The 57,671-nt window shown below is 34.5% G+C and carries 52 protein-coding genes, 2 riboswitches and 1 other annotated feature (2 of these 55 cut by a window edge); of the genes, 47 read left to right on the top strand and 5 right to left on the bottom strand.

The features are described from left to right. The 12 genes from IAE51_RS01875 to IAE51_RS01820 form a co-directional block, all read left to right on the top strand. Positions 1-205, top strand: the final stretch of a protein-coding gene (locus tag IAE51_RS01875; RefSeq protein ID WP_129880846.1) for a sialate O-acetylesterase. The gene continues 1,643 nt to the left of window position 1, outside the view; 205 of the gene's 1,848 nt are visible here — the last part of the coding sequence; its start codon lies off the left edge, out of view; its stop codon occupies positions 203-205. A 26-nt stretch (positions 206-231) separates the two neighbouring features. Next, a complete protein-coding gene (locus tag IAE51_RS01870; protein WP_058206437.1) occupies positions 232-1,539 on the top strand; it encodes an ABC transporter substrate-binding protein in 1,308 nt (435 codons plus the stop codon). Positions 1,540-1,606: 67 nt separating this feature from the next. Further along, a complete protein-coding gene (locus tag IAE51_RS01865; RefSeq protein ID WP_058211941.1) occupies positions 1,607-2,551 on the top strand; it encodes a carbohydrate ABC transporter permease in 945 nt (314 codons plus the stop codon). A gap of 14 nt (positions 2,552-2,565) precedes the next feature. After that, positions 2,566-3,408, top strand: a complete 843-nt coding sequence (locus IAE51_RS01860; RefSeq protein WP_031560090.1) for a carbohydrate ABC transporter permease — start codon at positions 2,566-2,568, stop codon at positions 3,406-3,408. 1 nt (position 3,409) lies between these two features. Then, positions 3,410-4,543, top strand: coding sequence for a glycosyl hydrolase family 8 (locus tag IAE51_RS01855; RefSeq protein WP_129881684.1), 1,134 nt, complete (start codon positions 3,410-3,412; stop codon positions 4,541-4,543). A 13-nt stretch (positions 4,544-4,556) separates the two neighbouring features. Next, positions 4,557-5,183: a polysaccharide deacetylase family protein gene (locus tag IAE51_RS01850; RefSeq protein ID WP_129880845.1), complete on the top strand. Its 627-nt coding sequence runs from the start codon at positions 4,557-4,559 to the stop codon at positions 5,181-5,183. A gap of 28 nt (positions 5,184-5,211) precedes the next feature. After that, positions 5,212-7,206: an alpha-glucuronidase gene (locus tag IAE51_RS01845; RefSeq protein ID WP_129880844.1), complete on the top strand. Its 1,995-nt coding sequence runs from the start codon at positions 5,212-5,214 to the stop codon at positions 7,204-7,206. Positions 7,207-7,410: 204 nt separating this feature from the next. Beyond that, complete coding sequence (locus tag IAE51_RS01840) at positions 7,411-9,159, top strand: metallophosphoesterase (RefSeq protein ID WP_129881683.1); 1,749 nt, start codon at positions 7,411-7,413, stop codon at positions 9,157-9,159. Between the two features lie 25 nt (positions 9,160-9,184). Beyond that, positions 9,185-9,580 carry a hypothetical protein gene (locus IAE51_RS01835; protein ID WP_129880843.1) on the top strand — a complete coding sequence of 132 codons (396 nt, stop codon included), beginning with the start codon at positions 9,185-9,187 and terminating at the stop codon, positions 9,578-9,580. A gap of 266 nt (positions 9,581-9,846) precedes the next feature. Further along, complete coding sequence (locus IAE51_RS01830; protein ID WP_129881682.1) at positions 9,847-11,394, top strand: zinc ABC transporter substrate-binding protein AdcA; 1,548 nt, start codon at positions 9,847-9,849, stop codon at positions 11,392-11,394. A 299-nt stretch (positions 11,395-11,693) separates the two neighbouring features. Next, on the top strand, positions 11,694-13,655 hold the full coding sequence (locus IAE51_RS01825; protein WP_129881681.1) for a MucBP domain-containing protein: 1,962 nt from the start codon (positions 11,694-11,696) through the stop codon (positions 13,653-13,655). 74 nt (positions 13,656-13,729) lie between these two features. Further along, the gene (locus IAE51_RS01820; RefSeq protein ID WP_200094603.1) at positions 13,730-14,257 is read left to right on the top strand and encodes a DUF805 domain-containing protein; all 528 of its coding nucleotides are present in this window, start codon (positions 13,730-13,732) and stop codon (positions 14,255-14,257) included. Between the two features lie 64 nt (positions 14,258-14,321). Here IAE51_RS01820 and IAE51_RS01815 read toward each other — a convergent pair whose 3' ends face one another. Together IAE51_RS01815 and IAE51_RS01810 are read right to left on the bottom strand one after the other, a co-directional pair. After that, positions 14,322-15,707 (bottom strand): Xaa-Pro peptidase family protein, encoded by a 1,386-nt coding sequence (locus IAE51_RS01815; RefSeq protein ID WP_200094601.1) that lies wholly within the window; start codon positions 15,705-15,707, stop codon positions 14,322-14,324. Next, on the bottom strand, positions 15,700-16,461 hold the full coding sequence (locus tag IAE51_RS01810; RefSeq protein WP_195228747.1) for a DeoR/GlpR family DNA-binding transcription regulator: 762 nt from the start codon (positions 16,459-16,461) through the stop codon (positions 15,700-15,702). Before IAE51_RS01810 ends, IAE51_RS01815 begins: the two co-directional genes overlap by 8 nt. Positions 16,462-16,656: 195 nt before the next feature. Here IAE51_RS01810 and IAE51_RS01805 point away from each other — a divergent pair, with 195 nt between their 5' ends. The 7 genes from IAE51_RS01805 to IAE51_RS01775 all read left to right on the top strand — a co-directional run bounded on the left by IAE51_RS01805 (position 16,657) and on the right by IAE51_RS01775 (position 24,442). Next, positions 16,657-17,388, top strand: a complete 732-nt coding sequence (locus IAE51_RS01805) for an alpha/beta hydrolase (RefSeq protein ID WP_200094598.1) — start codon at positions 16,657-16,659, stop codon at positions 17,386-17,388. A 92-nt stretch (positions 17,389-17,480) separates the two neighbouring features. Then, the gene (locus IAE51_RS01800) at positions 17,481-18,026 is read left to right on the top strand and encodes a GNAT family N-acetyltransferase (RefSeq protein WP_015426521.1); all 546 of its coding nucleotides are present in this window, start codon (positions 17,481-17,483) and stop codon (positions 18,024-18,026) included. A gap of 222 nt (positions 18,027-18,248) precedes the next feature. Continuing rightward, a complete protein-coding gene (gene ylqF / locus IAE51_RS01795; RefSeq protein ID WP_081042640.1) occupies positions 18,249-19,097 on the top strand; it encodes a ribosome biogenesis GTPase YlqF in 849 nt (282 codons plus the stop codon). 111 nt (positions 19,098-19,208) lie between these two features. Continuing rightward, positions 19,209-19,985 carry a ribonuclease HII gene (locus IAE51_RS01790; RefSeq protein ID WP_200094596.1) on the top strand — a complete coding sequence of 259 codons (777 nt, stop codon included), beginning with the start codon at positions 19,209-19,211 and terminating at the stop codon, positions 19,983-19,985. Between the two features lie 551 nt (positions 19,986-20,536). Next, positions 20,537-21,367 carry an XRE/MutR family transcriptional regulator gene (locus IAE51_RS01785; protein ID WP_098383905.1) on the top strand — a complete coding sequence of 277 codons (831 nt, stop codon included), beginning with the start codon at positions 20,537-20,539 and terminating at the stop codon, positions 21,365-21,367. A 143-nt stretch (positions 21,368-21,510) separates the two neighbouring features. Next, entirely contained in the window at positions 21,511-23,022 is a 1,512-nt protein-coding gene (gadC, locus tag IAE51_RS01780; protein WP_129881675.1) for a glutamate:gamma-aminobutyrate antiporter, read from the top strand. A gap of 19 nt (positions 23,023-23,041) precedes the next feature. Next, positions 23,042-24,442, top strand: a complete 1,401-nt coding sequence (locus IAE51_RS01775; RefSeq protein WP_129881674.1) for a glutamate decarboxylase — start codon at positions 23,042-23,044, stop codon at positions 24,440-24,442. Between the two features lie 111 nt (positions 24,443-24,553). Here IAE51_RS01775 and IAE51_RS01770 read toward each other — a convergent pair whose 3' ends face one another. After that, positions 24,554-25,300 carry a mechanosensitive ion channel family protein gene (locus IAE51_RS01770; RefSeq protein ID WP_003130180.1) on the bottom strand — a complete coding sequence of 249 codons (747 nt, stop codon included), beginning with the start codon at positions 25,298-25,300 and terminating at the stop codon, positions 24,554-24,556. A gap of 160 nt (positions 25,301-25,460) precedes the next feature. Between IAE51_RS01770 and IAE51_RS01765 the strand changes: the two genes are divergently transcribed. Further along, on the top strand, positions 25,461-26,483 hold the full coding sequence (locus IAE51_RS01765; RefSeq protein ID WP_003130182.1) for a branched-chain amino acid aminotransferase: 1,023 nt from the start codon (positions 25,461-25,463) through the stop codon (positions 26,481-26,483). A gap of 32 nt (positions 26,484-26,515) precedes the next feature. Here the strand turns inward: IAE51_RS01765 and IAE51_RS01760 are convergent, their stop codons facing one another. After that, on the bottom strand, positions 26,516-27,127 hold the full coding sequence (locus IAE51_RS01760; RefSeq protein WP_129881673.1) for a sugar O-acetyltransferase: 612 nt from the start codon (positions 27,125-27,127) through the stop codon (positions 26,516-26,518). A 168-nt stretch (positions 27,128-27,295) separates the two neighbouring features. On the opposite strand from IAE51_RS01760, the gene gltB reads away from it, so the two are divergent. The 4 genes from gltB to IAE51_RS01740 all read left to right on the top strand — a co-directional run bounded on the left by gltB (position 27,296) and on the right by IAE51_RS01740 (position 34,961). After that, positions 27,296-31,756: a glutamate synthase large subunit gene (gene gltB / locus IAE51_RS01755; RefSeq protein ID WP_168784535.1), complete on the top strand. Its 4,461-nt coding sequence runs from the start codon at positions 27,296-27,298 to the stop codon at positions 31,754-31,756. Beyond that, the gene (locus IAE51_RS01750) at positions 31,756-33,195 is read left to right on the top strand and encodes a glutamate synthase subunit beta (RefSeq protein WP_058208822.1); all 1,440 of its coding nucleotides are present in this window, start codon (positions 31,756-31,758) and stop codon (positions 33,193-33,195) included. Before gltB ends, IAE51_RS01750 begins: the two co-directional genes overlap by 1 nt. A gap of 115 nt (positions 33,196-33,310) precedes the next feature. Continuing rightward, positions 33,311-34,570: a diaminopimelate decarboxylase gene (locus IAE51_RS01745; RefSeq protein WP_129881671.1), complete on the top strand. Its 1,260-nt coding sequence runs from the start codon at positions 33,311-33,313 to the stop codon at positions 34,568-34,570. A 151-nt stretch (positions 34,571-34,721) separates the two neighbouring features. Continuing rightward, positions 34,722-34,961, top strand: a complete 240-nt coding sequence (locus IAE51_RS01740; protein ID WP_003130191.1) for a YneF family protein — start codon at positions 34,722-34,724, stop codon at positions 34,959-34,961. Positions 34,962-35,236: 275 nt separating this feature from the next. Here IAE51_RS01740 and IAE51_RS01735 read toward each other — a convergent pair whose 3' ends face one another. Then, complete coding sequence (locus IAE51_RS01735) at positions 35,237-36,496, bottom strand: IS110 family transposase (RefSeq protein ID WP_200094593.1); 1,260 nt, start codon at positions 36,494-36,496, stop codon at positions 35,237-35,239. A gap of 366 nt (positions 36,497-36,862) precedes the next feature. Between IAE51_RS01735 and racE the strand changes: the two genes are divergently transcribed. The 23 genes from racE to dltB form a co-directional block, all read left to right on the top strand. Beyond that, positions 36,863-37,678 carry a glutamate racemase gene (gene racE, locus IAE51_RS01730; RefSeq protein ID WP_129881670.1) on the top strand — a complete coding sequence of 272 codons (816 nt, stop codon included), beginning with the start codon at positions 36,863-36,865 and terminating at the stop codon, positions 37,676-37,678. Then, positions 37,679-38,284 (top strand): nucleoside-triphosphate diphosphatase, encoded by a 606-nt coding sequence (locus IAE51_RS01725; RefSeq protein WP_003130194.1) that lies wholly within the window; start codon positions 37,679-37,681, stop codon positions 38,282-38,284. Positions 38,285-38,331: 47 nt separating this feature from the next. Beyond that, positions 38,332-38,835 (top strand): metallophosphoesterase, encoded by a 504-nt coding sequence (locus tag IAE51_RS01720; RefSeq protein ID WP_003130196.1) that lies wholly within the window; start codon positions 38,332-38,334, stop codon positions 38,833-38,835. 30 nt (positions 38,836-38,865) lie between these two features. After that, positions 38,866-39,327 carry a cyclic-di-AMP-binding protein CbpB gene (gene cbpB, locus IAE51_RS01715; RefSeq protein ID WP_010905865.1) on the top strand — a complete coding sequence of 154 codons (462 nt, stop codon included), beginning with the start codon at positions 38,866-38,868 and terminating at the stop codon, positions 39,325-39,327. Continuing rightward, the gene (gene xerD / locus IAE51_RS01710) at positions 39,305-40,021 is read left to right on the top strand and encodes a site-specific tyrosine recombinase XerD (RefSeq protein WP_010905864.1); all 717 of its coding nucleotides are present in this window, start codon (positions 39,305-39,307) and stop codon (positions 40,019-40,021) included. The genes cbpB and xerD overlap by 23 nt, the downstream gene beginning before the upstream one ends. 29 nt (positions 40,022-40,050) lie before the next feature. Next, a complete protein-coding gene (locus tag IAE51_RS01705; RefSeq protein ID WP_058203105.1) occupies positions 40,051-40,779 on the top strand; it encodes a segregation/condensation protein A in 729 nt (242 codons plus the stop codon). Beyond that, a complete protein-coding gene (gene scpB, locus IAE51_RS01700) occupies positions 40,772-41,338 on the top strand; it encodes an SMC-Scp complex subunit ScpB (protein ID WP_012897880.1) in 567 nt (188 codons plus the stop codon). The genes IAE51_RS01705 and scpB overlap by 8 nt, the downstream gene beginning before the upstream one ends. After that, complete coding sequence (locus tag IAE51_RS01695) at positions 41,325-42,044, top strand: pseudouridine synthase (protein WP_003130202.1); 720 nt, start codon at positions 41,325-41,327, stop codon at positions 42,042-42,044. The genes scpB and IAE51_RS01695 overlap by 14 nt, the downstream gene beginning before the upstream one ends. Before the next feature lie 97 nt (positions 42,045-42,141). Next, positions 42,142-42,278: riboswitch (FMN riboswitch) on the top strand. Between the two features lie 114 nt (positions 42,279-42,392). Next, positions 42,393-43,013, top strand: coding sequence for an ECF transporter S component (locus IAE51_RS01690; RefSeq protein WP_003130203.1), 621 nt, complete (start codon positions 42,393-42,395; stop codon positions 43,011-43,013). A 148-nt stretch (positions 43,014-43,161) separates the two neighbouring features. After that, a complete protein-coding gene (locus tag IAE51_RS01685; RefSeq protein WP_129881669.1) occupies positions 43,162-44,979 on the top strand; it encodes an ABC transporter ATP-binding protein in 1,818 nt (605 codons plus the stop codon). After that, a complete protein-coding gene (locus tag IAE51_RS01680) occupies positions 44,963-46,789 on the top strand; it encodes an ABC transporter ATP-binding protein (RefSeq protein ID WP_103054783.1) in 1,827 nt (608 codons plus the stop codon). The genes IAE51_RS01685 and IAE51_RS01680 overlap by 17 nt, the downstream gene beginning before the upstream one ends. 120 nt (positions 46,790-46,909) lie before the next feature. Continuing rightward, complete coding sequence (locus IAE51_RS01675) at positions 46,910-47,668, top strand: helix-turn-helix transcriptional regulator (protein WP_003130207.1); 759 nt, start codon at positions 46,910-46,912, stop codon at positions 47,666-47,668. Between the two features lie 15 nt (positions 47,669-47,683). Beyond that, a complete protein-coding gene (locus IAE51_RS01670; RefSeq protein ID WP_003130209.1) occupies positions 47,684-47,872 on the top strand; it encodes a hypothetical protein in 189 nt (62 codons plus the stop codon). Between the two features lie 75 nt (positions 47,873-47,947). Beyond that, positions 47,948-48,073 (top strand) — a sequence feature (ribosomal protein L10 leader region). A gap of 25 nt (positions 48,074-48,098) precedes the next feature. Beyond that, positions 48,099-48,614 (top strand): 50S ribosomal protein L10, encoded by a 516-nt coding sequence (gene rplJ / locus IAE51_RS01665; protein ID WP_003130213.1) that lies wholly within the window; start codon positions 48,099-48,101, stop codon positions 48,612-48,614. Between the two features lie 69 nt (positions 48,615-48,683). Then, positions 48,684-49,049 (top strand): 50S ribosomal protein L7/L12, encoded by a 366-nt coding sequence (gene rplL / locus IAE51_RS01660; protein ID WP_003130214.1) that lies wholly within the window; start codon positions 48,684-48,686, stop codon positions 49,047-49,049. 343 nt (positions 49,050-49,392) lie between these two features. Next, a complete protein-coding gene (gene wecB / locus IAE51_RS01655; protein ID WP_129881668.1) occupies positions 49,393-50,481 on the top strand; it encodes a non-hydrolyzing UDP-N-acetylglucosamine 2-epimerase in 1,089 nt (362 codons plus the stop codon). After that, positions 50,471-52,945, top strand: coding sequence for a glycosyltransferase (locus IAE51_RS01650; RefSeq protein ID WP_033898902.1), 2,475 nt, complete (start codon positions 50,471-50,473; stop codon positions 52,943-52,945). The genes wecB and IAE51_RS01650 overlap by 11 nt, the downstream gene beginning before the upstream one ends. Positions 52,946-53,046: 101 nt before the next feature. Further along, positions 53,047-53,149, top strand: a riboswitch (TPP riboswitch). Between the two features lie 80 nt (positions 53,150-53,229). Continuing rightward, positions 53,230-53,982, top strand: a complete 753-nt coding sequence (gene thiM, locus IAE51_RS01645; protein ID WP_021722877.1) for a hydroxyethylthiazole kinase — start codon at positions 53,230-53,232, stop codon at positions 53,980-53,982. Positions 53,983-53,995: 13 nt separating this feature from the next. Continuing rightward, positions 53,996-54,799: a bifunctional hydroxymethylpyrimidine kinase/phosphomethylpyrimidine kinase gene (thiD, locus tag IAE51_RS01640; RefSeq protein ID WP_200094591.1), complete on the top strand. Its 804-nt coding sequence runs from the start codon at positions 53,996-53,998 to the stop codon at positions 54,797-54,799. Further along, positions 54,789-55,436, top strand: coding sequence for a thiamine phosphate synthase (gene thiE, locus IAE51_RS01635; protein WP_200094589.1), 648 nt, complete (start codon positions 54,789-54,791; stop codon positions 55,434-55,436). Before thiD ends, thiE begins: the two co-directional genes overlap by 11 nt. Positions 55,437-55,625: 189 nt before the next feature. Further along, positions 55,626-55,757 carry a teichoic acid D-Ala incorporation-associated protein DltX gene (dltX, locus tag IAE51_RS01630; RefSeq protein ID WP_003130223.1) on the top strand — a complete coding sequence of 44 codons (132 nt, stop codon included), beginning with the start codon at positions 55,626-55,628 and terminating at the stop codon, positions 55,755-55,757. A gap of 24 nt (positions 55,758-55,781) precedes the next feature. Next, on the top strand, positions 55,782-57,281 hold the full coding sequence (gene dltA, locus IAE51_RS01625) for a D-alanine--poly(phosphoribitol) ligase subunit DltA (protein WP_129881665.1): 1,500 nt from the start codon (positions 55,782-55,784) through the stop codon (positions 57,279-57,281). After that, positions 57,281-57,671, top strand: partial view of a D-alanyl-lipoteichoic acid biosynthesis protein DltB gene (dltB, locus tag IAE51_RS01620; protein ID WP_010905856.1) — the start only. The gene runs 833 nt beyond the window's last position; 391 of the gene's 1,224 nt are visible here — the first part of the coding sequence; the start codon lies at positions 57,281-57,283; the stop codon falls past the right edge of the window. The genes dltA and dltB overlap by 1 nt, the downstream gene beginning before the upstream one ends.

The raw sequence follows: 57,671 nt of genomic DNA, 5'->3' as shown, positions 1-57,671 counted from the left end.
GGATTTTGAACTTTTTCAAGGAGGGCATAGTTATAAAGTAAGAGACTATCGTCAAGTTGAGGAACAAATTATTTTAGAGCTTCCTGCAACCTTATCACTTCAACCTGATGCGAAAGTCAGGTACAACTGGAGCAATGCTCCGCAAGCATTTATTTGGAATGAAGAGGGATATCCAGCTTCTCCCTTCGAATTAAATATTCAATAAAAAACTCATAATAGGAGAAAAACAAAATGAATCTCGCAAAAAATTGGAAAAAGCTTTGCCTTGGCTCTGTTGCTTTACTTGCAACTGTAACCCTAGTTGCTTGTGGCTCAAGTACAAGTAGTTCGAAAAAATCTGCTGGCAATGCTGATTTGAACAAAAAGCAGACCATAACATTATGGTCATTTACTACGATGCAACCACAGATTGATGAATTAAAAAAGGAAAAACCAAACCTTACCATCAAACAAGTTGTTGTTCCCTATGCTAACTTTCAAACAAAACTAGACTCTGTTTTGGGGACAGATAAAGCACCAGATATGGTGGCATTAGATGCAGGTTTTGTTGAAAAATATGTTCAATCAGGTAAATTAACAAATCTTGGAGACTATGGAGTGGCTTCTGCCGCCAAAGGGAATTATCAATATACGCTTGATATGGGGAAAGATAGCAAAGGAAAACAAGTAGCAGTTTCTTATCAAGCAGCTCCGGGGGCTTACTACTATAATACTAATGTTTTCCAAAAATATTTAGGTATTGCTCCAAATGACGTAGCTTCTGCTCAGAAAGCTTTGTCTAGTTGGGATGCAATTAAGAAGACCGGCGAAACAATCAAAGAAAAATCTGGTGGACAAGCTTATCTTTTTAGCTCACTTGAAGAAATTTATAATCCAGTTATTGGTGCAAGAAAAGATGGTTGGGTGATTGATAATAAGCTTAAAATTGATAGTTCAATGACTGATTCATTAGATTTGATGAAAGAAGCTGTTTCAGAAGGTTGGTGTCAAAATACAACCCCTCAAACTCCTGACTGGTATGGTGGAATTTCATCTAACAAGATTGGGGCTTATGCAATGCCATCTTGGGGGCTCTTTTATTGGTTGAAAAACTATGCTAAAGATACAGCTGGAGCATGGCGCGTGACAGAAGGACCTGTGTCTTATTCATGGGGTGGAACTTGGCTTGCAGGAGTTCAAGGCTCTAAAAATGCTGATGCAGCTTCAGCACTTGCAGTTTATATGGGAACAAACAAAGAATTCCAAACATGGGATGTCAAAACACAAAATGACTTTGGCTCAGTGAAAGCAATTAATAAAGAACAAGGTAAAGATGCCAAGGTCAGTTTGATTGGTGGACAAAATCCTTATCCTGTTTGGTCAAAAGTTGCAGATACCATTAATGGTAAAAATCAAACACAATATGACCAAAGTATCCAATCAATTTGGATTAATGATGTTGTTAACCCTTATGCTACAGGAAAAGTCACTAAATCTAAAGCACTCGATACATTCAAGTCAGATGTTAAGTCTGCCTATCCTAATATTGAAGTGAAATAAGTAAATTTAGAAAACATAAGAGAAGCAAGGACTATGTTTGCTTCTCTTTTTATAGTAAGGAGATAAAATGGAAAACACTAAAAAGAGTGTTCGAAAGAAAAAATCAAATTTCGAGAAATATAATCGTTTTGGTTATTATTTCTTAATTCCATTTTTTGTGGGATTTTTACTTTTTACACTTTATCCAATGATTTATTCAATTGCGATTAGTTTTACCAGTATGAATGGCTGGCAATCTTTTTCAGATGCGACTAATGTTGGTTTACAGAACTTTATAACATTACTGACAAGCACTCCTCTTTTTATGAAAGCATTGGGTAACTCAGTAATGCTTTGGATTTTTACTTTTATTCCGCAAGTGCTTTTAGCTTTAATTTTAGCAGCTTGGTGGACGAATAGAAAACTAAATTTAAAAGGAAGTGGCTTTTTTAAAACAGTATTTTATTTACCAAACATGATAATGGCAGCTTCTATCGCAGCTTTATTTGGTGGGATATTTGGTTATCCAACAGGTCTTGCAAATCTACTCTTACAAAATCTGCATCTCATTAATCATCCTTTTAATTTCTTTCAATCGGTTTGGGGGACAAGAGGGATTGTAATCTTCATTCAATTTTGGATGTGGTATGGTCAAACCTCGATTGTTTATATTGCAGGGATTACATCAATAGATGAGGGACTCTTTGAAGCAGCTCGAATTGATGGAGCTAGTGATGGTCAAATATTTAGACGAATCACTTTGCCATTGCTGAGACCCATTGTACTTTATACCTTTGTTACCAGCTTTATTGGTGGTTTGCAGGTCTTTGATATTCCTTTTATTATGACCCAAGGTGGCCCACAAAATGGAGTTTATACTCTGTCCATCTTTATTTATAATCAAGCCTTTGCTTATCGTAATTATGGCTTAGCTTCAGCAGCCTCTGTACTTTTATTGATTATTTCCGCTGTTGTTTCTATTCTTATGTTCCGTGGATTTAGAGAAAGAGTAAATATTGGAGGTGAAGGATAATGGAACCTAAAAGTATGAGTAAGCAATTAAGAGCACGTCGAACATTGATTTACATCTTTTTTGGAATACTGACTTTATTAAGTTTAATTCCATTTATTTATATGTTAGTGAATTCCACGCGTTCTCTAGTTCAAATTACTTCAGGTGTGTCGCTTTTACCGGGAAGTTCTTTGGCTCATAATTTACAAATATTAAAAGGTTATGGGATGAATATGTGGCAAGGAATGGGAAATTCAGCTTTTATTTCCATTACGTCCACAGCTATTTCTGTTTATTTTTCAGCTTTATCAGCTTATGCACTAACGGCTTATGATTTTAAAGGAAAGAAAATAATCTATGGATTTATAATTGCTTTGATTATGATACCGGGGCAAGTTTCAATGATTGGTTTTTATAAGTTCATGATTCAGTTAAATTTACTTGATAATTATATTCCATTAATTTTACCTGCAATATGTGCGCCAGCATCCATCTTTTTCCTTTGTGAATATATGAGTACTGTTTATAACAAAGACTATGCTGATTCAGCCAGATTAGATGGTGCCAGCGAGTTGAAAATTTTCCATAGAATTATGCTTCCAATGATGAAACCGGGTTTAGCAACAATGGGTATTTTTGGCTTTATTTTCTCTTGGAATAACTTTATGATGCCATTAATTTTGATCACTAATCAAAAACTATATACCTTACCGATGCAAATACAGGTATTAACCGCAAATGGTGGTGGTGGTCACGTCGTAGAATGGGGAGCAGTATATGTCGGCGTTTCGATTGCAATTGCGCCTACTATTCTCGCTTACTTGCTCCTTTCACGCTTTATTATAGGTGGTGGAAATGCAGGAGGTGTTAAGGGGTAACATGGAAAACTTATTACTAAAAGTTGCACCAAAAGAAGAAATCGACAAGAAACTAGAGCATGTCTTTGAAACGCTCTTTGGACAAGAGTCTCCTGAACGTATTTATTTTGAAGAAGATGATATGGCATATATTGTTGATACGGGCAATGATGATGTCAGAACGGAAGGAATGTCTTATGGGATGATGATTGCTTTGCAGTTGGACAAACCAAAAATGTTTTCTCAGTTGTGGAAATGGGTGAAAACCTATATGACAGTGCCTGAGGGTCATGAAAATGAGGGATATTTTATCTGGTCTTGTGCACCTAATGGTCAAGCTAATAGTGACGGTCCGGCTCCAGATGGGGAAGAATATTTTGCAGCAGCATTATTGCTGGCTGAAAAGAGATGGAAAATCAAAGAATATGGGGACGAGGCAAGAGCATTACTTCATGCGATGGTTCATAAAGGGGAAAATCAAGATGGATATCCTATGTTTGAACCGGAAAATACTTATATTAAGTTTGTGCCTCATCTTCATATGACTGACCCTTCCTATCATTTACCACATTTCTATCAGCTTTATGCCAGATATGGCAATCCAGAAGACTCAGCTTTCTTTCTAAGAGCTGAAGAGGAAGCTCGTAAGTTTTGGCTTAAATCAGCAAATGCTACGACTGGATTGACACCAGAATATGCGGATTATGAGGGAAAGCCTTATGATATTGATGGCCATTGGACCTTCTTTAGTGATGCTTATCGGACGGTTGCAAACATTGGCTTAGATTGGCTTTGGGAGCACCAAGAGATTGGACAAGGCCAGATTGCCGTAAATATCCAAAAATTCTTTGAGCCTTATCTTGAAAATGATGAAGAAATTCTTGTTTTTAAAATTGATGGTCAGCCTTTAAGGAAAGAAGAACAGACCGCGGAAGGCTTTCCACCGCTAAAAGTTCATCATCCGATTGGTCTTTGGTCAACTTTAGCTCAAGCCTCGCTTGTCACCAATGAGTTTGATTCCACTTTAGCTTTGAAATACCTCAAATACTTCTGGAATTTGAAGCTTAGAAGAGGGAAGTATCGTTATTATGATAATCTCCTTTACCTTTTTGCTCTTCTTGCTTTATCTGGAAATTATCAAAAAGAATGGTCATGAAAGGAGAAAGAGAATGACTAAAGAAATTGCCTTAACTTTTGATGACGGACCTTGGGGAGCAAGGACGCTTTGGGTGCATGATGAACTCATTAAGCGACAAATTCCAGCGACTTTCATGATCTGGGGTGAGCATATGGCAGATTATCCTGAAATTATGAAAGTAGCAGTAGAAAATGAACTTTTTACTTTTGGAAATCATATATATAGTCATCCTCATTTGACTGACTTATCGGAAAAAGAACTTTTGTCTGAGCTAAAAAGGACTGATGACCTCTTTTACCGACTGACAGGTTTGACTTTTGATTTTATTCGTCCGCCATTTGGGGATTGTGATGCTCATACATTATCTCTCATTAACCGTCCGATAATCTGTTGGTCTTTGGATACAATGAGTTGGGATCATGGTGATCCGACTAAATGTTTTGAAGCTATCCATAATGCTAAAGATGGCGATATTGTCTTGATGCATGATTTTCAAGAAGCTGATGTTTTTGCTTTGTCCGCTATTTTAGATTACCTACAAGAAGAGGAGTTTACTTTTAGATCGATTCCTGAGCTTTTGGGGACTCAACTTAATGATGAAGCTTATATCTACTACTCAAGGGATAAACGAAAAAAAGTTGGTTTTAAAGGTATTTGACCGTAAGTTTAGATAAGAAAGGGAGAAAATGACGATTGATGAAATGTGGCTGAAGTCTTCAGTCTTGAAAGAAGGACTGGCCGAGGAGATTTTTTATGTTGATGTGGCATTTGAAGATAAAATCACGCTTCGTTTGCGCTCAGAAATCAGTGAATGGTTAGGCTGTCAACTGACAGGAGAAAAGTCAAAAGCAACAGTGGTCTTGTCAGTAAAAAGTGATCTAAATGATAATTTAGAAGCTTATGAAATCAGAGAAAATGAGATTATTGGTGCTTCGTCAGTTGGTTTGCTTTATGGATTTTATGCTTATTTGCGTTTAAAACTAACAGGGGCCAAATTATCTGAAAAATCAGCACCTAATCAAGCTTTGCGGATGATTAATCACTGGGATCAAGTGGATGGTACTATTGAACGTGGCTATGCCGGTGAATCTATTTTCTTTGGTCGCTTTGGTTCAAATGATAACACAGACACAGGATCCTTTGCTGTCAAAGACATTGGAACAGATATTTTTCGTAATGATTTCACGCGCTTAGAAATGTACGCTCGCTTTCTTGCTTCCATTGGAATTAACGCAATTTCACTAAATAATGTGAATGTTAGAGCTTTGGGAACAAACCTGATTATCTCTCCTTACATTGAAAAAGTAGGTGAGATTGCTAGTCTTTTTGCGACTTTTGGTCTCAAGACCTTCTTAGCTATTAATTGGGCAGCACCAAAATTAATTGGTGGACTAGAAACGTCAGATCCCTTGGATGAAAAAGTGTCTTCATGGTGGCAACAAACTATTGACCATATCTATAATGTCATTCCTGATTTTGGTGGTTTTGTTGTTAAAGCAGACTCTGAGGGTGAACCTGGTCCTTATCAATATGGTCGAAATCATGCGGACGGAGCCAATATGCTTGCTAAGGCTTTTGAAAAATATGGAGGACTTGTCATTTGGCGAACTTTTGTATATAATTCGCAAACTGACTGGCGGAATCGTAAGAATGACCGAGCTAAGGCAGCTTATAAAAACTTTATGCCCCTTGATGGTGATTTTGCGGACAATGTAATTTTACAGATTAAATTTGGTCCCATTGATTTTGGAGTGAGAGAACCTTTGATGCCCTTGTTTGGAGCACTTAAAAAGACTAATCAATTAATGGAATTTCAAATCACGGCCGAGTATTTAGGACATCAAATTGATCTGAATTATGTTCTTCCTCAATGGCTAGAAATGATTCATTTTGATAACTACGGTCAACCAAAGGATACAATCAGTGCGAATTCTCCTATAGCGACAAACTCAGGTTTTGTTGCCATTGGTAACGTGGGAATGGATGAAAATTGGTGTGGAAACAAACTATCCCAAGCAAATTTTTATGGTTTTGGTCGAATGTGTTGGAACAATGATTTAACAGCAGCTAAGATTTTGCAAGAATGGATTGCGTTGACTTTTCCAGAAGTAAAAGAAGAAGTACGAAAAGAAATTTTTGAGCTCATGATTGATTCTAATCGAACATATGAACTCTACAATGCACCACTTGGTGTGGGTTCAATGATGGTTCCTCATTATCACTATGGCCCTTCCGTCAATGGGTATGAGTATGATCGTTGGGGAGCCTATCATTTTGCTGACCGCAATGGTCTTGGAATAGATCGAACAAGTGCGACAGGAACTGGCTATGCGAGTCTTTATGCCCCAGAAGTAGCCAAAATTTTTGAAGATAAAAGTAAAACTCCAGATGAAATTCTACTTTTTTTCCATTATGTCGAATATGGACAACTTTTAAAAAGTGGAAAAACATTGATTCAGACCATTTATGACCAGCATTTTGAAGGCTTTGAGCGAGTAGAGTCTTACCTTAAAAGTTGGCAGACATTAATTGGAGAAATTGATGAGCTGACATATAATAATGTGCTTGAACGCTTGAAGCTACAATTAGAAAATGCCAGAAATTGGCGAGACCAAGTTAATACTTATTTTTATCGAATGTCAGGTATTCCCGATGAAATAGGTCGGGAGATTTATCGATGATTTAAAAAAAATAGCTAAATGATATACTAGCTATTTTTTAGTTTATACGATTGATCTTACCTACATTTTTAAATTGCTTATCTGATATAATGGATTTAGATAAAAACAGGACATAATCTTTAATTAAATATAATAAAATTTTACTGATGGTAAAGAGTTAAATTTATTAAGGTTAGTTAAAAAAAATAGAAGGGTTTAGATGACTTGAAAGCTAAAAATGAAATTTCTAAAGAGCGAAAAGAAACCGTAGAAACTGCGATAGAAATTAAACAAAATAATCTTGAAATCAGTCAAAATTTATTAGAAGGTCGATTTGAACTTTATCCAGAAAATCGTCGTCGTTCAGTCAATAAAGTTATTTATCAGAGCCAGTATTTTCAATTAGTTTACAATTTAAATCACAAATCATTAGCCATTGAGAGTAAGGGGGATTTAATCTACTCTGCAATTCCCTATGATACAGGAAGGAATTATATACAGAAAGCCTCTATTCAAGCAATCTTGCATCCAAATGAAACAAGAAAATATATTGAAAGTCATGAAAATAATCTAAAAAAATATTTGGCTTTATCTATTTTTCAATTAACAGGACAAAGAGTTGCACTTGATTCCAATGAAGTAAAGCAGGCTTATCAACAAATTTTTATGGACCCTTTGTTTGAAATGCAAGTCTTGGGAAGACTGATGCAACATGATGAAACGGGCCCTCTTTCTGCTAATCTGGCTGGAAAATTTTTACACAGTGAAAATAGAAAAACTGGAATTTCGCCTTATTTAGCCGAATACTTGAAATTTGTTGTTGAAGTGACGCAGAATTTACCGATTTCAACGGATGGTAAAAATGTTCATTTGCTTGATTCTGCCCATGAACAAACAAAAGAAAATGTTTATCTTGACCAAAGCAAGAATTTAGCACTTTCAAGTCAGTCAGATTTGAAAGTTGGTTTAGAAAATCTTCCTGCCCCACTTAAAGTAGAAATTGAAAACATTCAAATTGCTGAACCTATTAAAGAAGTGGTGACCAAACCACTACTGAAATCAAATGTGGGTAATCAATTGAGGAATTTACGGAAAAATTATGTTGCACATAGTCAAAATCCTAAAGACCTTGAGCAGTACTTTGAAAATGTTCATTCCACTGAAAACAATAATAAAATTAATGTTATTTCAGATATTAATAGTCAGGATGGAAAACTTCCTTTCTCTAATCCTAACTTCAATATTTTAGTAGGAAATATTTCTGATTCTGTAGTTTTGGATTCAAAAATACAAGGTATTTATGTTGTTGGAAATCATGAGCTATCAGGTATTCTTTCAGAGCAAAAAGTTTTTTCTAAAAGTCAATGGGATGATTTTAGAGAAAAAGAATGGTTTAAGGATTTAGTTTTAGACCCAGATCAGGCATGGCCAAAATTACCAATAGGTGATAATTCCTTTTATGAACTCATAAAAGAGGAGTTAGCGCAAAATTATCCCAAAATGAAGATATTAAATAATGAATCGGTGATTTATGAGGGGGTGCGTTATATTGGCTTAACCATACCAGTGGCTCTTGTAAAGCGAAAGAAAGAACTGCAAAATTTTATTGCTATTGAACTGAAAAGACTTCTTGCTCAAGATAAACAAATTCCAACAGTAATTGTTTCTCATGCTCCATTATTTAATGAATTAAGTATGCTTTCACCAAAGAGCAGCTCCTATAACAAATCTTATAAATGTGCTCATAGGGGGATATTGGATTTATTCGAAGATTTTAATATTATTGGAGCAATTCATGGTCACCATCACATTCCAGCCTCATCAGGTCAATCAAAAATGGTCAAATTTTCTAACAAAAATATCTTTGTAGTTTGTTCTATTTATTCAAAAATTAATACAGGATTTGAGCTCGCAAAATTGTTACCTGATACGAATATGGAGAAACTTTTAGGACTTAAGAAAGATAAAAATTAATAAAATATTTATAGGAGAAAGATGAATGAAAAAATTTTTTATTGGGATACTTTCACTACTCATACTTTTTACAGTTACGGCTTGCAGTAAGACCAATAGTTCATCAAAAGTTAGCAGTCAAAGTATGACAAAATTGATAAGAGAGTCTTCCAAAGAGACTCAAACAAAACAAGCTAGTTCAACAGAACTTAGTAGCAGTAGTAGGCAACAAAGCTCAGAAAATATATACTATGTTCAATTAAAAAAGGCGTGGCAGGATGAATTAGATTACATTAATTCGATAAGTGATCCTCATATCAAACAGGCAGTTCAATCACCTGAATCTGCCGCAATCTTTAAATCTAATGAATTAGTCAATCAACATCCTGAAGATACCTCTGTAATCAATGAAAATTTGAAAAAGGTGCTTTCAGGTCAATGAGGAAATTAAATGAATAATCTAAAAAGACTTTGTAATTAAGTCTTTTTTTGTAAACTTAAATTACTTAACCGGTTGACAAATTATAAAACTTTAGATATACTTAACTGGTTAACTATATAAGGAGGTGTCTTTTGAAAAGTGAAATTTAATAGAAATTAAATATTTTTTTGACTATAAAGTTAACCGGTTAATCAACTACTAACTGGTTTGATATTTATCTCTAGAGTAAATGAGTAAAGAAGATTATTTTTAGGAGGATTTTAAGAGTGAACTTAATCAAGTATAAGAAAAAATGGATTATTAGTGTATGTTTAGGATTAGTGGCTTTAATATTTTTAGCTGCTTGTCAGAATACAAATTCAAAAGAAAATGAAAAAAACGCCAGTTCAAAACTATCAGTTGTTACCACTTTTTATCCCGTTTATGAATTCACAAAGAATGTTGTGGGTGAGGCTGGAGAAGTATCACTATTAGTACCAGCAGGTACAGAGCCTCATGATTATGAGCCTTCAGCAAAAGATATGTTGAAAATTAATCAATCAGATCTTTTTGTTTATCATAATGATAATATGGAAACTTGGGTAGGAAAGTTGAAAAATACTTTGGGAGAAAAATCGCCCAAGATCATCGAAGGAACAAGAGAAATTGTTTTACTTCCAGGTTCTGATGATGAGCATGAACACTCAGAAAACGAAAGTGATCATCATCATGAGTATGATCCACATACTTGGCTTTCACCAAAGATGGCGATTAAAGAAGTAAAGATAATTGAAGCTCAATTAAAAAAACTCTATCCTAAACAAGCTAATCTTTTCAGTGAAAATGCTGAAAAATATGTTAAAAAATTAAGTAAACTTGATCAGAAATACAGTGAAGAACTAAAAGATGCTAAGCAGAAAAATTTTGTGACTCAACATGCTGCTTTCCGCTATTTAGCATTGGACTATGGTCTTAATCAAGTGTCTATTGCAGGTTTAAATCCTGACAAAGAGCCTTCAGCTAAAAGATTGGGGGAATTAAAAAAATATGTTGAAGCTAATAGTATTCAGTATATTTATTTTGAAAAAAATGCTAATGATAAATTTGCCAAAACACTCGCCAAAGAAGCAAAAGTAAACGTTGAGGTGCTTAATCCATTAGAAAGTTTGACGAAGAAAGAACTTTCAGAAGGTGGGAATTATATCAAAGTTATGGAACAAAATTTAATAGCACTTAAGAAAACAACAGAAACTGAAGGAAAAGACATTCAAGCAGAGGAGAAAAGTAAAGAAGTAAAAACGGTTGCCAATGGTTATTTTTCTGATGCTGATGTAAAAAACCGTTCCTTAAGTGATTATAGTGGAAATTGGCAATCTGTCTATCCTCTCTTGGAAAAAGGAACATTAGACCAAGTGTTTGAGCTTAAATCAAAAATTAATAAGGAAATGTCAGCTGCTGACTATAAGGATTATTACACAAAGGGTTATAAAACGGATGTTGACCAAATTTTAATAGATGATAAAACGATGAGTTTCGTTAAAAATGGGGTAAAAGAGAGCTATACATATCAATATAAAGGCTTCAAAATTCTAAACTATAGTAAAGGAAACCGAGGGGTTCGCTATTTATTTGAATCAAATGATTCCAAAGCTGGTGAATTTAGATATGTTCAATTTAGTGATCATAATATTAGCCCCGTAAAGACAAGTCATTTTCATATTTTCCATGGTGGAGAAAGCCAAGAAAAAGTTTTGGCTGAATTAGAAAATTGGCCAACTTATTATCCGAAAAAGTTGACGGGCTTTGAGATTGCTCAAGAAATGATTGCACATTAGTAGCGTGTAATATAAAGATAATTAAATGTTGTTAAATCGTAAAAAAGTTTTTCGGAGCAAACTGAGAAACTTTTTTTTACTACAAATTAGAAATTGCAATAAATTAATTAATTAGTTTACCATTAAGAATAAAAGGGGTAAAGTGAACAATAGATAAAGTTAATAACGGTAGAAGTACTAAATGTAATGAATAGTCTAAAATAGTATTGAAATATATATGTTTTAACAGTTTTGAAATGCATTGACATGAAAACGCTTGTGTGATAAGCTGTAACTTAAACATTACACAAGGAGTTATTATGAAAAAGATACATTTAAATAAATGGAAACATAAGAGTAGTCTTTATCTTATGCTGTTTTGTTTGTCTTTACCATTGGCCTTAACACCCTTAAGTGTCTCGGCAACTGAAACAGAAACAGAAACTGAACAAACAGCACCAACAAGTCAAAAAGATGCTTCTGAAACTACATCTGAAAGTCAAACGGTGGAATCCTCTACTAATGATCAAAACCAAAATAATTCAACGATTTCCTTACCAGAAAGTTCTTCTACTACTAGCTTAGCGCCTTCTGAAAGTCTGACTTCTGATTCAAAAAAATTGGCGCAAAAAGAGGAAGTAGTTGCCTCAACAACGGTTGCTGAACCAAAAGCAGCAGCAAGTTCTACAATCTCTGTACCAGACCCAAATTTAAAACAAACAATTTTATCAACTTTAGGGCTTGCAACGACTGCTGAACTGACTCAGACAGATATGGATAAATTAACGAATTTAACTTTAAATTCAGTAGATATTTATAGCCTAGTTGGACTTGAACATGCAACTAATCTTTCATCAATTTATATTAATGTCAATAACAAAATCACAGATTTTACACCATTAGAATCATTAACCAAACTGACATTTGTTACCCTACAAACTAGTTCATTAACCAGCGATAACTTTCCAAATCTTACAGCAAGTCAGGGTTTGACAAATTTGTCAATTGGTGGGACTAGTGTGGATAATTCTGTATTAGCAAAAATTGTTAATTTAAAAGCTTTAGTAAGACTTTATATGGATAGTAATATGAATATTACAAACATTGAGCCATTAAAAGTTCTTCCGAATCTAAAGAGTCTTAGTGTTCAATTTTGTGGAATCACAGATTTTACTGTCATCAAAGATTTTCCAATAATGTCTGACTTGGCAGCATTTGGCCAAAATACTGGAAGAAATGATCCTCCAACTACGGTGACAAGATCGAGCTTGAAATATAATGAAGATGAGCAAAGTGTTTATATTCCATTTTCAATGATGCCTAATCGAATGACGAATTTTGATGGTTATATTCCACCTTTTTCAACTTCAAACTCTGCCAGTAATACTTATTTTGATTTTAATGGAACTCAACTTCCAGCCAGTCGTTTGCAAATAGATGACAATGGAATCACTATCAATTCAGTTAGTCCTGAAGAATATCAAGGAATAAAATCTTTTGAGTATAATGCTCGTTTAAATAACCCAGCAGGAACGTATGCAGTTCCCGATGGCTATACGTTTTATGCAATATCCTCAGGTACTTATTTACATCAATTTGATGTCGTTGATGATGGGGCCCCAGTCACAGTTAAGTATCAAGATGAAAATGGTCAAGAACTAGCACCGTCAGAGCTTTTAAATGGCTATGTAGGAGCAACCTATAATTCAAAAGAACTAAGTTTCCAAGGATACTCTTTAATTAAAGTGGATGGTGATGCAATCGGTAAATTTACGGATAGTCCTCAAACAGTAACTTATATTTATCAGAAAAATGCTAAGTTACTTGGTCAAGTGACGGTCAAGTATATAGATACAGATGGTAAGGCACTTTTCGGTGATGTTATTCAGACAGGGAATATTGGTGAAACTTATCATACAGAAAAGAAAGAACTAACTGGTTATACTTTCAAGAATATAATTGGTAATGCCTCTGGCCAATATACTAATAGCCCTCAAACAGTAACTTACGTTTATGAGAAAAATGCTAATCCTAATAAACCAGAAGAAGTTATTCCAGATTCTAGTGATAAAAATAATGTAAATCCAGACTCTAGGGAGAATGAAACAACGAAAGGGTCTAAGACTGTTAAAGATAAAGAATCAGTTGTAACTTCTAAAGAAAAGAATCTACCTGAAACAGGTGATAAAGAACAAGGAATGAAAAAAATTACTTTGTTTGGTTCTTTCTTACTTATACTTGGTTCACTTGTGCTATTTATTCGATTTAGAAAAGTAGATTAATTATAACAATTATTTTATAAGATCTTTGTTTTCTTAGCTCTTTTTTAATTAATATTGATAAAAAAGGAGGGGCAATGGTTGGAGAAGTTGTTTTAGTCAATGCCTATAAAAAATTTTTTAGAGAATATTTTAATTTTAAAGGTAAAACGAGTCGGCTGGATTTTTGGTATGTCATATTAAGTTTATTAATACTTTCGATCATTCCAACAGTCATTTTATCTTACTTAATTTTTGGTTCTTTAATGAGTATTTCAGGTGGAGGAAATGTTCAAGAAATAATGGAGAGTACATTTCTTAATATACCAATCTTTATTATTGGAATCATCTATTTGTTTTTATTTGTCCCAGTTATTACGATGACTGTTAGAAGATGGCGTGATGTCGGGTTAAGAGCAAGTGGCATAATTTTGATATTCTGTTTATTGGTGCTAATTGTGATTCTAGGTTTTATAATTCATCTGAAACAAAATATAATTATTGATTTTCTTATCGTTATAATTTCATCAATGTTTTTGATTACTTTAATGCCTTCCCAAATATGTTGTACTAATTCTAAAAAAAGAATTAGTCAATTCTTTTTTTGCTCAAAAGGTGAAAGATAGTTTTATGTGAAAATAAAAGAAGAATTCTGCCGAATAGAATTCTTCTTTTTTATAAGTATTAACTTTATTTGACTTTCAAGGCTTTCGACTTTTCTAAGAGGAAAGGTCTTAGGTAGCCCACTGTATTTGATAAAGGAAGCACATCTGGACTTAAATTGATGTTTAATTCATTTATGAGGTAGTTTCTTCGTGTTATAATTCTTTGCCATAGTTCGGGATATTCATTTTTAAGTTCATTTTTAAGTGACTGATCAGCAATAGCTACGCATTCTTCAGCACTTACGCCTGCTAAACCTTCTACAGATGGAATAATATCAATTTGAAAAATCATTCCACTAGCAATTTTCACTTTTGAATTTTTATAGAAAGGAGAGGCCATCCATTCTTCATCAGCGACATAGTGCCCTGGATTTAAATGCCAATTATACTTTGCTTTTGGCAAATTTTCATCAATCATTTTATAGAAATCATTTCCCAACATTCCGATGGAAATATTTTCTAGCCAAGAAACGACTCCTTTATAATAAGGAATGACAAGATCAGTGAGATAATGCTTTTGATTATCTGGCAATTCTTTTTCTTCATTAATTAAAAAACCAGTTCGACTAGACAAGCCTCCTTTGAAACCTGTTGTCATTGAAATTGGTTCGCCAAAGTTTATTTTTTTATAGGTTGGATAGAAGTTGGCTTTTTTAAATCTTTCTCCAGAAGCTGCAATTGTAATTACAGAATGGGCTTGCCCTTCGTCAGAGAGTATTGCGCCAATTTCACTTTCTTTCATTCCTATTTTAAGCTGATTCATGGCATTTAGAATGCAACGAGAGGCAAGATTAGCTCCATATTCATAATGCGCGAGTTCGTTTGCATTGTTTATCGTCCGAATTCCTTTTGGACCAATGAGGAGTTGAGCAGCGTTAGTTAAAATTGTATCTGTTGAGAGTGAATTCTTTACTGCGTCTACGATAAAGTAGGGAAGATCAAATAATTCTGAAGGCTCTTCATTTTGTGTTGTAAACATCTTCCAGCCAATCAAGCCAATTTTTTTGTTTTTATAAAGTTCTAACTCCTTAAGAATCTGAGTTAGACTTTTTTCGTTATCCATGGGTTGATTTGGCAAAGAAAATTGAGGGTAATGAATAAGGTTAGCTTCAATTCTTGAGTGTTTAGACATTTTTAAATTCTCATTACCCAAAACAAGCGTGGCTTTATCATTTTTATCAATAATGAGTAATCCTTCCTCAAAACGTGGAATAAATCCAGTAAAATATTCAAAATTGCTGCCATGTTCTTTGTCTGCATAGATAATTAATGCATCGTATTGTTCTTTAGCCATTATTGTTAAAAGCTTTTCTTTTCGGTCCTTTAATGTTTTGTCAGTTAGTGTAACCGGTGGAACATTATTAAAGAGCTTTGGTTCGTTTATTTTTTCGTAAACAATTTCTTTATTCATTTATAGTCACCACTTTCACATTATTATCATTTAAATTATTCATCAATTCACCTTCAATTTTTTCATCGGTGATGAGATAGTCTATTTCTTTTAAATCACAAATTTTAAAGAATCCTTCTTTATTAAGTTTGGTATGATCTGCTAAGGCTATGACTTGCTTTCCTTGTTGAATCATTTTTCTTTTGACGAGGCCTTCCTCTTCAGTATGAATAAATAAACCATTATTAGAAAGAGCGAAAATGCCTAAAATTGTAAAATCAACTTGATATTGAGAGAGTTTTTCAACGGTTTCCGCGCCGTACAAGAATAGTTGATTCTTGTTTAATTTTCCGGGAAGAAGTTGTACAGTTGCCTTCTCATACTTCGAAAGTAATATTGCATTGGTGAGGGAGTTTGTGATGGTTGAGATAGAGAAGTTATAAAGTTGTTTTATAGCAGCTTCGACGGTTGTTGATGAATCAAAAATAAGAGTGCTATGATCTTTTATGAGATTTTTTATTTTACTTGCTATTTTTTTCTTTAAACTGCTGGAAATATTTGAGCGTTCTTCATAATTCAAAATCTCAGCCTCTTTGCCGATTGGAATTGCTCCACCATGAACTCGATGCAATTTTTTTCTGGATTCTAACTTTATTAAATCTCTCCTAATTGTATCTTTTGAAACTTCAAGTTTTTGAGCTAGAAAATCAATTGTGGCACTGCCTTCTTTATCAATGATTTGGCTAATTTGGGATAGTCTTTCTTCTAATAACATTCTCTCTCCTTTTTAACTATCATAACACAGCGTACTAAAATAAGCAATAAGTTGCAATTGTTTAATCAAAAACATGCTAAAAATGCAAATTGATGCAAAATGTTTATTTATCTTATTATTATAAATATATAATCGTTTTAGTTTTTGTTGTCATGTTATAATAATTATAATATCAATATGGAGAATGAAGTAAGAATGAAAAAAAGTAAGTTAAAGAAAATTTTAGGTTTTTCGGGAGTGGTAATACTGATAATTGCTACGTTTATATTTTTTTACCTTAAGACGAATAGCTATCATCCCACTTCTGAAGCTTTAAAAATTTCACAAAAAGCTGAAGTTCAGAATGATACCCTTGTATTTAAAGGAAATCCTAAAAAAACAAGCATTATCTTTTATCAGGGGGCTCTAGTAGATAATAAGAGTTATAGTATTTGGGCAAATAAACTTGCTAAAGCAGGATATACGGTTTATCTAATAAAAGAACCTTTAAATTTAGCAGTGTTTAATCCAGATAAAGCTTCCTCAATTATTAAAACGAATAAAATCAATAATTATGTGGTCGGTGGCCATTCATTAGGTGGGGTAATTGCAAGTCGGTTTGCAGAAAAAAGAATATCTGATTCATCATTAAAAGGAGTTTTCTTTTTAGCTAGTTATCCTGATAAAAAAGGAAGTCTAACTAATTTTAATGGAGGAATATTATCTATAGTTGGTTCTCAAGATGGGGTCCTAAACTGGTCATCATATCAAAAGGCGAAACAATATCTTCCACAACAAACGAAGTATATTACTATAGAAGGTGGAAACCATAGTGGATTTGGGAGCTATGGTTTTCAAAAAGGAGATAAAAAGGCGTCAATTTCTAATCTTCAACAGCAAGAATCAATCTTTCAAACATTAAAGAATTGGCTTATAAGACTAGATTAGATATTTTATACTAATAGTAAAAGGACTTCATTATGACCTCTAAATCTTTTTTGATATAATCGATATATTACCCTTAAAGTAGAGGAGAAATAATGAATTTAGAAATAAAAAATGTATCTAAAACTTTACCGGAATATCGTCAAGTCATAGATTTAGTTAAAAATTCTTTTCCTAAAGAAGAACAATATCCAATTTGGCTGCTAAAACTTTGGGCCTTGAAGAAAAATGTACATTTCTGGGCTTACTATCAAAACGATGAATTTTGTGGTGTTTCTTACCTTGTGAGTCATGAAGAGATGACTTTTGTTTTATATTTAGCAGTTAATAATCAGGTTCAGTCTAAAGGTTATGGTTCAGCGATTTTAGAAACTTTAAAAGAAAAATTTTCAGGTAAAAATATTACTTTGAACATTGAGAGACTTGATCCGAGTGCAGATAATTATGAACAGAGAGTAAAACGTCTAAAATTCTATAAAAAGAATGGTTTTTATGATACAGACTACACAATTACTGATCGGGGAGAAACTTTCTTAACTTTGACAACATCACCCTCTTTCTCCGTAGAGGTTTTTAAAAAGGTCTTAAGAGAATTAACTTTGGGTCTTGATTTATTAAAAATCGGAAAATCTGAATCCTGAAAATTGAGGATTACAAAAAAAGTTGAAAAATGCTAAAATGGATAAGGTAATCTTTGTCCATTTTTTATATTCTTTTGGGTTTAAAAGAGGGCAAAAATTAGAATTCAAATTTGTATTCTTTTAGTAGAATAAAAACTCAGCTAAGTCTTGATTCTTATCTGAATGTGAAATTATAAATATATAAAAGCTGTAGAGATTACAGTTGATTTGAGGAGTATTAATATGGTGATACAATGGTTTCCTGGGCATATGTCCAAAGCACGTCGTCAGGTGCAAGAAAATTTAAAATATGTTGATTTTGTGATTGAATTGGTTGATGCTCGTCTCCCTATTTCTTCACGTAATCCGATGTTGGGGCAAATTATTGGAGATAAACCAAGAATTATTGCTTTAAATAAAGCTGATTTAGCTGATTCTAATGCAGTAGCACAATGGATCGAATATTTTGATGAACAAGGTTTTGTAACTTTAGCCATTAATTCTAAAGAAGAATATACAGCAAAAAGATTAACTGTTGCTGCTAAAAAATTGATGGCTGATAAGGTCGCTCATGATAAGGAGCGCGGCATTGCTCATACTACTTTGCGAACAATGATTATCGGAATTCCGAATGCAGGGAAGTCAACTTTGATGAATCGCTTAGCAGGTAAAAAAGTTGCAGTGACTGGGAACCGTCCAGGGGTAACTAAGGGTCAACAATGGATTCGAACCAATAAAGAATTAGAATTATTGGACACACCAGGTATTCTTTGGCCAAAATTTGAAGATCAACTTGTTGGTTTAAAATTAGCTTTGACTGGGGCAATTAAGGATGATTTATTGCCAATGGATGAGGTAACAATTTTTGGATTAAATTATTTTTTGAAGAATTATCGAACAGTCACAATGAAACGATATCGAATGACAGAAGAAGATTTGGAGCTTGAAATTCCAGACTTAATTATGGAGCTGACCGCAAGATTTGGTTTCCGTGATGATTATGATCGTTTCTATAATATGTTTGTCAAAGATGTTCGAGATGGAAAACTGGGCTTGTTCTGTTTGGACGAAGTCGGAGTTGACGGACTTTGATTTTATGATTGTGTGATTACTGACAGATTTTCAGTATCAATAACATAAATAATATTATGTAAAATTACTGACAGAAAAGCTGTCAGTAATTTTTGAGAGTTGGTGAGTAAAATGGGACAAACCATTAAAGAAATTAAAGCGACCTTAGCCAAACTGACAGACTTGTCAGCAAAAGAATTCTTAGACTATGAAGCAGATGAACGGGCTGGGGTTCAAGCAGCTCTTAAAAGTAGGAAAAAACAAATTTTAGCAGAGCTAGCAGAAGAGGCTCGTTTGGAACAAATGTTGGAATTTGAGAAAGAACTTTACGGTCAAGGAATTCAATTAATTGCAGGTATTGATGAAGTTGGTCGTGGACCACTTGCTGGTCCTGTAGTGACTGCGGCAGTCATTTTACCTAATAATTGTAAAATTCGGGGTTTAAATGATAGTAAAAAAGTGCCAAAATCAAAACATCATGCTATTCTATCTGAAATTCAAGAAAAAGCTTTAGCAATAGGAATTGGGATTGTTGATGCGGAAAAAATTGATGAAGTAAATATTTATGAGGCAACAAAAATTGCAATGATTCAGGCAGTATCAAAATTATCTGTTAAACCTGAACACCTCTTAATTGATGCTATGGTTTTGGATTTACCTATTGCACAGACAAAAATTATTCACGGAGATGCTCGTTCAGCCTCGATTGCGGCGGCTTCAATTGTTGCTAAAGTAACTCGTGATGAAATGATGAAAGAGTTTGCTCTTGAATTTCCTGAGTATGATTTTGAACATAATGCAGGTTATGGAACAGCAAAACATCTTGAAGCTCTAACAAAATATGGTATCACAAGAATTCATCGCAAGTCCTATGAGCCGATTAAAACAATAGTCAATTTTAAATCGTAGATTCTGTCAGTAAAAATATGTAAAACGTGAACGTTATCTGTTCACGTTTTTTTGATGACAGGTCTGTCAGTAATTATTTAGACTATTCCTTTTTTAATAAAAAACTAATTTTATATTAACCTAAATGACATAATAAATAAAGAGAGTTTTTATAGAATTAGTTACTAATAAAATATTTTAAATTGGTATAGTTACATCTGTTATAATTTCCAATATTTTTTAATAATAATTATTTTAACAAAAGACTTATATCAAAATTCTAATAGAGCAGATGATGAGCCCAGTATAAGCTTTCACACTGTTTTCATTAATAGCCTAAGAGAAATATAAAGTAATATAAATGTTTTTTATTATAAATTATGTAAGATATACTTTTTGTATGAACTGGTATAAATTTGACGATTAAGTCCTAAATAAGTTATAATCTCAATTGCGTAATTTCTTAAATCCAGAAATAACAGCTACATTGACATACTGATTAAAGAGTATAGCCAATGAACTGTTATAAATCTTGAAAAACAATAAAAATAATAGTTTGGGGGATGTTGAGAATGTATAAAAAATATGGAGATTGTTTTAAAAAGTTACGAAACCAAAAGAATTTAGGATTATCATACTTTAGTAAATTAGGAATAGACCGTTCAAATATATCTAGATTTGAACATGGAAAGTGTATGATGAGTTTTGAGCGCATAGATTTGATGTTAGAAGAAATGCAAGTGCCATTAGCTGAGTACGAATTGATAGTAAATAATTATATGCCGAATTTCCAAGAATTTTTTATATTAGAATTGGAAAAAGCTGAATTTAGTCAAAATCGAGATAAAATAAAAGAGTTATATTCTGAGGTTAAAGAAACAGGGAATCATTTACTGACGATTACCGTTAAAACGAAGCTTGGGACTATTAGTCAGACAGAAGTTAAGGAAATTGAAACTTATCTTTGTAATATTGAAGAGTGGGGATATTTTGAACTAACTTTATTCTATTTTGTATCTGATTATCTCAATGTCAATCAATTAGAATTGTTGCTTTTTAACTTTGACAAAAGATGTGAAAATTACTGTAGAGTCTTAAAATATAGAAGGAGACTATTGCAAATAGCCTATAAAAGCGTTGCGATATACGCGGCTAATGGAGAAAGAGCAAAAGCCGAAAATATTTTAGAAATAACTAAAAAATATCGAACTGTAGGTGTCGATTTATATTCTGAAGTATTAAGACATCTTGCCAGAGGTATCATTATTTTTAATTTTGAAAATGCAGAAGTGGGAGAAGAAAAAATAAATTATGCGCTTGAAACTTTGGAAGAATTTGGAGGAATGAAGATAAAAGAATTCTATCAGAAAAAAATGGAAAAGTATTTGAAAAAGTCAATTTAGTCTCTTTTAAACTGTTGCTTTAAAGCAACAGTTTAAAAGAGATTTTTTTTATTCTGGAGCATATACTAGAAAATGAAGATGAGTTGTATGAGGCTATATAACATGTCTTTTAAAAAATTCAATCATAAATATAAGGAGGTATGATGAATCAAAAAAAATTATCATTATTCGGTTTTTTTGCATTAACCGCTTCAATGGTTTTGACTGTCTATGAGTATCCAACTTTTGCCACGTCAAAATTACATTTGGTGTTCTTTTTACTTCTCGGAGGACTACTCTGGTTTTTGCCCGTAGCGCTCTGTGCAGCAGAAATGGCGACGGTTGAAGGTTGGAAAAATGGTGGAATTTTTAGTTGGGTGAGCCAAACTTTAGGGGAGCGCTTTGGTTTTGCAGCCATATTTTTTCAGTGGTTCCAAATTACAGTTGGCTTTGTCACTATGATCTATTTCATTTTAGGGGCCCTCTCTTATGTGTTAAATTTTCAGGCACTTAATACAGATCCATTGATTAAATTTATTGGTTTACTAATCATTTTTTGGGGATTGACATTTTCTCAGTTAGGTGGGACACAAAGAACTGCTAAATTGGTAAAAGCTGGTTTCGTAGTTGGAATAGTGATTCCATCGATTATCTTGTTTGGATTAGCTGCGGCATATTTTATCGGAGGTAATCCTATAGAGATACCAATTAATAAGCATGCTTTTGTACCAGATTTTTCACAAGTATCAACTTTAGTAGTTTTTGTTTCTTTTATTCTTGCTTATATGGGGGTAGAAGCTTCAGCTTCGCACATTAATGAACTTGAAAATCCAAAGAGAAATTATCCCTTAGCAATGATTTTATTAGTAATTTTAGCTATTTCTTTAGATGCCATAGGTGGATTTTCTGTAGCAGCGGTTATTCCTCAAAAAGACTTATCATTAAGTGCAGGGGTAATTCAAACTTTTCAAACGTTAATCTTACATTTTAATCATCATTTGGGATGGTTAGTTAAAGTAATTGCACTAATGATTGCCTTTGGGGTTATGGGAGAAGTGAGTTCATGGGTTGTTGGTCCTTCTAGAGGGATGTTTGCAGCAGCACAAAGAGGCTTATTACCAAAATTTTTACGTAAAACAAATACGCATGAAGTCCCCGTTCCGCTAGTTATGATTCAAGGAATCATTGTTACACTTTGGGGCGCTGTATTAACTTTTGGAGGAGGAGGAAATAATTTATCTTTCTTAGTTGCCATTTCACTGACAGTAGTGATTTATTTGGTAGGTTATCTCTTATTCTTTATTGGTTACTTTGTTTTAATCTATAAAAAACAAAATTTAAAGCGCACTTATAATGTTCCAGGTAAAAAAGTTGGAAAAACAATCATTGCGGGAATTGGATTTTTATTATCAATTTTTGCTCTATTTATTTCCTTTGTTCCTCCAGCATCAATTGCGAAAAATGAGACTCATACTTACCAAATGATACTTCTTATAAGTTTTGTTGTGACCGCTATCTTGCCATTTATTGTTTATGAATTGCATGATAAAAGGGGACATGATACTATTGAAGAACCAAGGCACTTTAAAGCAAGAGATGTGAACCCCGCGATTTATCCAGCAGCTCGTGGTGAGCATCATATTATTAAAAAAGAAGAACATATCTTAAAACATTAAAAAATTGGAGGATGTACCTATGTTATACGGAAAAGAAAATCGCGATGAAGCAGAGTTCTTGGAACCAATTTTTGGTTCAGAAAGTGAACAAGTGGATTTGCCTAAATATAAATTAGCTCAACAATCAATTGAACCTCGAGTGGCCTATCAGTTAGTTCAAGATGAAATGTTAGATGAAGGAAATGCTCGTTTAAATTTAGCCACATTCTGTCAAACTTATATGGAACCTGAAGCAGTCAAACTAATGAGTCAAACCTTGGAAAAAAATGCAATTGATAAATCGGAATATCCAAGAACAACTGAAATTGAAAACCGTTGCGTCAACATGATTGCTGACCTTTGGAATGCGAGTGAAAAAGAAAAATTTATGGGGACTTCAACGATTGGTTCTTCAGAAGCTTGTATGCTTGGTGGAATGGCCATGAAGTTTTCTTGGCGCAAGCGAGCAGAAAAATTGGGATTAGATATTAATGCGAAAAAGCCAAACTTAGTTATTTCATCTGGTTATCAAGTTTGCTGGGAAAAATTCTGTGTTTATTGGGATATTGAAATGCGAGAAGTGCCAATGGATAAAGAACATATGTCAATCAATTTGGACAAGGTGATGGATTATGTTGATGAGTACACGATTGGGGTAGTTGGTATTATGGGGATTACTTATACTGGTCGTTATGATGATATCAAAGCTTTGGATAATTTGATTGAAGAATATAATAAACAGACAGACTATAAAGTTTATATTCACGTAGATGCTGCTTCAGGAGGACTTTATGCTCCCTTTGTTGAGCCAGAACTTGAGTGGGATTTCCGTTTGAAAAATGTCATTTCAATCAATACCTCAGGCCATAAATATGGTTTAGTTTATCCTGGTGTAGGTTGGGTTTTGTGGCGTGACAAAAAATATTTACCAGAAGAATTAATTTTTAAAGTAAGTTATCTTGGAGGAGAACTACCAACGATGGCCATTAATTTTTCTCACAGTGCCTCTCAATTAATTGGTCAATATTATAATTTTGTACGTTATGGATTTGATGGATATAAAGCTATTCATGAGAGAACACATAAAGTAGCCATGTTTTTAGCAAAAGAAATTGAAAAAACTGGAATGTTTGAAATTATGAACGATGGGTCACAATTGCCAATTGTCTGCTATAAATTAAAAGAAGATTCAAATCGAGGTTGGAATCTTTATGATTTGGCGGACCGTTTATTAATGAAGGGATGGCAAGTGCCTGCTTATCCACTTCCCAAAAATTTGGAAAATGAAATCATTCAACGTTTAGTGATTCGAGCAGATTTTGGGATGAATATGGCATTTAACTATGTTCAAGATATGCAAGAAGCAATTGAAGCTTTAAATAAGGCTCATATTCTATACCATGTGGAACCTGAAAATAAAACTTATGGCTTTACTCACTAAAAAAACCGATATTCATCTTATGAAAAAATAAAAGCGATATAGTTAATCTATATCGCTTTTATTTTGATGATAAATTTTGTTTTTTCTATTTAGTCATAAGTTTGTCAGTGATTATTTTTCATAATATTTATCTAAAATTTCCATTTTTAAAGGCGTAATCTTAGATAATGGGGCAGTTAAACTTGTTCTTAAGAAGAGTTTGTCTTCAATGTTGATAATTCCTAAATATTTAAGTTGAGGATAATTTGCATTAACTTCCATAATTTGATTTTTTCTTTCAATCAGATTTTCACTTGTTACTGGCACATCAAGATTAACAGTTCTTTCTTTGTATGAGTAGTTTTTGAGGGCAGCAATATTTCGATTAGGAATAAAAGTCGTTGCGCCATCAGCGCCAATTACTGTAATTGAACGAATTCCTACAGTTTTTACTACCCCTTCGATGTCAAGGCCCGCAAAAGCCACAGTATCTCCAACGTTGATTTGATGTTCAACGATAATAAAGAAGCCATTGATAATATCAGCGACTAAATCTCGCCCAGCAAAACCTAGAGCAACTCCGAGAATACCAGCACCAGCAAGGATATTTGCAACAGGAATTCCGATGACTCCTAGAACAGTATAGATATAAAGAAAAACTGTAAGATAATGGATGGCACTGGTTGTCAGTCGAGAGAGGGTTAAAATTCTCGAAGTATCCGTCCATTTTTGCTCACTATAATTTTTAAATAAGCGTTTAACGATACGAGAGCCGGCTTGATAGAGAATAAAAAAAAGAATACTAATTAATAAAATTGTAATTGCTTTATCTAATAAAAATAAACCAAAGTCTTCCCAGTTTGTTTTTAATAAGTTCATTTTTGCTCCTTTGTCCAGTAATTTTATAAATTCATTTATAGAGAAATTGACTATATTTGAAAAAATTGTTTGAACTTTTACTGAATTTCATGAATATTTTCTTGTTTTATGTTACAGAAAATAATATAATCTATTATAACAAAAAAATTTGGAGGATGTTATGGCAATTAATTTAGACTGGGAAAATTTAGGATTCAGCTATCGGAACTTACCTTTTCGTTATATCGCTCGTTTTAAAGATGGAAAATGGAGTGCTGGAGAACTAACAGGAGATAATCAACTTCATATTAGTGAATCATCACCTGCTTTGCATTATGGTCAACAAGGTTTTGAAGGATTAAAAGCCTATCGAACAAAGGATGGTTCAATCCAACTTTTCCGTCCTGACCAAAATGCTGCTCGTTTGCAAAATACGGCGCGTCGACTTTGCATGGCAGAAGTTCCAACTGAAATGTTTATTGATGCAGTTAAACAAGTGGTGAAAGCCAACGAAGATTTTGTGCCTCCTTACGGAACGGGTGCAACGCTCTATCTCCGTCCACTTTTGATTGGGGTTGGTGACGTTATTGGGGTGAAACCTGCTGATGAATATATTTTCACCGTTTTTGCTATGCCGGTTGGTTCTTATTTTAAAGGCGGATTGGCTCCTTCAAAATTTGTAATTTCAAGAGATTATGATAGGGCAGCTCCACTTGGTACAGGTGGTGCCAAAGTTGGAGGAAATTATGCAGCTTCTTTACAAGCAGAAGTTGGTGCCAAAGCTTCAGGCTATGCAGATGCAATTTATCTTGACCCAAGCACACATACTAAAATTGAAGAAGTCGGGGCAGCAAATTTCTTTGGAATTACAGCCGATAATGAATTTATCACACCATTGAGTCCATCAATCTTACCTTCAATTACTAAATATTCTCTTCTTTATTTAGCTGAACATCGTTTGGGACTCAAAGCGATTGAGGGTGAAGTTTATGCCAAAGATTTAGGTAAATTTGTTGAAGCAGGAGCTTGTGGCACAGCAGCAATTATCTCTCCAATTGGTCGTATTGACGATGGAGAAGATTCTTATATTTTCCATTCAGAAACAGAAGTAGGACCAACGGTTAAACGTTTATATGATGAATTGGTTGGCATTCAGTTTGGTGATGTTGAAGCACCAGAAGGCTGGATTGTTAAAGTTGATTAATTTAAAAAGCTAAAGAATACTCTTTAGCTTTTTTATTTTGAAATAAATAATTTATCTTTTTTAATCCATTCTTGATCCTCTGTTCGAATTGGACGAATCACTTGGCAAGGATTACCAGCAGCAATCACATTTTCTGGAATATCTTTGGTAACGACGCTTCCTGCACCAATAATACTATTGTCACCAATGCTTACACCAGGAAGAAGGCTGACATTTGCCCCCAACCAGACTTGGTTCCCAACCGTAATTGGCTTTGAATAGACCCCACCAGCAGTTCTTAAACTTGGATCTTCCGAATGATTGGCAGCAAATAAACCACAGCGGGGGCCAAAGTAAACATTATTGCCAATCGTGACCTGATTACAGTCTAAAATAATCATATCATGATTAATGAGGACATTATCGCCAATTCTTATATTGAAGCCAAATTCACAGCGAAAATTAGATTCAATATAAGGATTTTTACCTAAATGTTCAAAAAGATTCTCTAAGATTTCTGGATGATAACCCTCATTGTTATTAATTTTTTGATTATAACGACGGCTTTCAAAAAGGGCATGGTTACGATATTCAGACAAGTCTAAATCGGCGTCATAGTATGTTTTTCCTGAATTAATTAGTGTCTTTAATTGTTTCTTATTCATTCTTTTATCTTACAATTTTAGTCTCTTTTAGTCAATTGTAAGGGTTTTTATATTTTTGATAAAGCTACTAAAAATTACATTTATATATAATTGTCAGAATATATTGATATTTCATCGAAATTTTAGTAGAATAAAAGAACCAAATTGTAAAATAAAAGAGGTTGTGTTATGAATAAAAAAGCTAAACAAGCCATGAAAACGACACTTTGGCAGCCTGATTTTGAATCGGATGCTTGTGGAATGGGCTTCATTGCCCAAATTGACGGGAAAGCTAGTCACCTTTTAGTTGAGAGAGCCCTGACCATGTTAACAAGGATGAATCATCGTGGTGGAACGGGTGCTGAACCAGAAACCGGAGATGGGGCAGGTATTTTACTTGCTTTGCCTGACGAATTCTTTCGTAAAATTGCAAAAGAACATGATGTAGAACTACCAAAACTTGGTGATTATGCCGTAGGGCAATTTTTCTTATCACGTAAGGAAAATAAAAAACATCAAGAATTAGAAGCAATTAAGGCAGCTGTTAAGGCTCAAGGCTATGAAGTCTTATTCACGCGCACAGTTCCTTTTAATTTTGAAGCATGTGGAGCAACGGCTCAAGGAATTATGCCGTCTTTTGTTCAAGTTTTTATTGAGAAAAAATCATCTGAAAAAGCTGTCAGCGAAATTTCTAATTTTGAAAATGATTTATTTATTATCAGACGAAATCTTGAAAAACGTTTTGACGAAGAGGAATTATATATTTGTTCATTATCTAGTCAGACGGTTGTTTATAAGGGAATGCTTCATGCTTATCAAGTAAAACTCTTTTATCCTGATTTGTCTGATGAAGATTTCAAAAGTCATATTGCACTGACACATAGCCGTTTTTCTACCAATACTTTTCCCTCTTGGAATCGGGCTCAACCTTTTCGTTTTCTAGCACATAATGGCGAAATTAACACGCTTCGTGGAGCTGAAAACTGGATGAAAGTCAACGATATTGAAATGTACAATGAAGAAAATTCTGATTCAGCCAAATTAGAAAATTGTATGGAATATTTCTATCGAAATGGTCGAGAACTTCCAGAAAGTTTACTGACCATGATTCCTGAGGCTTGGGGAGAACAAACTGGCTTAAGCCAAGAATTAAAAGCTTTTTACGAATATTCAACTGCTCATATTGCGCCTTGGGATGGACCGGCAGCTTTAGTATTTACTGACGGAAAAACCGTTGGGGCAAGACTTGATCGGAATGGTTTAAGACCAAGTCGTTATCTTGTGACAAAGGATAATTTTATCATTCTGTCAAGCGAATCTGGTGTGGTTGATATTCCAGCCGATGAAATCATTGAAAAATCAGTTCTTGGACCTGGTAACATGTTGTTAGTAAATACTGACGAAGGAAAAATTATTCGTAATGAAGAAGTTAAGAGTTATTATGCTAATAAATATCCCTACCAAGAATTTCTGTCAGCAGGTTTGAAAAAACTGTCAGCACTGACAGAAAGTGAAAAAACAAATCCAATTCCGTCAGCAAAAATGAATACCTTATGGAAATTATTTGGTTATACTGACGAAGTCATTCGGACAGTGCTTTTACCAATGGCGGAATCAGCCAATGAACCTACAATTTCAATGGGCTTTGATGCTCCTTTGGCAGTTTTATCTGACCAAGCTCAATCACTTTATAATTTCTTCAAACAACAATTTGCTCAAGTGACCAATCCGCCAATTGATGCGATTAGGGAACAAATTGTCATTGGAACAGAAACCTATTTGGGAGAAGATGGGAATCCAGCAAAAATCACAGGTGAAAATGTCCGTAAGTTAAAATTAGATAGTCCAGTCCTTTCAACGGCTGACTTTGAAAAAATCTTAGCATTGAAGGAAGAACATTATCATACAGAAATTATTTCCACTCTTTATGATAAGGATGACCTTTTAGAAAATGCATTGAACAAACTCTTTTATAAGGCAGAAAGTTTGATTAATCAAGGAACAACTATTATCGTGCTTTCTGACCGTGACTTTGCTGAAAATAAAGTGCCGATGCCTATTTTACTTGCTTTGTCAGGACTTTATCATTATATGTTAGGACGTCATAATGCGTCTAAATTTGCAATTATTGTAGATACAGCTGAGGTGTGCGAAGTTCATCAATTTGCAGCGCTTGTAGGCTATGGGGTTTCAGGAATCCATCCTTATGGTGCATATGCAACCCTTTCAGACTGGGGTATGGGAGCACCTGAACAACTTGAAAATTTCCGTCATGCGGCAGAAAAAGGTATTGTTAAGGTCATGAGCCGCATGGGAATTTCAACAATTGTCGGTTATAAAGGGGCTCAACTTTTTGAAGCAATTGGTTTATCTAAAGAAGTCGTTGACAAGTACTTCACAGGTACGAGTACAAGAATTGGTGGACTTTCTCTTGCCCAAATTGAGGACGAATATCGTTTGCGATATGAGAAAGCTTATGGACATCGGGCACAGGATTTATTGGAAACAGGCGGTTCTTTCCAATACCGGGCGGATGAAGGAGAACATCATATCTATGACCCACAAATGATTTACCAAATTCAAAATGCTGTCCGTCAAAATGATTTTGAAAAATATAAAAAATATAGTCAGTATCTAAATGATAGTGCTCTAAAAACGCCGACAAGCTTACGTCACACTTGGAAAATCAAATCTGATCGAAAGTCCATTCAGATGAGCGAAGTAGAACCAGCTCGTGAAATTGTTAAACGTTTCAAAATTGGGGCCATGTCATTTGGCTCATTATCACAAGAAGCTCACGAATGTATTGCTCAAGCCATGAACTCTATTGGTGCAAAATCCAATTCGGGTGAAGGTGGTGAAAATGCAAAACGTTATGGCACAATCAATAATTCTAAAATTAAACAAGTCGCCTCTGGACGATTTGGTGTGTCAGCTGCTTATTTAATGTCTGCCGAAGAGATTCAAATTAAAATTTCGCAAGGTGCTAAGCCAGGTGAAGGTGGGCAATTGCCAGGTAAAAAAGCTTTTCCTTGGGTGGCAGAAGTTCGAAACTCAACTCCAGGGGTAAGTTTAATTTCACCACCGCCTCATCATGATATTTATTCCATTGAAGATTTGTCGCAACTAATTTTTGACTTGAAAAAAATTAATCCTTATGCAAAAATCAACGTTAAGTTGGTTTCATCGACTGGTGTTGGAACAATTGCTACAGGATGTGTTAAAGCCGGAGCTGATAAAGTTGTTATTTCTGGTTATGATGGTGGAACTGGAGCAAGTCCTAGAAACTCAACAAGAGATGCAGGTCTCCCTTGGGAAATGGGACTGGCAGAAGCACATCAAACGCTTAGTTTGAACAATTTGCGTGACCGAATGATTTTGGAAACTGATGGTAAAGTAGTCACAGGTCGAGATATTGCGATTGCTGCAATGTTAGGTGCTGAAGAATATTCATTTGGTAGTTTAGCTTTGGTTGCGATTGGATGTATCATGACAAGAAATTGTCATTTAAATACTTGTCCCGTAGGTATTGCCACACAAAATCCTAGATTAAGAGCAAATTTTGCTGGAAAACCAGAGCACATTGTACGTTTAATGGAATTTATGGCTGAGGAAGTTCGAGAACTTTTAGCCGAACTTGGTTTTAGAACAATCAATGAATTGGTAGGTCATGCCGAGCTCTTGCAAGCTAAAGAAGATTTACCAGCTAAAATGCGAGGTTTGGACTTTAGCCGTATGCTTGGTCATGCCTTACCGATTGCAACAAGACATAGTGATCCTTTTGCTAATCCTCGTGCTTGGAAAGAGTTAGACCAATTTACGGAGGCTACACTTAATACTGGTTCTCAGGCAACGGTTCATGGCACGATTAAAAATATTAATCGAACAACGACCGCGCGGATGGCAGGTTGGATTGCTGAACGTTATGGTAATTTTGGTCTAAAAGATGCTTCTGTTTGCTATGAATATGAAGGGGTTGCTGGCCAGTCCTTTGGCTCTTACGCAACCGCTGGTATGGAGGTTACTCTGATTGGCGAAGCCAATGATTATATTGGAAAATCATTGTCAGGTGGCCGTTTGATTGTAAAACCACCTCTAGATGCTGCTTATGATATTGAAAATACTTCTATTGTTGGGAATGTTTCGCTCTTTGGGGCTATCGGTGGCGAAGCTTATTTCCGAGGTCGTGCAGGTGAGCGCTGTGGTGTCCGAAATTCAGGAGCACATTTTGTTGTGGAAGGGACGGGTGACCATGGTTGTGAATACATGACTGGTGGTATCGCTGTTGTTCTTGGTACAACAGGTCGTAATTTTGCGGCTGGGATGTCTGGTGGTATCGCTTATGTTTATGATGTCGCTGGCAATTTTGAAAATAAAGTGAATCGGGAAATGGTAGATCTTTATGCTTTAGATGAAACTTCAGGTGATGAAGTTTTAGAAGAATTATTGAAGAAACATTTGAATTATACTGATTCAGCAAAAGCAAAATTTATTTTAGAACATTGGCAAACAGAACGCGAAAAATTTGTCAAAGTTTATCCAAGAGAATATCATCATATTAAAAATGTTGAAGAAGATTTGGCTAAAACAGGTTTGTCAGGCGAAGCACTTACGATGACAACCTTTAAAAAAGTAACGGAGGTGAGCTAATGGCTGATCCAAATGGATTTTTAAATTATCCAAGAAATGATAATCCTTACCGTGAATTAGCGGAGCGGATAAAGGATTTTGCTGAACTGCAAGTTCCCTTATCTACTGAAGAACGGCAAAAACAAGCGGCACGTTGTATGCATTGTGATGTTCCTTTTTGCCATCAAGGGATATTTTATGGGGGCAAACGGGCTGTCTCAGGTTGTCCAAATGATAATCATATTCCAGAGTGGAATGATTTGATTTATCGAGGACTACAAAGAAAAGCCTATGAACGTTTGATTTTAACCAATCCTTTTCCAGAGTTTACTGGCAGAGTCTGTCCTGCTCCTTGTGAAAAATCTTGTGCCGAGGCCTTAAACGGTGCAGGAGTAACCATTAAAGATAATGAACGTTTCTTGGGTGATTTAGGAAATGATGAAGGTTGGGTGGCTGAAATTGGCAAAGCTGCGGAGCCGACAGGTTATAAAATAGCGATTATTGGGTCTGGGCCTGCCGGTCTGTCAGCTGCTTGGCGTCTTAATCAATTGGGACATAGCGTTACTGTTTTTGAAAAATCAGATCGTTTGGGCGGCTTATTGATGTACGGCATTCCAAATATGAAATTGGATAAAAAAGTCGTTCAAAAACGGATTGATTTAATGACAGAACTTGGTGTGACTTTTGTCACCAATACTGAGATTGGAAAGACAATCAGTTACGAAGACCTGTCAGTAAATTTTGATAGAATTATTTTGGCGATTGGCGCAGGAATTCCACGTGATTTAAATATTTCAGGTCGTGAAGCAATTGGAATTCGATTTGCCATTGATTTTCTGACAGAAACGACTAAAACTGTCCTTGAAGAGGGCGAAGATAATATTAGTCAATCATTAAAAGGAAAAAAAGTAGTAGTCATTGGTGGTGGAGATACAGGGAACGATTGTATCGGAACGGCAGTTCGTTTAGGAGCAGCATCGGTTTCTCAATTAGAAATCACACCAAGTTTACCCACTGATCGTTTAGATAACAACCCTTGGCCTGAGTGGCCAATGACCTTGAGAGCAGGTTATGGGCAAAAAGAAGCAGAATTTGTGGGAAATACTGATTTGACAACCTATCAAATGACTGCAACAGCTTTTCAAACAAATGCTGAAGGTCAACTTACGGGTTTAAAAGTAGCCAAAGTTGGACCTGACTTCAAGGCAGTAGAAGGGACAGAACAAGTAATTGAAGCGGATTTAGTCTTACTTGCTATGGGATTTGTTGGGACTGACACAGGATTACTGGATAAATTTGGTGTTCAAGAAATTTATGATGACTATCGAACAAATAATGACAAAGTTCTAGTTGCAGGCGATGCCAGACGAGGTCCATCTTTGGTTATTTGGGCAATCCGTGAAGGAAGAAAAACAGCCGAAATTGTTGATGAACAATTAATAAAAGTCGCTACAGCATAATTTATCATTCTGTCAGTAAAAAAAGTTTCTGTCAGTAAAAATGGCAGGAACTTTTTTGTGTCCAAGCTTTTGATGATATGCTATACTTATAAATAATCTAAAAATGAGGTGAGAGATGAAGACACCATTTGTAACAAAAGAACAATTAGAACAAATCACAAAGGAATTTCCAACACCATTTCATCTTTACGATGAAAAAGGAATTCGTCAAAAAGCGCGTGACCTTCACAAAGCCTTTGCTTGGAATAAAGGATTTAAAGAATTTTTTGCTGTGAAAGCGACACCCACACCAGCTATTTTAAAAATTCTTCATGAAGAGGGGTGTGGAGTTGATTGCGCCTCTTATGTCGAATTGTTACTTTCCGAAAAATGTGGGTTTGACGGCTCTGAGATGATGTTTTCATCAAACGATACTCCAGCTGAAGAATTTCAATTTGCTAATCAATTGGGTGCGACAATCAATCTTGATGCCTATGAAGATATTGAATTTTTGAAAAATCTGACAGATTTTATTTTTCCGGAAACAATGAGTTTGAGATACAATCCCGGTGGAGTTTTTGCTATGGGAACAAAAATTATGGATAATCCAGAAGAATCTAAATTCGGAATGACAAAAGCCCAACTCATCCAAGGAATTAAAGATTTGCAAAAATTAGGCTTGAAAAAATTTGGAATGCATAGTTTTTTGGCTTCAAATACAGTGACAAATGATTATTACCCAGAACTTGCCAGCAAGCTCTTTAAGCTTGCTTTAGAAATTAGAGAAGAAACTGGAATTACCCTTGATTTCATTAACTTATCAGGCGGAATTGGTGTGAACTATCGTCCTGATGAGGAGGCAAATGATATTGCAAAAATCGGACAAGGTGTTCATGAAGCTTATGATGAAGTTTTGAGCGCTAACGGGATAGAAAATCTAAAAATTTATACCGAATTGGGACGTTTTATGCTTGCTCCACACGGTCATTTGATTACAAAAGTTTTGCATCTTAAAGAAACTTATCGAAAATATGTTGGCGTTGATGCATCAGCAGTTAACTTGATGCGTCCAGCCTTTTATGATGCTTATCACCACATCACAGTTGCTGGAAAAGAAAATGATGAAGCGACTGAAATTTATGATATTACAGGTTCTTTATGTGAGAATAATGATAAATTTGCAAAAGAAAGAGCCTTTCCTAAAATAGAAATAGGAGATTTATTAGTGATTCATGATACTGGTGCGCATGGATTCTCAATGGGTTATCAATATAATGCTAAATTAAGAAGTTCCGAAATTTTGCTTCAAGAAGATGGAAAGACCCGTTTAATTCGTCGAGCAGAGAAGCCAGCTGATTATTTTGCAACATTAGATGGTTTTGATTTTACAATTTGAGAAATAAAAAGTTACTGACAGCTCCGTCAGTAACTTTTGCCTCATTTATCCTTTCTGTCAGTAATATAAAGTGCTGACAAAAGGACTAAAATTTGATATAATAAGATGTCATCAATGGCGAAAGCGTTTCGCCAAAATTAGGAGATTCAAAATGAATTTAATCTTAGCTATTTTGCTTATGGTTGTATGCCTTTTGGCAGGTTTTTTCTTGGGAACATGGTTCTCACAACGCCAAACAAAAAAATTACTTATGGATAACCCACCCCTTAATGAAGACGCTGTTCGTCTTATGATGGGATCTATGGGACGTAAACCAAGTGAAGTTCAAGTCCAACAAGTTCTTCGCCAAATTCGTGCTGCTGCAAAGCAATCAGACACAAACAAAAAATAAGCTATTATATACGCTGAGCGAAGCAGTAGAACACAAGTTCTAAACTCTCTCAGCGTTTGCTTTTATCATCATAAATAAAGTATCCATTATATTAAAAAATACAGATTTTGGATAAGAGAGAATTTGAATTAGATATTTTAAAAGTCTAGTGGTAATAAGTCAAATATAAAGTCTCAGGCTTCTGAGTGGAAATCTTGCAAAAAGACAGCACGAAAGAATCCAGCAAAAATTGACAAATTTTTACTAGGGTAAATCAAGGAATTGTGCAGATAAAACTAATTATCTTCCATAAACCTCCTTGGAGGCGTATAGAGTTGGTGATTGCGTAGTAGCACATCCACCAGACGCACAAGTTTTCTTGCGGTTAAAACGATGGCTCTTTTGTGTTTATGTTTAGGGACTTCATCTTTCTTTTTCTTATAAAATTCGGCGTATTCTACGTTATGTCTTCGGACAGAGTTGGCGGCTTCAACTAAGTAATATCGAAGGTAACGATTGCCTCGTTTGGCAAGTGAAGTATTTTGAGAGGATGTTGTCCCAGATTGTGTTTCTTTCCAATTCAAACCCGCATATTTAGCGACTTGAGGATGGTCTTTAAAACGTTCAATCTGGCCAATTTCGGCGATAATTCCAGCGGCGAACACTTTACCAATTCCTGGGACACTCGTCAAGCATTGATATTCTGGCAGGATTTCTACCATGTCTTCAATGGCTTGATCAATCTCTTTAATCATCTTCTCAAGGCTTCGTATTTCACGAGCTAAGAGGCTAAGGACAATATTGACGGAATCTTGTTGTACAAGCGATAAACGATAACTCCCTCTAATGGCAGCTTTAATCGCTTTGGCAAGTTTATCAGGAGCTTTGAATCGACCACGTCCTAATTTTTGAATAAGTTCAACGAATTCCTCAAGTGGAGTTTCGGCGAGTTCATCTAAAGTATAGTCCTCGGTCATTAGGGTCATGATAGTGGCGGACCAAAGGGAGGTATTAAGGGCTTCATTCTTTAATTCTACTGAGAGTGTATTGCACTTGTAATAGATATTTTCGATGAAGTGTTGTTTGGTCTGAACGAGTTGCTCCACGAGCTGGAGGCGTGTTCTTGTGAGGTGCTGAAGGGCGAGATACTTCTCTTCTTTGAGATATGAACGAGTAAAGCGCTCAATTCGGAAATAATCAGCGATATAGAACGCATCGATGGTATCATTCTTGTTTTCTTCAAAAGCTTCACGATATTTCTTGATTTTGTTGGGTTGTTCAATCATGACCTCCGTATTGAGTTTCTTTAAATCAGAGTCGTCATTAAAAAACATGGCAGGATGAAAACTATATAAAGATGTCGCTTCCATCCCAATCACAATTCTGTTGAAACCATAGTGTTCATTAATCTCAAGGATTTGTTTCTTGATTTCAGAAGCACCATTCAAATCATTGGCAAGTGAAGCAGAAAATAGAACACCAAGTTCAGTATCGTTCGTCATGATACAAACATCTAATTTGGTTGAGCTAACGTCTAAACCGACAAAACATTTCATTTGGAAGGACCTCCTTTCATTTGATTAGGAAAATATACTTGACTACTGAGAGATTCCCCAGAATTCTGTATCCCTTCATCCTCGCTTATTAGAATACCTATCACTGCAGTTACTTACCGCCTGCTCGCTACTAAGAGCAGAGTAACCGCAGTGGAAACAGCTAGTGAGTTGGAAGATGTGATACAGCTCGGGTCGCAGACTTCTAAAGAAGACGGAGCAACAAGGAGAAATAGCATATTCCTTTTGAGTCCATTCCTAAGAATAATTATTCTGGGAAACGTCACAATAGTCAAGTAAAAATATTAAAAAGTTTTTAAATTTGGGGTAAAAAATCCCCATAAATTATATTATACGAGGAGAAGAAAAATGGACAATCGACCAATCGGCCTCTTAGATTCTGGTGTTGGTGGACTGACTGTTGCTCGCGAACTCCTTAGACAACTCCCAAATGAAGAAATTGTCTACATAGGAGATACAAGAAGAGCTCCTTATGGTCCGCGTAGTCGTGAACAAATCATTGCGTTCACTTGGGACATGGTTAATTTTTTACTATCAAAAGATGTGAAAATGATTGTAATGGCCTGTAATACAGCAACAGCGATGGCCTTAGAAATTGTAAAAGAAAAACTAGATATACCGGTGATTGGTGTTATCCTACCCGGAGCAAGCTCAGCGATTCAAAAAACAAAAACAAACAAAATTGGTGTAATTGCCACTCAAGCTTCGATTCGTTCAGATGAATATCATAAAACAATTGCTCGTAAATCATCAGCAGTAGAAGTATATAGCCTAGCATGTCCAAAATTTGTTTCAATCGTTGAATCAAATGAAATGGAATCTGAAATTGCTAGAAAAGTTGTATCAGAAAGTCTTGTTCCACTAATTGGAAAAGTAGATACCTTAATTCTCGGATGTACTCACTATCCTCTCTTACGTTCCTTAATCCAAGAAACAATGGGAAAAGAGGTGCGTTTGATTGATTCTGGAGCAGAAGCTGTACGAGATATCTCTGTTCTGCTCAACTATTTTTCAATAAATGGACAAGAACGTCAACCATTAGAGCATCGTTTCTATACTACTGCGGGCGTTAATTCATTTAGAGAAATTGCAGAAAAATGGTTAAACATCGGAAAACTTCAGATTGAACATACTGAAATAGAGAATTTCAATAAGGAAAAATAAATGGAAAAAACACTTATTATCGCAACAAGAAATTCAGGAAAAACAAAAGAATTTAAGAAATTATTTGCTGATTTCGGTTATGAAATCAAAGATTTAACAGATTATCCAGAACTTCCTGAAATTGAAGAAACTGGAACTACTTTTGAAGAAAATGCTCGTTTAAAAGCAGAACAAATCGCTGAAATTACTGGGCAAGTAGTTATTGGCGATGATTCAGGACTTTGTGTTGATGTCCTTGGTGGTTTGCCTGGCATTTGGTCGCATCGTTTCTCGGCTCCAGATCCTACTGATGAGAAAAATATCGCAAAACTTTTGCACGAACTGGCTCCAACGGCAATTACTCCAGAACGTAGAAGCGCACATTTTCATACTACGCTTGTGGCGGCAAAACCAGGCCGTGAGAGTTTAGTTGTAGAAGCAGATTGGGATGGCTATATTGCTCTCGCTCCTAAAGGAGAAAATGGCTTTGGCTATGATCCTATTTTCATGGTTGATGCCTTTAGAACAGCCGCAGAATTATCAGAAAAAGAAAAAAATCAAGTCTCTCATCGTGGACAAGCCTTGAGAAAATTAATGGCTGAACTTCCTGAGTGGCTTGACAAATAAGTTTAAATAAATTAACATAAATATAATTATGTAAAAGAGGAATGCTTATGTTTGTAGTAATGTCTGATTCACATTATGACCGCGATGTGGTTCAATCCATAAAATCAAAATATTTGAATGAAGCAACTGCTATCTTTCATTGCGGAGATTCTGAACTTCCTAGTTCTGATGAAATTTGGCAAGGAATAACTGTTGTTGCTGGGAACTGTGATTATGATAGTGGATATCATGATTTTCTTACTCAAGAAGTTGAAGGAAAAAAGGTATTAATTACACATGGTCATCTTTTTTATGTTGGTTTAGGATTAGACCGTTATTCTTATTTTGCTGAGGAAAAGAACGCAGATATTGCACTTTTTGGACATATCCATCAACCAGTAGCACAAAAAATAAATAATATACTTTATGTAAATCCAGGTTCAGTTGCACAACCTAGAGGGAAGTATGATATCAAAATGTATGCTATAATTGAGATTGAAGGAGAAGAGTTCAAAGTTTCTTATCGAAATCTGCAACATGAACCTATCCCGGAACTACAGTTCAGACTCTAAGTCTACAAAGCTCTTTAAGGAGTAATTTGCATGATTGATAAAAAGATTGAGGATTTTATCTTGAATCAAAGTGAAACCTTTATGATTCCTGCCTCAAATGTTGCTGTACTTTATGCTGAGCATAATATTGCTCATGCAAAACTGATGCTTAGTCAGTATAAGTATTCACGAGTTCCAGTTTTAAATGAAAAAAAAGAATACGTTGGTGTTTTGGGTTTAACAGAAATCGTTGAATTTGAAATGGAACAGAATTTCTTTTTTGAAAAATTACATAATACATCAATTTCGGAAATAGTTAATAAAGATGTTCAAACAGTTGGACCATCAGTAACCTTGGAAGAAATGATGCACAAATTAATTAAGGAGCCATTTCTCCCAGTAGTCAAAAGACAGGAATTTATGGGGATTGTTGTTAGGCAAGAAATATTAAAGGCCTTTAGTGCCTTTGCTCACGACTTTACAAAATATTATGAAATTACCAAACGAGATTGACGAGTATTTAGCAAGCAGAAATTTTTCAGAGAATACTCGTTCAAATTACCATTATGATTTAGTTTCTTTGCAGGCTTTCTTTGAAGATAAGTCACTCACAACAGAAAACTTAGAACTTTACAAAATTCAAATTAGTAATCTTTCGCCAGCAGCACAGCGAAGGAAGATTTCGAGTGCAAATCAATATTTGCTTTTCCTGTATCAAAGACAAAAAGTTGACCAGTACTTTAAAATTAAACAAGTCGTTCAAAAAAAATCACAGACTGCTCAAAGTTATCATCCAATGATTAAGGAATTTCCTGAGTTCTATGGTCCTTTGACCTGTCCAGGACAATTTTTAGCCTTATTAATTTTAGAATTTGGTTTAAATTTTGCTGAGATACAAAAATTGAAATGGGAAAATTTTAATTGGAACTTTAAATATCTCACGATTGAAAAAGCCGGAATAAAACGAGTTTTACCAATTAGAGAAAAATTTGCCATAAGAGTTAAAGCCATTAATAATGCTGATGAATTATTCGCAAAATCTCGTCAATTTCTTTATACTGAATTGAAAAAATTTACGAACTATTCTTCCAAAGAAATTAGAGAACAGTATATCTTGCATCAGGTTAAAGCAGGGAAGTCAATTTATGAACTGGCAACTCTACTTGGTTTAACAACTATTACAACGCTTGAAAAATATTATAGATAGGAATTTACACTATTTTTATTATGTAAACTATGATTAAAGAAATCAATATAAAAATTAAAAACTTCGAGGGTCCTCTCGACCTTTTATTGCATTTGGTAAGTCAGTATGAAATGGATATTTTTGAAGTTCCATTGGTACCAGTTATTGAGCAATATCTTATCTATATTCAAACCATGAAAGAACTTGAATTGGAAGTAGCTGGAGAGTACATGTTAATGGCAAGTCAACTGATGTTAATTAAATCAAGAAGACTTTTACCGACAGTTACCGAAACTTTTATTGAAGATACAGAACAACTTGAGTATGATTTATTGGCTCAAATTGATGAATATCGGAAATATAAAATGTTGTCACAAGATTTAGATGAACTTCATCAGGAACGTAGTCACTTTTATTCAAAAGCTAAGACAGAAATTATCACTGATGAAACTGTACTTTTGCAGGATAAATCTGCTTTAGATTTATTTCTAGCTTTTACTAAAATTCTTGAGTTGAAAAGACAACATTTTCAAGACGAAAATACAAAAATAGCAGCTGAGAAATTTACAATCGCTGATAAGATTTTAGAGTTAAGTACTAGATTTACAGAACAAAAAATATGTAAATTTTCAGATTTATTTTCTAGCTCTACTAATAAAGATGAACTCGTCACCACTTTTATGGCTCTTTTAGAATTAATCAAAAATCAACAGATTTCTTTTTCTCAAGGAGAGCTTTTTGGAGAAATTATTTTAGAAAGAAAAGAAACTAGTGAATAAGACAGCAAGTTGTGAACTCTTACTTTTTGTATCTGGCGAAGCTGGTTTAACTTTGGCAGAATTGTCAGCATTGACAGAAATGTCTAAACAAGCTTGTCAGCAACAAATTGATTACTTAAAAGAAAAATATCATTCTGATGAAGAATCTGCTTTAACGATTATTGAAACTGCAGGTAAATATCGTATGGCTACAAAAGAAGAGTTTGCAGAAATTCTTAAAAACTATGCCAAAACTCCTCTTAATCAATCCTTGTCAAAATCAGCTCTTGAAGTTTTATCAATTATTGCTTATAAGCAACCTTTAACTCGACTCGAAATCGATCAGCTCCGCGGAGTGAATTCCTCAGGTGTTCTCTCAACACTTCGTGCTTTTGATTTGGTTGAAAAGGTCGGGCAAGTTGAAGCACCAGGACGTCCAAGTCTTTATGCAACAACTGAATTTTTCTTAGACTATATTGGGATTAATCATTTAGATGAATTACCTGAAATAGATGAGTCAAGATTTATCGCAGAAGAACAAACCTTATTTAACGAAAGTGAAGAAAATGAGAATCAATAAATATTTGGCCCATGCAGGTGTGGCAAGCAGACGTAAAGCAGAAGAACTAATTTTAGCGGGAAAAGTAACGGTAAATAATGTTCCAATGACAAACTTGGGTTATCAAGTTTCAACTGGAGATATCGTTGAAGTTAATGGAGTAGCAGTTTATAACGAAGAACCCGTTTATTATCTTCTAAATAAACCAAGAGGCTATATTTCTTCAGTTAGCGATGACAAAGGACGTCAAACGGTAATGGATTTAATGCCTCAAGTTAAAGAACGGATTTACCCTGTGGGACGTTTGGACTGGGACACAAGCGGTTTGCTTTTGCTTACAAACGACGGTGAGTTTACGAATATGATGACTCACCCACGTCATGGCGTTGATAAGGTCTATGTTGCTAAGGTAGAAGGTCAAGCGAACAAAGAAAACTTGCGTCCTTTAACTTTAGGTATGACTATTGAAGGTAAAAAAGTTAGTCCCGCCCGTTATGAGATTATCAAACAAGAGAAAACAAAAAATCATTCGATTGTTAGTTTAACTATCCATGAAGGACAAAATCATCAAGTTAAAAAAATGTTTGCGGCTGCAGGACTTCCAGTACAAAAATTGAGTCGTATTCAATATGGAACTCTTACATTGGATGGACTTCCAACAGGACAATTTCGTCGTTTGAGTAAAAAAGAAGTTTCTCAATTGATTAATGCAGCCCAAGGAAATTAAGTGATTATTATAAAAGACAATTCTGATAAAGAGTTGTTTTTTTATTTCTTAAGCAAATCTTATTCTTGATAAGCAAACTATTTTTGTGCTATAATAAAAATATCTTCAGGGCACCGTGTAATTCGGGACCGGCGGTAAATAGGGCTTTGACCTTATGACTCCGCGATTCGCTACGGCGATTGAAGCAGTGAGAATCTGCTAGCGACAGTAAAGTCTGGATGGAAGAAGATGAACAATTTTTGTAGTGTAATCAACTTCGGTTGGATTACTGTTTTTAGCCAAACCAAAAATGTCTATCAACTTCCTCGAAATTTGAAGAATTATTTTCTCATATTTGGAGGTTTTTTTATGTCTAAAACACGTCGGATGGTATTAATTGCCATGCTTGCTGCATTATCAACAATCTTATTATTGCCGATTTTGCAGTTTCCGCTATTGCCTGGAATTGATTTTATGAAAGTTGAACTCTCGATCATTCCAGTACTTATTGGAGTCTTTACTTTGGGATTGGGTGATGGATTTATTATCCTCTTTATTCGCTCTATCTTATGGTATCTCCTATTTAATCAAGGGCCATCAACTTGGATTGGTGTGCCGATGAACTTCATTGCTTTGGGAATCTTCATGGCAATTGTTTGGTTCTTTACAAAGAAAAAATTCTCAATCAAAAACTATACAGTTGGTGTGGTTTTAGCAGCCATCGCATCAGTTCTTGTGATGATGGTATTGAATGTTTTCTACGCACTCCCTCTCTATCGTTTAGCTGCTGGCTTCGATGTTGATAAGATTTTTGTTGGAGCAACTCATCTTTTTAATATGGGTTCTCTATCAGTTACTTTGAATCCAACTTATCTTTTAACAGTAGTTTTACCTTTTAATGCTTTGCAGTACATCATCTTTGCTCTGGTATTTGGTTTGATTGTTGCAGTGTTCAAGAAAAACAAAGTCGTAAAATTTTATAATGCTTAATAAAAAAAGAAATTTCATTGATTTGAAGTTTCTTTTTTTATTTAAATAGTAAATAAGTGGGAATCTCACTTCATATAGTCTGTTTTAAACGCTTTCTTTATGGTATACTAATATTTAGAATATTATAAAATAAAATGGAATAGACTGTATGAAAATTTTTAAAGATTTATGGTGGTTTTTTAAGGCAGAGAGAAAAGGTTATGGCGTTGGTCTATTAGCCCTTTTTATTGTTTCTTTAACTCACTTGATCCCGCCTTTAATTATCGGAAAAATTATTGACCATATTGTTAAGCGTAACCTGACTTTACCCTTAATTTTGAGTTTTTCTGGTATTTTATTGATCACTGCACTCGTTGAATATGGCTTTCGTTTTCTTTGGTCTACAAATATTTGGGGTGAAGCCTTTAAACTGGAAAAAATAATCCGTAGTCGGCTTTTTAGGCATTTTTTAAGAATGGATACCCTTTTTTATCAGAGAAATCGGACTGGCGATTTGATGGCTCATGCGACAAATGACCTACAAGCGATACAGAGTGTTGCTGGACTTGGTGTTTTGACTTGGGCAGATTCTTTAATGACGGGCGGGATGACAATCATTGCTATGCTCTTATTTATCGACTGGCGTTTGACAATTATTGCTGTCCTTCCTTTGCCTTTACTCGCGCTAGTATCTAAAGTTTTAGGGGATAAAATTCATGTAAGTTTTGAACATGCCCAAGAAACCTTCTCTGAAATGAATGATAAAGTCCAAGAATCGATTACAGGAATGAAAGCAATCAAATCTTTTGGTGAAGAAGAACAAGATATGGCTGATTTCCAAGTTAAGTTAGATAATATTGATAAAGCCTTTATTAGGGTCAATTGGATTGACTCAATGTACGATCCTTTAATCACTTTAATTGTTGGTTTATCTTATACTTTAACCATTCTTTTAGGGGGCTACTATGTTGTTCACCACGTTTTAACGATTGGTCAGTTAGTTGCTTTTATGACTTATATCGGAAATTTGGTCTGGCCGATGTTTGCTATTGGTGTTCTTTTTAATGTTATTGAACGTGGAAGAGCTTCATACAGTCGAGTAGAAAAATTATTAGCTCAAAAAGCGGAATCAAAAATTTCTGAAGGTACTTTGAAAATGCCAAAAGAAGGTCAACTCCTTTTTGATATTGAAAGTTTTACTTATCCAAATGAGAATGAAGGGCGCAATCTGGAGAAAGTTCAATTTAATTTAAAAGAAGGTCATGTTTTAGGTTTGGTCGGACGAACAGGTGCAGGAAAATCAACGATTATTAAACTTTTAATGAGAGAGTTTGACCATTACAAAGGACATATTACTTTTGCTGACCATGATATTATGGATTATCAATTAGATGAATATTTGCCAGCGATTGGTTATGTTCCGCAAGAACATTTTCTATTTTCGATGTCTGTCAGAGATAATATTCGCTTTGCTAAGATGTCAGCGAGTCAAGAAGAAGTTGAAATTGCAGCTAAAGCAGCTGGAATTCATGGTGATATTATTGCTTTTCCTGAAGGTTATGATACTTTGGTTGGCGAGCGTGGCGTTTCACTTTCTGGTGGACAAAAGCAAAGGTTATCTATTGCGAGGGCGCTACTTATTCAGCCTAAATTATTGATTTTAGATGATGCGCTGTCAGCTGTTGATGCCAAGACTGAACAGTTAATTTTGTCAAATTTGAAGGCCTTACGTCATGAAAGTTCAACGTTAGTTGTCAGTCACAGATTGTCATCAGTAATGGAAGCTAATGAAATTCTCGTACTAGATGAAGGAAAAGTGATTGAGCGTGGTTTGCATGAAGATTTGATTAAATCTGGAGGTTGGTATGCTCAAATGTGGCAAATGCAACAGATTGAAAGTCATTTGACAGCGAATGATGAAGATGAGAATTTACTGACAGGTTCGTCAGTAAATCGGGAAGGAGAAGAAAATGGAGAAATCTACTGACAAAATGTCTGTCAGAGAAAGTTGGCAAGTTTTTAAATTTATTTTCAAATTCCTATTACCTTTCAAAAAGTATTTCGTTTGGGCTTTTGTTTTTAGTGTAATTACAACTGCTCTTGCTTCAATTATGCCTTTTGTTCTGTCCGTTTTTATGGATTCTTATTTGACACCTATGAAAGCGACTGACCAGATTATTTTCTATTTTGCAGGTCTTTATTTGATTTTAGCAATAATCAATTCAATTGCTTTCTTTTTCAAATGGAATTATCTGCAAAATGGTTCGATTTTTGTTAATCAATACATTCGTAAGAAAGTTTATCGAAAAATTCATCAGCTAGGCATGCGATATTTTGACCAAAAACCGACGGGTTGGTTAATCACCAGAATCACAAATGACACCGATTTATTTGATTTCTGGCAGACTTTGTTTAATGCATTAACAAGTTTGCTTTCTATTATCATTGCCTTCATTGCTTTGTTTATTATTGACCACCAAATTGCGCTTGTGATGTTGTTGATTCTTCCCCTATTGATTTTGGCAGTATTGATTTATCAAAAAGTGAGTACAAAAGTTTATCAAGCCATGCTTGCTAAGCGTTCAGAATTGAATACGAAATTAAATGAATACATTTCTGGGATGAGAATTATTCAACAATTTCGTCAAGAGAGCAGACTAGGAAATGAATTTGAAAAAACAAATGATGAATATTATGGTTATCGAAAACGAGTGATTCAGATTAATGGGATTTTGTTGAGCCCTTTGGTTAATTTTTTGATGGCCATCTCAATTGTTGTTGTCTTGTTGATGTATTCTAATCGAAGTCTACATGCAGTGGTTGAGGCTGGTTTAATTTATGCTTTCATCAGTAATGTACAAATTTACTTTAATCCTATTTCAGGATTGATGGATTCTTTATCAAACTTTTCAAATGGATTGGTAGCCTCTAGTCGCATTAAGACAATCATGGAAGAAAAAGAATTTGCGCCACAACAAGGAATTTCAACTTCTGTCAGTAAAAATGTTGATGAAAAATTTACTGACAGAAAATCTGTCAGCAATTCTCCAATCATTCAAGAAGGAAAAATTGAATTTCGCAATGTCAGTTTTTCATATGACGGAGAACATCAAGTTTTGAAAAATATCTCATTCATTGTGAATCCTGGAGAAACGCTTGCTTTTGTAGGTCATACAGGTTCAGGAAAATCGAGTATTATTAATGTTTTCATGCGCTTCTATGAATTCACAGAAGGTCAAGTTTTGATTGATGATCAGGACATTAGAAGTTATTCAAAAGAAGAACTTCGGAAAAAAATTGGTTTAGTATTGCAAGATTCCTTTATGTTTGTTGCGTCAGTTACTGACAATATCAAAATGATGAATCCACAGATTACTGACCAAGCAGCCAAAGAAGCGGCTCGATTTGTTCAAGCTGACAAATTCATCAAGGATTTGGAAAATGGTTACGAAACCAAAGTAATTGAAGGTGGAGCTGCCTTCTCGGCCGGTGAACGTCAATTAATTAACTTTGCTCGAACGATTGTGCGTAATCCGAAAATTCTCTTATTAGATGAAGCAACAGCCAATATTGATACTGAAACTGAAGCGCTTATTCAAGAAGGTCTGACAAATATGCGACAAAATCGAACGACAATGGCAATTGCTCACCGTTTATCAACGATTAAAGATGCTGACCAAATTTTAGTCTTGAACAAGGGAGAAATTATTGAGCGAGGAAATCATGACCAACTTTTAGAGCTTAATGGTTATTATGCAGACATGTATCGAATTCAAACTTTACAAAAAGAACTATGAAAAACCACTGATAGCAGCGGTTTTTCATTTATCAGTTTTTCTGATAAAAAATATTGACAAAAAATAAAATAAGCGATATAATATAAGAAAGATTGATAAAGAATCGGGAAGGGAGAGTTTATGAATTTTGGTCAGAACTTAAAAAAATTAAGAAAAAATGCAAAATTGACACAGAGTCAATTAGCAGAAAAGCTAGGAATGAAGCAAAATGCTTATGTACTTTGGGAACAAAAATCAACCAACCCAACGTTAGAAATACTAGAAAAACTAGCAGATATCTATGATTTACCTATTCAAGAATTAATCAAAGAAACTGATAATAATGCAGAAAAACAATTAATCGATAATTATCGTTCACTGACAGGAGAACAACAAGAATCAGTTATTAATTTTACGGATTTTCTCATTGAACAAAATAAAACAGAGATTATTAATTTGAAAACCTACAGACGTTCTTCTTTAGATTATGCCATTGTTGAAGATGAAGAATTATCGGCAGGTTTTGGTCAATCTCAAAGCAATACAGGTGGCCACTACAAAGCTTACACATCTGAAACTCTTGGTCGATATGATGGTGCAGCCAGAGTAAAAGGGGAATCGATGGAACCTGAATTCCCTAATTTTTCTATTGCAACATTCTTACACACGGGTTTTGGTCGGAGTGGGGATATTTACGCCATTGCTGAAGGAGATTTGGGCGAAGAACGTTTGTATATCAAACAAGTATTTGAAGAAGAAGATGGACAATTTAGAATTCATTCACTCAATCCAGATCCACAATACAAGGATTTTTATCTAGGACAGGAAGATAATTTCCGAATTATTGGACCAGTAGTTGATAATTTTGAAGAAATTGAAGAATCACAGATTATAGATTAAAATGAGGGCTTAAAAATGAATTGGATAAGAGAAATTTTACCAATACTGGGAATTGGATCAATTTTTGCAATTGCTTATGAATTAGTTTTATGGCTTTCACAGAAATTGATAGAAAATGATAGCAAAGAGAAAATAAAAAAGGAAAAAAAGATTGTTAACGTCAAATTTTTTCATCTTTCAAAAAACCAAAAGAACATTGCATGAACTAAAATAAAAAAGAAAAAGAATAAGAATAAGTTTAGTCTTGCATTTTCAGAAAAACTTTGATATACTTATTTACGGTTCTAAAAGAACTGACCGAAGACAGTAGGGGACGAAAGTCATAAACTTCCTACCGAGGACAAATATCAAAATGATAATTGAACTCTCTATGTCTTTTGTGTGTAGAGATTTTTTATTTCTACAACCAAAATAAAATGGAGGTAAAAAAATGAGCGATTACAAAGTAAATGAAGCAACAATTGCTAAGAAAGCAGAATTGGTTGATGTTTACGCACAAAAAATGACTGAAGCAGCATCTATCGTTGTTGCAGATTCACGTGGTTTGTCAGTTGATCAAGATACTCAACTTCGTAAACAACTTCGTGAAGCAGGCGTTGAATTCAAAGTCGTTAAAAACTCAGTTTTGCGTCGTGCAGCTGAAAAAGCTGGTCTTGAAGGTTTGTCAGAAGCATTCTCTGGCCCATCAGCAGTAGCATTTTCTAACGAAGATGTTGTAGCACCAGCAAAAGTTTTGGCTGACTTTGCAAAAGATGCTGAAAATCTTGAAATCAAAGCTGGTGTTATCGAAGGTAAAGTTTCTTCTAAAGAAGAAATCCAAGCTATTGCGTCTCTTCCAAGCCGCGATGGACTTCTTTCTATGCTTCTTTCAGTGCTTCAAGCACCTGTCCGCAACGTGGCTCTTGCAGTCAAAGCTGTTGCAGAAAAAGAAGAATCAGCTGCTTAATTATAAGCAACATTACTTATATCGGCGGATTTACGCAACAAACTAAAAAATTAATAGGAGAATATTAAAATGGCATTGAACATTGAAAACATCGTTGCTGAACTTGAAAACGCAACAATCCTTGAACTTTCTGAACTTGTAAAAGCAATCGAAGAAAAATTTGACGTAACAGCAGCAGCTCCAGTTGCAGCAGCAGCAGGTGCTGGTGATGCAGCAGCAGCTAAAGATTCATTCGACGTTGAATTGACATCAGCTGGCGACAAAAAAGTTGCAGTAATCAAAGAAGTACGTGGAATCACTGGTCTTGGACTTAAAGAAGCTAAAGAACTCGTTGATGGTGCACCAACAATGATCAAAGAAGGTCTTTCTGAATCAGAAGCTAACGAAGTTAAAGAAAAACTTGAAGCAGCTGGTGCTTCAATCACACTTAAATAAGAATTTTATTCTTATTTGAATAAAAACTGTCACATTATGTTGGCAGTTTTTTTAATCTATTGAAAGTTTATAAAACTTTTAAGATAAAACTATAAAATGTTGACTGATGTAAGTTTTATATGCTAGAATATATCGTACAGCGTCTTTAAATAATTACACCAAAATGACAGTGTGGTACATTTGTACCATACTTTTATAATGCATAATATTAATTTAATACGGGACAAAAGCAGTTCAGTTGCTCTTGATACTATTATTTAATAGAATATAAGTATATAGTTTTTAAGGTACATTTAAAGTAGTTAGCCGTAATAAAATATTAATTATAGATGGTGTGGTAGAGATGAAAAAGTTACTCTTTATATTTGGGACTAGGCCAGAATTTATTAAAGTTTATCCAGTAATCCAAGAGGCGAAAAGGCAAGGCAATCCAATTGTTCTGGTTAACACAGGGCAGCACAAAGAAATGCTCAATGAACTTTTAGATGAATTTTCTGTGGAAGTTGATTACGATTTGAAAATCATGGAAAAATATTCTGGTTTATCAGAAATTGTGGCAGGATCAATTAGCGGTCTTGACCCAATTATTAAAAAGGAACAACCAGATGTCATCTTAGTTCATGGTGATACTGCAGCTACTTTGGCTGGAAGTTTGGTTGCTTATTTTAATCAGATAAAGTTGGCACATATTGAAGCAGGCTTGCGAACTTACAATAAATTTTCACCATTTCCTGAAGAAATGAATCGTCAAATTGTTGGTTTGATGGCTGATTATCATTTTACACCAACGGAAATGACGAAAGAAAATCTTTTAAAAGAAGGTAAGCCAAAAAATCAGGTTTTTGTAGTTGGAAACAGTGCTATAGATATGTTTCAGTATACTTTAAAGGATGATTATACAGATGAAGCTTTATCATGGCAAGCTGATAAGAAAATGATTTTAGTGACGGCTCACCGTCGTGAAAATTTGAGTGATTTAGAAGAAATTTTTGATGGAATTGCAGAGATCGCTGATGAATTTAAAAAAACACATAAAATCATTTATCCAATTCATATGAATCCAATCATTCGTGAAAAAGCGCAAAAATTACTGGAACATAGTAATATTAAAATCATTGACCCGCTGGATACAATTAACTTTCATAATGTGATGCGTCATGCCGAGTTGATTTTAACTGACTCTGGTGGAATTCAAGAAGAAGCGGCTTTCTTAGGGATTCCAGTGCTTGTTTTACGTGATACAACTGAAAGACCCGAAGGTGTACTGGCTGGTACTTTAAAACTTGTGGGGACTTCAAAAGAAAATATTGTTAATGAGACTCGGACTTTACTGACAGACAAGACTAAATATGAAAGGATGTCAGGAAGTAAGAATCCTTATGGTGACGGAACAACTTCCTTGCAGATTGTTAATATTCTAAATGAAAAATAAAAAAATTAATTTAAAGTCTTTCCAGTCTGTCTGTCTCATTTTTATCTTCCTCTTTAATTTTGAGTTTATTTTCCGCTTATCAAATTTTACTACCAGGGAAAAATTCTTTACACTTTTCTTTTTTGTGGCTCCTTTGATGCTGAGTTCATTTTTTATCATTACTGATAGTGAAAAGGTCCCTAATTCAGTTAAAAATCTTAGTATTATCGGTGTTTTCGGCTTCTTAATTTATGGTTCAAATCGCTTAATCGTATCGTTAACTTATCTCGTAGGAGGTGAGCATGCTGTTCCACAGCTCTTTTCTTTTCGATTTTTGATTGCCATATTTACCTTATTCTGTTGTGGTTTAGCTTATTATGTTTCAACAAAAAAACGCTTAATCTATAATTTAGCAACTATTATTGCCTCTTTATGGTTTATTACATTACCTATTATCGGTTTTAGATTTCTTTTTAAAATTTTGATTGAACACCAAAGGTTTGACTTCTCAATTGTAAGTAATATGGATATTAGGTATTTGATTGTTCCCTTTATGCCGATTATGTATTTAAGTTTTTGTAAGTTTACTGGTGTTGATCTGAAGCAAATAAGTAAAAACATAAAGAATACTGTTTATGCGCTCCTATTAATCTATCTAGTAGCCCTGATTGTCTATTCTGGGACTCAAATGAATATTACATTTAGTTTTGCACAAGAAGCTTTCTTTAATGGAATAGAACTTAATCATGGTGTATTATTAGCTCATTGGCTTGAAAGCTTGACAGTGGTTTCTCAATTCGTTCTCCCGATTATCGCTTTTGCTCTAGTAATTGGATATAAGGGTGAAAAATCTAAGAAAAAAATATCCACTCTAAAACCATTTTTAATTTTATTATTAATTGCATTGGGGGTATATGGCTATATCTTCTTAATTGAACCTCCGACTAACTTTGTTAGGTTTAATGAAAAAGTATTTAATAGTTATTTTGCTTTGCAAATATTTGAAGTAGTAGTCATTATGCTTTTGAGCATTTATACTGGATTAAAAAAGTTTATAAGGCCAAGATCAAAAATACTATTGTATATTGGATCAAGTCTCCCTTTCCTCTATTTATATATCGTAAGATATCATTATTGGGAAAATAGTTATATTTTTGCAGATGTTTTTGACCGTATCAATTATATTTTCTTTCTTTTTTCAATTTTTGTTTTTCTTTATTATACTGTGGAAGTCTTCATTCTTTGGTATTCTTATAGTAAAAGACAAAGAATTAACGCTCTTACTTTAAAAAATGAAGGACTAAAAAAGCAGTTCCATATCTATGTTTTAATCCCATGTCTGAATGAAGAATTAGTGATTCAAACAACTTTAAAAAGTATTTTAAAAAATGATTACGAAAATCTAGTGGTAACAGTTATTGATGATGCAAGTGATGATCACACATTGGAAAAAATTTCTGAACTTAAGGATTCTAGATTAAATGTATTAAAACGATTGAAACCTAATGCACAGCAGGGGAAAGGAGTAGCGCTCAATTGGGCTTACTATCAAATTAGTGAACAAATTCAAGAAGCAGGAATTGCTCCTGAGGATGTTCTTATTGCGATCATCGATGCTGATACAAAACTTGATCATAATTACTTTGAAAAAGTTAATTGTGCCTTTAATCATGATGATAAACTTACCGGTTTACAATCAAAAGTTCGTGTTGCAAATTTACTTAAAGATGCTTCTCAGGATCTCGAATTTTCTGAAATTATCAATGCTACACAGTCTTTTCGAAGTTTGACCAATACGGTTGCCTTTGGTGGAAATGGTCAATTCTGTAAATTGAGTACTCTTCAAGCCCTAAATGAGGATCCTTGGACAGATTCTCTTGTGGAAGATTTTGATTTATCAACCCGTCTGTTTCTGTCAGATATTGAAGTTAAAAATGCTCAATTTGATGATATTTACATTGAACAAACAGGGATTATCAATGATAATGAAGCTTTGGTTAAACAACGAGTGCGATGGGCGCAGGGAAATATCCAATCTTCAAAATATATTTTACCGACGATTCGGTCAAAAAAATTGCAGAATAAACAGAAGTTTGAATTACTGATGACCCTACTGAAACCTTGGTTAATGGGAATTGAATATATTATTGTAATTTATACAATGATAATGATTGTTAATTCACTTATATTAACTGGAATTACTGAACCGCTCAGAATTGTATTAATTCTTTTTATACTAATGTCCATTTATATTATTGTAGTCAATTTTGTATGGGCTATTCTTTATAATAAAGAGAAGTCGCAAGAAAAAACAAGGGTGTGGGATGTAGTGAAAGATACGGTTAATCTGACGAAATTTCTACTTATTTTAACTCAAATTTATCCACAGTCAGCCATTCGATATTTCAACTCTAAAAATGATTGGGTAAAAACTAATCGTCAAGAAGAAAGTGTTGACCCTCATATTGATGAGTATAAAAAATAAGAAAAACCTGCCTTTTGGGCTAGGTTTTTTCTTTTGTATATTTGCGAAATTAGTTTTTTTAGTTTAAATATGTTAAAGTAGTTGTAGTTTTAAAAATAAATCAATAACACAATGGGTACTGGTAAAAACTAAAATTACCGGTTGAGAAAGACCATCAGACTTGAACAGGTTAAGACCTGCGTAAGAATGTGTCCGAGTTTTAATTGTATTTTCTTTATGAAAATCTTTTAGCTTACTTTCTTATCATACTAGAGCCCTCCTTGTGTCTATAAAGGAGTTTTTTGATGTCAATTTTAGAAAAGATTCAAGAAAAACAACCACTTATCTTAAATTTAGCGAATTTTGTAACTCCACAAAGAGTTGCGGATGCGATTAGTTTTGCTGGTGGTTCACCATTAATGACTGCGGAAATTTCAGAAAGTGAAACTTTAGTTGAAATTGCAGATGCTGTAGTGGTTAATATTGGAACCATTTCAGAAAAGGATTATCCGCTTTTTTTGACTATTTGTCAGTTAGCAAATCAAAAGCACAAACCTTTAATTTTGGACCCAGTTGCTGTCAATGTCCCTTTTAGAGCAAATTTTGTCAAAAGATTAATGCAGGAGGTAAAATTTGATATCATTCGTGGGAATTCAGCAGAAATTGCTTGGTTTGCTGATAAAGAAAGCTTGAACAAAGGAATTGATGCACTTGAGTCAAATTTAGAAGTTGAGCACGCGCGAGTTGCTGCTCAAAAAACAGGGGCAGTCATTATTCAAACTGGAAAAGTTGATGTTATTTCTAATGGGTTTGAGGAATTATTTGTTGAAACTGATAGTCCACTTTTTAAAATTAATGTTGGCTGTGGGGATATGTTGTCAGCAATTGTTGGAACTTTTGCGGCTGTATCTGATGATTTATTTAAGGCGGCTTATGAAGCGACAGAATTCTTCGGTGAATCTGGTGTGAAAGCTACTGAGCAAGTAGAAAATCTACCAGGAAATTTTGTGAATCGTCTTCTTGATAAAATTTATCAAGCGACGCAAGAGGTTATATAAGGGAGAAGAAGAAATGATTGATGTTTCTCAAGTTGTGACAATCGCTGGAATTGATTCTTCTGGTGGGGCTGGTATTAATGCTGACCTAAAAACTTTTCATAATCAAAAAGTATATTCGGCAACAATTGTGACAGGGTTGACAGCGCAAAATACCTATGGAGTACAAGAAATTTTACCGACAAATAAAGCTTTTATTTTGGCTCAATTTGACTCAGTATTTTCTGATTTGGAAATTTCGGCAGCTAAAACGGGGGCACTTTTTGATACTGCTCAAGTTGAAGCGGTAATTCAAGGCTTGAAAAAATATAAACCGAAGCATTTGGTGGTGGATCCGGTAATGGTGGCTAAAGGCGGGGCAATTCTTTTGACAAGAGAAGCCATTGATTTGATAAAAAATGAATTATTACCTTTAGCAGAATTGGTCACTCCCAATTTGGAAGAGGCAGAGGTTATGTGTGGCTATAAAATTACTGACGAAAAGAAAATTTTAAAAGCCCTTCATGATATTCAAAAGTTAGGTGCTAAAAATGTGCTGATTAAAGGGGGACATGGTAATGGAGAACTGGTCAGAGATTATTTATTGATGACAGATGGTTCTGTCAGTACTTATGACTCTAAAAGATTACTGACAGAAAGAACACACGGAACCGGAGATACACTTTCTTCTTATATTACAGCTCATTTAGCTTTAGAAGAAGATTTAAAAGAAGTGATGCCAAAAGCTAAATTGTTTATTACTGAAGCTATTTCACAAACAATTAATGTTGGTCACGGTCATGGACCGTTAAACCATTGGGTGACAATTAATGAGAAATAAAATTTTAGACCTGAGGGCGTATTTTATTGCTGGCCCACAAGATTTTCAAAAACTTTCAATTGATGATGCAATCGATAAAATTTCTGTAATCATAAAAAGTGGAGTAACGGTTTATCAATTTCGTGATAAGGGAACAATTTATAAAAATAATAATCAACGATTAGAAGTAGCAAAAAGACTACAAGGAGTAGCTCAGAAAGCTGCTGTTTCTTTTATTGTGAACGATGATGTTGAATTAGCGCGTGAACTGTCAGCTGACGGGATTCATGTCGGACAAGACGATGATTCTGTCAGTAAAATTCGCGAGCTGATTGGCCAAGAAATGTGGGTAGGACTTTCTGTCAGTAATGATATGGAATTAGAAAGCGCTCAAAAAAGTGGAGCTGACTATTTGGGAATTGGTCCAATTTATCCAACAAATAGCAAGTCCGACGCAGCAGAACCAATTGGGATTGACCATTTAAGAAAAATGCTTGAGCATAATCAATTACCAACAGTTGGAATTGGTGGAATTACTGAAAATTCACTGACAGAGCTTTCAAAAATTGGTCTGGGTGGAGTTGCGGTAATTTCTTTGCTGACAGAATCCGAAAATTACAAAAATATGGTTCAAAAAATTAAGCAAAATATTAGATGAAAAAGATGTTGTACCCTTAAAAATACAACAAAACAAAATGATTCCGTTTTCTTTTTATTATATAAATTAAACTTACACAAATGTAAGTTTTTTTTCTTTAATAAATGTTATAATCAGAGTCATAAATGATATGAGATTAACTGAGTATTTTAAAAACCTCTTATTACTTTATATTTAAAAGGAGTTCCAATGGACAAGAAAAAAGAAATTCGTCTATTTTTGGCTAAAACAGTATTTTACTTTATAATTATTTTAATTCTGCTCTATCTTTATTCCTACAGTCATACTGGCGGAGCACACTTTATCTATAACGAATTTTAGAGAGAATTATCGAAGGAGTTAATTATGAAATTATTAGAACAAATTTTTGAAATTGCAAAAAATGAACCAGACCTTATCGTACTTGCCGAGCGTGAGCAGAAATTTACTTACCGTCAATTATTTGCTGCGGTTTCACATATCTCAGAACAAATCAATGAACGCAATTTAAATCAGCGTCCAATCTTGATTTTCGGTAAAAACGATTTTATCACTTTAGCAGCCATGCTTGCGACAAATTTAACTGGTCACGCTTATATTCCTGTTGATGCTCACACACCATTTGAGCGGACAGAAATGATTAAATCAGCGGCAAAACCAGCGGTGGTACTCACTACAGTTGAGCTGTCAGCAGATTTTGAAGCACTTTTTACTGACAGAATTTCTCTTGAACTTACTGACCAGATTTTGACTGACAAACTTCCAGCACTTGATTTTTCTAAAGCTGTTTCTGGAAATGACAGCAATTATATTATTTATACTTCTGGAACAACAGGAGTACCAAAAGGTGTTGAAGTCAGTCATGATAATCTTGTGACTTTCACCAATTGGATGAACAATGATTTTATGAAAATTGAAAATAATCAAATCTTGTCACAAGCCCTTTACAGCTTTGATTTATCAATTTTCAGTTTGTACCCAAGTCTTACAACTGGCGGAACATTAATTTCACTCTCACGTGACGAAACAACCAACTTCAAATTACTTTTTGAACGTTTGAACAAAACGGTCATTAATACTTGGATTTCAACACCATCATTTGTTGATATTTGCTTATTGGACCCTTCGTTCACTGAGAAAGAACACCCTCAATTAGTTCAATTTATTTTCTGCGGTGAAGAATTAACAAAGAAAACAGCAGAAAAATTACTGACAGCTTTTCCGTCAGCAAATATATACAATACCTATGGTCCAACAGAAGCAACAGGAGCCATTTCGTCAGTAAAAATCACGAAAGAATTACTGACAGAAAATGACCGTGTCCCAATTGGTTTTGCCAAACCAGGTGTTGACTTAAAAATTATGGATAAGGAAATCATCATTGTTGGTGATTCGGTAGCCAAAGGTTACTTTGAAAATCCAGAAAAAACTGAGCAAGCCTTTTTCACAGTCGACGGAAAACCCGCTTATCATACAGGAGATGCCGGTTCAATTTCCGCTGACGGAATGCTCCATTACCAAGGACGAATTGATTTTCAAGTTAAATTTAATGGATTCCGTATTGAACTTCAAGATATTGAAGCCAATATTCAAAACTTAAAAGAGATTGAAAAAGCGGTAGTCTTACCGAAAACGAATGACCAGCATAAAGTCACCGCATTAATCGCTTATTTAGAAACAGAAAAAACATTTGAAGACCGTGCAGCCGAACGCGCCTTCACAAAAGAACTCAAAGCTGAACTTTCAAAAACAATTATGGATTACATGATGCCAACTAAGTTTGTTTATCTTAAAAAGTTCCCATTGAATCAAAATGGCAAAGTTGACCGTAAGGCACTCGCCCAAAAAGAGCGAGGTGACAACTAGTGCAACCCTATTCAACACCCTTTTACTTCGTGATTTTAGGACTTGCTTTAATTCCTATCGTTATTGCCCAGCTTCTGGGCAAAAAACTCATGTGGTATCAAGTCCTATTGACCATCGCTTTTCTTTGGCTGACATTTTCGGGAACAGTGACAATTTGGGCATTAATCGGTTTCGGAGTCTTCCAGACCATCATTGTAAAATTCTATGAGTGGTATCGAGTAAAACAAAACAAGAATCAGAGTTTTGTTTTCTACCTCATCATTCTGCTCTCTATTCTGCCATTAGTGATTGTCAAAGTGCATCCTCTGTTCAATCCAGGACCTGGACCAGGTTCAATTCTTGGATTCTTAGGAATCTCTTACATCAGTTTTAAGACAGTAGCCATGATTA

It is taken from the genome of Lactococcus sp. S64 (genome assembly GCF_016516525.1).
In the GTDB taxonomy this organism is placed as follows: Bacteria; Bacillota; Bacilli; order Lactobacillales; family Streptococcaceae; genus Lactococcus; species Lactococcus lactis.
Note: the sequence above shows the minus strand (reverse complement) of the source record. Positions and strands in the feature narration are given on the sequence as shown.

Excerpts from the sequence above, each read along its gene's own strand:
- thiM (WP_021722877.1), top strand. The coding sequence starts at position 53,230 with ATGTCAATTTTAGAAAAGATTCAAGAAAAACAACCACTTATCTTAAAT.
- dltX (WP_003130223.1), top strand. The coding sequence starts at position 55,626 with ATGGACAAGAAAAAAGAAATTCGTCTATTTTTGGCTAAAACAGTATTT.
- IAE51_RS01765 (WP_003130182.1), top strand. The coding sequence starts at position 25,461 with ATGGCAATTAATTTAGACTGGGAAAATTTAGGATTCAGCTATCGGAAC.
- thiD (WP_200094591.1), top strand. The coding sequence starts at position 53,996 with ATGATTGATGTTTCTCAAGTTGTGACAATCGCTGGAATTGATTCTTCT.
- IAE51_RS01810 (WP_195228747.1), bottom strand. The coding sequence starts at position 16,461 with ATGTTATTAGAAGAAAGACTATCCCAAATTAGCCAAATCATTGATAAA.
- IAE51_RS01785 (WP_098383905.1), top strand. The coding sequence starts at position 20,537 with ATGTATAAAAAATATGGAGATTGTTTTAAAAAGTTACGAAACCAAAAG.
- IAE51_RS01860 (WP_031560090.1), top strand. The coding sequence starts at position 2,566 with ATGAGTAAGCAATTAAGAGCACGTCGAACATTGATTTACATCTTTTTT.
- dltA (WP_129881665.1), top strand. The coding sequence starts at position 55,782 with ATGAAATTATTAGAACAAATTTTTGAAATTGCAAAAAATGAACCAGAC.
- rplJ (WP_003130213.1), top strand. The coding sequence starts at position 48,099 with ATGAGCGATTACAAAGTAAATGAAGCAACAATTGCTAAGAAAGCAGAA.
- IAE51_RS01690 (WP_003130203.1), top strand. The coding sequence starts at position 42,393 with ATGTCTAAAACACGTCGGATGGTATTAATTGCCATGCTTGCTGCATTA.
- IAE51_RS01675 (WP_003130207.1), top strand. The coding sequence starts at position 46,910 with ATGAATTTTGGTCAGAACTTAAAAAAATTAAGAAAAAATGCAAAATTG.
- ylqF (WP_081042640.1), top strand. The coding sequence starts at position 18,249 with ATGGTGATACAATGGTTTCCTGGGCATATGTCCAAAGCACGTCGTCAG.
- IAE51_RS01855 (WP_129881684.1), top strand. The coding sequence starts at position 3,410 with ATGGAAAACTTATTACTAAAAGTTGCACCAAAAGAAGAAATCGACAAG.
- IAE51_RS01670 (WP_003130209.1), top strand. The coding sequence starts at position 47,684 with ATGAATTGGATAAGAGAAATTTTACCAATACTGGGAATTGGATCAATT.
- IAE51_RS01845 (WP_129880844.1), top strand. The coding sequence starts at position 5,212 with ATGACGATTGATGAAATGTGGCTGAAGTCTTCAGTCTTGAAAGAAGGA.
- IAE51_RS01650 (WP_033898902.1), top strand. The coding sequence starts at position 50,471 with ATGAAAAATAAAAAAATTAATTTAAAGTCTTTCCAGTCTGTCTGTCTC.
- racE (WP_129881670.1), top strand. The coding sequence starts at position 36,863 with ATGGACAATCGACCAATCGGCCTCTTAGATTCTGGTGTTGGTGGACTG.
- IAE51_RS01805 (WP_200094598.1), top strand. The coding sequence starts at position 16,657 with ATGAAAAAAAGTAAGTTAAAGAAAATTTTAGGTTTTTCGGGAGTGGTA.
- IAE51_RS01850 (WP_129880845.1), top strand. The coding sequence starts at position 4,557 with ATGACTAAAGAAATTGCCTTAACTTTTGATGACGGACCTTGGGGAGCA.
- IAE51_RS01870 (WP_058206437.1), top strand. The coding sequence starts at position 232 with ATGAATCTCGCAAAAAATTGGAAAAAGCTTTGCCTTGGCTCTGTTGCT.
- IAE51_RS01865 (WP_058211941.1), top strand. The coding sequence starts at position 1,607 with ATGGAAAACACTAAAAAGAGTGTTCGAAAGAAAAAATCAAATTTCGAG.
- IAE51_RS01705 (WP_058203105.1), top strand. The coding sequence starts at position 40,051 with ATGATTAAAGAAATCAATATAAAAATTAAAAACTTCGAGGGTCCTCTC.
- xerD (WP_010905864.1), top strand. The coding sequence starts at position 39,305 with ATGAAATTACCAAACGAGATTGACGAGTATTTAGCAAGCAGAAATTTT.
- IAE51_RS01815 (WP_200094601.1), bottom strand. The coding sequence starts at position 15,707 with ATGAATAAAGAAATTGTTTACGAAAAAATAAACGAACCAAAGCTCTTT.
- IAE51_RS01740 (WP_003130191.1), top strand. The coding sequence starts at position 34,722 with ATGAATTTAATCTTAGCTATTTTGCTTATGGTTGTATGCCTTTTGGCA.
- IAE51_RS01720 (WP_003130196.1), top strand. The coding sequence starts at position 38,332 with ATGTTTGTAGTAATGTCTGATTCACATTATGACCGCGATGTGGTTCAA.
- IAE51_RS01750 (WP_058208822.1), top strand. The coding sequence starts at position 31,756 with ATGGCTGATCCAAATGGATTTTTAAATTATCCAAGAAATGATAATCCT.
- IAE51_RS01725 (WP_003130194.1), top strand. The coding sequence starts at position 37,679 with ATGGAAAAAACACTTATTATCGCAACAAGAAATTCAGGAAAAACAAAA.
- rplL (WP_003130214.1), top strand. The coding sequence starts at position 48,684 with ATGGCATTGAACATTGAAAACATCGTTGCTGAACTTGAAAACGCAACA.
- IAE51_RS01685 (WP_129881669.1), top strand. The coding sequence starts at position 43,162 with ATGAAAATTTTTAAAGATTTATGGTGGTTTTTTAAGGCAGAGAGAAAA.
- IAE51_RS01820 (WP_200094603.1), top strand. The coding sequence starts at position 13,730 with ATGGTTGGAGAAGTTGTTTTAGTCAATGCCTATAAAAAATTTTTTAGA.
- gltB (WP_168784535.1), top strand. The coding sequence starts at position 27,296 with ATGAATAAAAAAGCTAAACAAGCCATGAAAACGACACTTTGGCAGCCT.
- gadC (WP_129881675.1), top strand. The coding sequence starts at position 21,511 with ATGAATCAAAAAAAATTATCATTATTCGGTTTTTTTGCATTAACCGCT.
- cbpB (WP_010905865.1), top strand. The coding sequence starts at position 38,866 with ATGATTGATAAAAAGATTGAGGATTTTATCTTGAATCAAAGTGAAACC.
- IAE51_RS01760 (WP_129881673.1), bottom strand. The coding sequence starts at position 27,127 with ATGAATAAGAAACAATTAAAGACACTAATTAATTCAGGAAAAACATAC.
- IAE51_RS01790 (WP_200094596.1), top strand. The coding sequence starts at position 19,209 with ATGGGACAAACCATTAAAGAAATTAAAGCGACCTTAGCCAAACTGACA.
- IAE51_RS01735 (WP_200094593.1), bottom strand. The coding sequence starts at position 36,496 with ATGAAATGTTTTGTCGGTTTAGACGTTAGCTCAACCAAATTAGATGTT.
- IAE51_RS01775 (WP_129881674.1), top strand. The coding sequence starts at position 23,042 with ATGTTATACGGAAAAGAAAATCGCGATGAAGCAGAGTTCTTGGAACCA.
- thiE (WP_200094589.1), top strand. The coding sequence starts at position 54,789 with ATGAGAAATAAAATTTTAGACCTGAGGGCGTATTTTATTGCTGGCCCA.
- IAE51_RS01680 (WP_103054783.1), top strand. The coding sequence starts at position 44,963 with ATGGAGAAATCTACTGACAAAATGTCTGTCAGAGAAAGTTGGCAAGTT.
- IAE51_RS01825 (WP_129881681.1), top strand. The coding sequence starts at position 11,694 with ATGAAAAAGATACATTTAAATAAATGGAAACATAAGAGTAGTCTTTAT.
- IAE51_RS01745 (WP_129881671.1), top strand. The coding sequence starts at position 33,311 with ATGAAGACACCATTTGTAACAAAAGAACAATTAGAACAAATCACAAAG.
- IAE51_RS01770 (WP_003130180.1), bottom strand. The coding sequence starts at position 25,300 with ATGAACTTATTAAAAACAAACTGGGAAGACTTTGGTTTATTTTTATTA.
- wecB (WP_129881668.1), top strand. The coding sequence starts at position 49,393 with ATGAAAAAGTTACTCTTTATATTTGGGACTAGGCCAGAATTTATTAAA.
- IAE51_RS01800 (WP_015426521.1), top strand. The coding sequence starts at position 17,481 with ATGAATTTAGAAATAAAAAATGTATCTAAAACTTTACCGGAATATCGT.
- IAE51_RS01695 (WP_003130202.1), top strand. The coding sequence starts at position 41,325 with ATGAGAATCAATAAATATTTGGCCCATGCAGGTGTGGCAAGCAGACGT.
- IAE51_RS01835 (WP_129880843.1), top strand. The coding sequence starts at position 9,185 with ATGAAAAAATTTTTTATTGGGATACTTTCACTACTCATACTTTTTACA.